The organism is Actinomadura sp. K4S16 (assembly GCF_008327685.1).
Lineage (GTDB): Bacteria > Actinomycetota > Actinomycetes > Streptosporangiales > Streptosporangiaceae > Spirillospora.
The window spans coordinates 111508-167963 of sequence record NZ_BDDE01000018.1 but is presented as its reverse complement, the minus strand read 5'-3'; the positions used below and the strand labels follow the sequence as shown (position 1 = coordinate 167963).

General features: G+C 72.9%; 54 protein-coding genes and 1 pseudogene (2 of these 55 only partly in view). 23 read left to right on the top strand and 32 right to left on the bottom strand.

The annotated features are described in order from the left end of the window. The 5 genes from K4S16_RS28900 to K4S16_RS28880 all read right to left on the bottom strand — a co-directional run. Positions 1 to 594, bottom strand: the 5' portion of a protein-coding gene (locus K4S16_RS28900) for a branched-chain amino acid ABC transporter permease (protein WP_149262201.1). 396 nt of this gene lie to the left of the window's left edge; only the first 594 of its 990 coding nucleotides appear in the window; its start codon is at positions 592 to 594; its stop codon lies off the left edge, out of view. Positions 595 to 664: 70 nt separating this feature from the next. After that, positions 665 to 1525, bottom strand: a complete 861-nt coding sequence (locus K4S16_RS28895) for a branched-chain amino acid ABC transporter permease (protein WP_149262200.1) — start codon at positions 1523 to 1525, stop codon at positions 665 to 667. Positions 1526 to 1537: 12 nt separating this feature from the next. Then, on the bottom strand, positions 1538 to 2776 hold the full coding sequence (locus K4S16_RS28890; RefSeq protein ID WP_149262199.1) for an ABC transporter substrate-binding protein: 1239 nt from the start codon (positions 2774 to 2776) through the stop codon (positions 1538 to 1540). Between the two features lie 10 nt (positions 2777 to 2786). Then, positions 2787 to 3479, bottom strand: coding sequence for an ABC transporter ATP-binding protein (locus tag K4S16_RS28885; protein ID WP_149262198.1), 693 nt, complete (start codon positions 3477 to 3479; stop codon positions 2787 to 2789). Beyond that, on the bottom strand, positions 3466 to 4239 hold the full coding sequence (locus tag K4S16_RS28880; protein ID WP_149262197.1) for an ABC transporter ATP-binding protein: 774 nt from the start codon (positions 4237 to 4239) through the stop codon (positions 3466 to 3468). Before K4S16_RS28880 ends, K4S16_RS28885 begins: the two co-directional genes overlap by 14 nt. Before the next feature lie 261 nt (positions 4240 to 4500). On the opposite strand from K4S16_RS28880, the gene K4S16_RS28875 reads away from it, so the two are divergent. Beyond that, on the top strand, positions 4501 to 5862 hold the full coding sequence (locus K4S16_RS28875) for a tannase/feruloyl esterase family alpha/beta hydrolase (RefSeq protein ID WP_149262196.1): 1362 nt from the start codon (positions 4501 to 4503) through the stop codon (positions 5860 to 5862). Positions 5863 to 6125: 263 nt separating this feature from the next. Continuing rightward, a pseudogene (locus K4S16_RS45945) lies at positions 6126 to 6368 on the top strand (PHB depolymerase family esterase); the annotation flags it as partial. Positions 6369 to 6386: 18 nt separating this feature from the next. On the opposite strand, the gene K4S16_RS28865 reads toward K4S16_RS45945, so the two are convergent. Then, entirely contained in the window at positions 6387 to 6611 is a 225-nt protein-coding gene (locus tag K4S16_RS28865; protein ID WP_149262418.1) for a DUF397 domain-containing protein, read from the bottom strand. A gap of 21 nt (positions 6612 to 6632) precedes the next feature. Continuing rightward, positions 6633 to 7484, bottom strand: coding sequence for a helix-turn-helix transcriptional regulator (locus K4S16_RS28860; protein WP_149262195.1), 852 nt, complete (start codon positions 7482 to 7484; stop codon positions 6633 to 6635). Positions 7485 to 7679: 195 nt separating this feature from the next. Between K4S16_RS28860 and K4S16_RS28855 the strand changes: the two genes are divergently transcribed. Further along, a complete protein-coding gene (locus K4S16_RS28855) occupies positions 7680 to 8324 on the top strand; it encodes a hypothetical protein (protein WP_235037131.1) in 645 nt (214 codons plus the stop codon). A 3-nt stretch (positions 8325 to 8327) separates the two neighbouring features. Here the strand turns inward: K4S16_RS28855 and K4S16_RS28850 are convergent, their stop codons facing one another. Further along, positions 8328 to 9356: a PHP domain-containing protein gene (locus K4S16_RS28850; protein WP_200842180.1), complete on the bottom strand. Its 1029-nt coding sequence runs from the start codon at positions 9354 to 9356 to the stop codon at positions 8328 to 8330. Positions 9357 to 9440: 84 nt separating this feature from the next. Here K4S16_RS28850 and K4S16_RS28845 point away from each other — a divergent pair, with 84 nt between their 5' ends. The 10 genes from K4S16_RS28845 to K4S16_RS28800 all read left to right on the top strand — a co-directional run bounded on the left by K4S16_RS28845 (position 9441) and on the right by K4S16_RS28800 (position 19786). Continuing rightward, positions 9441 to 10754, top strand: a complete 1314-nt coding sequence (locus K4S16_RS28845; RefSeq protein ID WP_149262193.1) for a sensor histidine kinase — start codon at positions 9441 to 9443, stop codon at positions 10752 to 10754. Then, positions 10751 to 11416 carry a response regulator transcription factor gene (locus K4S16_RS28840; RefSeq protein ID WP_149262192.1) on the top strand — a complete coding sequence of 222 codons (666 nt, stop codon included), beginning with the start codon at positions 10751 to 10753 and terminating at the stop codon, positions 11414 to 11416. The genes K4S16_RS28845 and K4S16_RS28840 overlap by 4 nt, the downstream gene beginning before the upstream one ends. A gap of 150 nt (positions 11417 to 11566) precedes the next feature. Further along, positions 11567 to 12550 (top strand): alpha/beta hydrolase, encoded by a 984-nt coding sequence (locus K4S16_RS28835; RefSeq protein ID WP_149262191.1) that lies wholly within the window; start codon positions 11567 to 11569, stop codon positions 12548 to 12550. Next, entirely contained in the window at positions 12543 to 13733 is a 1191-nt protein-coding gene (locus tag K4S16_RS28830; RefSeq protein WP_149262190.1) for an acyltransferase, read from the top strand. The genes K4S16_RS28835 and K4S16_RS28830 overlap by 8 nt, the downstream gene beginning before the upstream one ends. Positions 13734 to 13787: 54 nt before the next feature. Then, a complete protein-coding gene (locus tag K4S16_RS28825) occupies positions 13788 to 14816 on the top strand; it encodes an alpha/beta hydrolase (protein ID WP_149262189.1) in 1029 nt (342 codons plus the stop codon). 114 nt (positions 14817 to 14930) lie between these two features. Beyond that, positions 14931 to 16061, top strand: a complete 1131-nt coding sequence (locus tag K4S16_RS28820; protein ID WP_149262416.1) for a helix-turn-helix domain-containing protein — start codon at positions 14931 to 14933, stop codon at positions 16059 to 16061. Positions 16062 to 16199: 138 nt separating this feature from the next. Beyond that, positions 16200 to 17129 carry an ACP S-malonyltransferase gene (locus tag K4S16_RS28815; protein ID WP_149262188.1) on the top strand — a complete coding sequence of 310 codons (930 nt, stop codon included), beginning with the start codon at positions 16200 to 16202 and terminating at the stop codon, positions 17127 to 17129. Further along, positions 17126 to 18091 carry a beta-ketoacyl-ACP synthase III gene (locus K4S16_RS28810; protein WP_149262187.1) on the top strand — a complete coding sequence of 322 codons (966 nt, stop codon included), beginning with the start codon at positions 17126 to 17128 and terminating at the stop codon, positions 18089 to 18091. The genes K4S16_RS28815 and K4S16_RS28810 overlap by 4 nt, the downstream gene beginning before the upstream one ends. A gap of 56 nt (positions 18092 to 18147) precedes the next feature. Continuing rightward, a complete protein-coding gene (locus K4S16_RS28805) occupies positions 18148 to 18399 on the top strand; it encodes an acyl carrier protein (RefSeq protein ID WP_141583250.1) in 252 nt (83 codons plus the stop codon). A gap of 79 nt (positions 18400 to 18478) precedes the next feature. Continuing rightward, positions 18479 to 19786 (top strand): beta-ketoacyl synthase, encoded by a 1308-nt coding sequence (locus tag K4S16_RS28800; protein ID WP_149262186.1) that lies wholly within the window; start codon positions 18479 to 18481, stop codon positions 19784 to 19786. 76 nt (positions 19787 to 19862) lie between these two features. Here K4S16_RS28800 and K4S16_RS28795 read toward each other — a convergent pair whose 3' ends face one another. The 4 genes from K4S16_RS28795 to K4S16_RS28780 all read right to left on the bottom strand — a co-directional run bounded on the left by K4S16_RS28795 (position 19863) and on the right by K4S16_RS28780 (position 23214). Next, positions 19863 to 21020, bottom strand: coding sequence for a SpoIIE family protein phosphatase (locus tag K4S16_RS28795; protein WP_149262185.1), 1158 nt, complete (start codon positions 21018 to 21020; stop codon positions 19863 to 19865). Beyond that, positions 21004 to 21831, bottom strand: a complete 828-nt coding sequence (locus K4S16_RS28790; RefSeq protein WP_149262184.1) for an alpha/beta fold hydrolase — start codon at positions 21829 to 21831, stop codon at positions 21004 to 21006. The genes K4S16_RS28795 and K4S16_RS28790 overlap by 17 nt, the downstream gene beginning before the upstream one ends. Before the next feature lie 157 nt (positions 21832 to 21988). Further along, a complete protein-coding gene (locus K4S16_RS28785; RefSeq protein ID WP_149262183.1) occupies positions 21989 to 22483 on the bottom strand; it encodes a DUF3145 domain-containing protein in 495 nt (164 codons plus the stop codon). A gap of 368 nt (positions 22484 to 22851) precedes the next feature. Beyond that, positions 22852 to 23214 (bottom strand): hypothetical protein, encoded by a 363-nt coding sequence (locus tag K4S16_RS28780; protein ID WP_149262182.1) that lies wholly within the window; start codon positions 23212 to 23214, stop codon positions 22852 to 22854. 566 nt (positions 23215 to 23780) lie between these two features. On the opposite strand from K4S16_RS28780, the gene K4S16_RS28775 reads away from it, so the two are divergent. Genes K4S16_RS28775 through K4S16_RS28760 form a run of 4 tightly spaced genes read left to right on the top strand, consistent with a single transcriptional unit; the run spans position 23781 to position 28500 of the window. Then, positions 23781 to 24971 (top strand): S8/S53 family peptidase, encoded by a 1191-nt coding sequence (locus K4S16_RS28775; RefSeq protein WP_149262181.1) that lies wholly within the window; start codon positions 23781 to 23783, stop codon positions 24969 to 24971. A 33-nt stretch (positions 24972 to 25004) separates the two neighbouring features. Beyond that, positions 25005 to 25544, top strand: a complete 540-nt coding sequence (locus tag K4S16_RS28770) for an RNA polymerase sigma factor (RefSeq protein WP_149262180.1) — start codon at positions 25005 to 25007, stop codon at positions 25542 to 25544. Next, positions 25541 to 25987 carry a hypothetical protein gene (locus tag K4S16_RS44530; RefSeq protein WP_160161065.1) on the top strand — a complete coding sequence of 149 codons (447 nt, stop codon included), beginning with the start codon at positions 25541 to 25543 and terminating at the stop codon, positions 25985 to 25987. The genes K4S16_RS28770 and K4S16_RS44530 overlap by 4 nt, the downstream gene beginning before the upstream one ends. Further along, positions 25984 to 28500, top strand: coding sequence for a CHAT domain-containing protein (locus tag K4S16_RS28760; RefSeq protein ID WP_235037130.1), 2517 nt, complete (start codon positions 25984 to 25986; stop codon positions 28498 to 28500). Before K4S16_RS44530 ends, K4S16_RS28760 begins: the two co-directional genes overlap by 4 nt. 19 nt (positions 28501 to 28519) lie before the next feature. Here the strand turns inward: K4S16_RS28760 and K4S16_RS28755 are convergent, their stop codons facing one another. The 4 genes from K4S16_RS28755 to K4S16_RS28735 all read right to left on the bottom strand — a co-directional run bounded on the left by K4S16_RS28755 (position 28520) and on the right by K4S16_RS28735 (position 34032). Next, positions 28520 to 29350, bottom strand: coding sequence for a sulfurtransferase (locus K4S16_RS28755; RefSeq protein WP_235037129.1), 831 nt, complete (start codon positions 29348 to 29350; stop codon positions 28520 to 28522). A gap of 73 nt (positions 29351 to 29423) precedes the next feature. Next, the gene (locus tag K4S16_RS28750; RefSeq protein ID WP_235037128.1) at positions 29424 to 30581 is read right to left on the bottom strand and encodes an alkaline phosphatase family protein; all 1158 of its coding nucleotides are present in this window, start codon (positions 30579 to 30581) and stop codon (positions 29424 to 29426) included. A gap of 5 nt (positions 30582 to 30586) precedes the next feature. Further along, complete coding sequence (locus K4S16_RS28745) at positions 30587 to 31168, bottom strand: DUF5998 family protein (protein WP_149262178.1); 582 nt, start codon at positions 31166 to 31168, stop codon at positions 30587 to 30589. 425 nt (positions 31169 to 31593) lie between these two features. Then, the gene (locus tag K4S16_RS28735; RefSeq protein ID WP_149262177.1) at positions 31594 to 34032 is read right to left on the bottom strand and encodes a GNAT family N-acetyltransferase; all 2439 of its coding nucleotides are present in this window, start codon (positions 34030 to 34032) and stop codon (positions 31594 to 31596) included. Positions 34033 to 34198: 166 nt separating this feature from the next. Between K4S16_RS28735 and K4S16_RS28730 the strand changes: the two genes are divergently transcribed. After that, a complete protein-coding gene (locus K4S16_RS28730; RefSeq protein WP_149262176.1) occupies positions 34199 to 35122 on the top strand; it encodes a carbohydrate kinase family protein in 924 nt (307 codons plus the stop codon). Between the two features lie 33 nt (positions 35123 to 35155). On the opposite strand, the gene K4S16_RS28725 is transcribed toward K4S16_RS28730, so the two are convergent. The 4 genes from K4S16_RS28725 to K4S16_RS28710 all read right to left on the bottom strand — a co-directional run bounded on the left by K4S16_RS28725 (position 35156) and on the right by K4S16_RS28710 (position 40603). Then, on the bottom strand, positions 35156 to 36181 hold the full coding sequence (locus K4S16_RS28725) for a LysR family transcriptional regulator (RefSeq protein WP_200842178.1): 1026 nt from the start codon (positions 36179 to 36181) through the stop codon (positions 35156 to 35158). Between the two features lie 696 nt (positions 36182 to 36877). Further along, on the bottom strand, positions 36878 to 37534 hold the full coding sequence (locus tag K4S16_RS28720) for a hypothetical protein (RefSeq protein ID WP_149262175.1): 657 nt from the start codon (positions 37532 to 37534) through the stop codon (positions 36878 to 36880). Next, a complete protein-coding gene (locus tag K4S16_RS28715; protein ID WP_149262174.1) occupies positions 37534 to 38118 on the bottom strand; it encodes an RNA polymerase sigma factor in 585 nt (194 codons plus the stop codon). Before K4S16_RS28715 ends, K4S16_RS28720 begins: the two co-directional genes overlap by 1 nt. Before the next feature lie 394 nt (positions 38119 to 38512). Next, a complete protein-coding gene (locus tag K4S16_RS28710; protein ID WP_149262173.1) occupies positions 38513 to 40603 on the bottom strand; it encodes a RecQ family ATP-dependent DNA helicase in 2091 nt (696 codons plus the stop codon). A 110-nt stretch (positions 40604 to 40713) separates the two neighbouring features. Here K4S16_RS28710 and K4S16_RS28705 point away from each other — a divergent pair, with 110 nt between their 5' ends. From K4S16_RS28705 to K4S16_RS28690, 4 genes are all read left to right on the top strand, one after another. Next, complete coding sequence (locus tag K4S16_RS28705; RefSeq protein WP_149262172.1) at positions 40714 to 41133, top strand: DUF3592 domain-containing protein; 420 nt, start codon at positions 40714 to 40716, stop codon at positions 41131 to 41133. 228 nt (positions 41134 to 41361) lie between these two features. Further along, the gene (locus K4S16_RS28700; RefSeq protein WP_149262171.1) at positions 41362 to 42690 is read left to right on the top strand and encodes a threonine/serine exporter ThrE family protein; all 1329 of its coding nucleotides are present in this window, start codon (positions 41362 to 41364) and stop codon (positions 42688 to 42690) included. 50 nt (positions 42691 to 42740) lie between these two features. After that, positions 42741 to 43067, top strand: coding sequence for a hypothetical protein (locus K4S16_RS28695; protein ID WP_149262170.1), 327 nt, complete (start codon positions 42741 to 42743; stop codon positions 43065 to 43067). 11 nt (positions 43068 to 43078) lie between these two features. Continuing rightward, a complete protein-coding gene (locus tag K4S16_RS28690; RefSeq protein WP_235037127.1) occupies positions 43079 to 44245 on the top strand; it encodes a DUF6745 domain-containing protein in 1167 nt (388 codons plus the stop codon). Positions 44246 to 44324: 79 nt separating this feature from the next. Here K4S16_RS28690 and K4S16_RS28685 read toward each other — a convergent pair whose 3' ends face one another. The 12 genes from K4S16_RS28685 to K4S16_RS28630 all read right to left on the bottom strand — a co-directional run bounded on the left by K4S16_RS28685 (position 44325) and on the right by K4S16_RS28630 (position 56055). Further along, positions 44325 to 45182, bottom strand: a complete 858-nt coding sequence (locus K4S16_RS28685) for an STM4011 family radical SAM protein (protein WP_149262169.1) — start codon at positions 45180 to 45182, stop codon at positions 44325 to 44327. Beyond that, positions 45182 to 46471: an STM4012 family radical SAM protein gene (locus K4S16_RS28680; protein WP_235037164.1), complete on the bottom strand. Its 1290-nt coding sequence runs from the start codon at positions 46469 to 46471 to the stop codon at positions 45182 to 45184. The genes K4S16_RS28685 and K4S16_RS28680 overlap by 1 nt, the downstream gene beginning before the upstream one ends. 2 nt (positions 46472 to 46473) lie before the next feature. Then, positions 46474 to 47265 carry an STM4013/SEN3800 family hydrolase gene (locus tag K4S16_RS28675; RefSeq protein WP_149262411.1) on the bottom strand — a complete coding sequence of 264 codons (792 nt, stop codon included), beginning with the start codon at positions 47263 to 47265 and terminating at the stop codon, positions 46474 to 46476. Continuing rightward, positions 47262 to 48332, bottom strand: a complete 1071-nt coding sequence (locus K4S16_RS28670; protein WP_149262167.1) for an STM4014 family protein — start codon at positions 48330 to 48332, stop codon at positions 47262 to 47264. The genes K4S16_RS28675 and K4S16_RS28670 overlap by 4 nt, the downstream gene beginning before the upstream one ends. After that, complete coding sequence (locus K4S16_RS28665) at positions 48329 to 49282, bottom strand: STM4015 family protein (RefSeq protein WP_200842177.1); 954 nt, start codon at positions 49280 to 49282, stop codon at positions 48329 to 48331. The genes K4S16_RS28670 and K4S16_RS28665 overlap by 4 nt, the downstream gene beginning before the upstream one ends. Then, complete coding sequence (locus K4S16_RS28660; RefSeq protein WP_149262166.1) at positions 49279 to 50259, bottom strand: STM4015 family protein; 981 nt, start codon at positions 50257 to 50259, stop codon at positions 49279 to 49281. The genes K4S16_RS28665 and K4S16_RS28660 overlap by 4 nt, the downstream gene beginning before the upstream one ends. Positions 50260 to 50349: 90 nt before the next feature. Next, positions 50350 to 51165 (bottom strand): MetQ/NlpA family ABC transporter substrate-binding protein, encoded by an 816-nt coding sequence (locus tag K4S16_RS28655; RefSeq protein WP_235037126.1) that lies wholly within the window; start codon positions 51163 to 51165, stop codon positions 50350 to 50352. A 56-nt stretch (positions 51166 to 51221) separates the two neighbouring features. After that, positions 51222 to 51878 (bottom strand): methionine ABC transporter permease, encoded by a 657-nt coding sequence (locus tag K4S16_RS28650; protein WP_149262164.1) that lies wholly within the window; start codon positions 51876 to 51878, stop codon positions 51222 to 51224. Next, positions 51875 to 52912, bottom strand: coding sequence for a methionine ABC transporter ATP-binding protein (locus tag K4S16_RS28645; protein WP_149262163.1), 1038 nt, complete (start codon positions 52910 to 52912; stop codon positions 51875 to 51877). The genes K4S16_RS28650 and K4S16_RS28645 overlap by 4 nt, the downstream gene beginning before the upstream one ends. 421 nt (positions 52913 to 53333) lie before the next feature. Continuing rightward, the gene (locus K4S16_RS28640; protein ID WP_149262162.1) at positions 53334 to 54164 is read right to left on the bottom strand and encodes a DUF4097 family beta strand repeat-containing protein; all 831 of its coding nucleotides are present in this window, start codon (positions 54162 to 54164) and stop codon (positions 53334 to 53336) included. Beyond that, the gene (locus K4S16_RS28635; protein WP_149262161.1) at positions 54161 to 54808 is read right to left on the bottom strand and encodes a response regulator transcription factor; all 648 of its coding nucleotides are present in this window, start codon (positions 54806 to 54808) and stop codon (positions 54161 to 54163) included. Before K4S16_RS28635 ends, K4S16_RS28640 begins: the two co-directional genes overlap by 4 nt. Beyond that, on the bottom strand, positions 54796 to 56055 hold the full coding sequence (locus tag K4S16_RS28630) for a sensor histidine kinase (protein ID WP_149262160.1): 1260 nt from the start codon (positions 56053 to 56055) through the stop codon (positions 54796 to 54798). Before K4S16_RS28630 ends, K4S16_RS28635 begins: the two co-directional genes overlap by 13 nt. A gap of 178 nt (positions 56056 to 56233) precedes the next feature. Between K4S16_RS28630 and K4S16_RS28625 the strand changes: the two genes are divergently transcribed. Further along, positions 56234 to 56456: the start of a hypothetical protein gene (locus K4S16_RS28625; RefSeq protein WP_149262159.1), read on the top strand. Its footprint extends 329 nt past the window's final position; only the first 223 of its 552 coding nucleotides appear in the window; the start codon lies at positions 56234 to 56236; the stop codon falls past the right edge of the window.

Genomic DNA, 56456 nt, shown 5'->3' with positions numbered 1-56456 from the left:
GCCGAGCGCCCGCGCCCTGTTCGGGTTGTCGCGGATGGACATCAGGACCCGGCCGAAGGGCGACCGGACGATGCGCCAGGCGGCGAACAGCCCGGCCAGGACGAACGGCAGCGCCGCGTAGTAGAAGAAGAACGGGTCGGACAGGTCCAGCCCGAACAGCTCCCTGGGGATGCCCTGGAGGCCGTTCTCGCCGCCGGTCGCCTCCCTCCACTGGTTGGCGATGAAGTACACCATCTGCGCGAAGGCCAGCGTGACCATCGCGAAGTAGATGCCGCGCAGCCGCACCGACAGGAAGCCGATCGGGACCGCGAGCGCCGCCGCGAAGGCGGCGCCGCCCAGCACGGCCACGGGGAACGGCAGCCCGGAGTGCAGCGCGATCAGGCCGGTGGCGTACGCCGAGCCGCCCCAGAACGCCGCGTGCCCGAACGACAGGAGCCCGGTGAAGCCGAGCAGCAGGTCGACGGCGGCCGCGAACAGCGCCCAGCAGACGATGTCGAGGGCGACCGGCGGATAGATGAACCAGGGCAGGACGAGCGCCGCGACCAGACCCGCGGCCAGCAGGACCGGCCGTCCGGCCAGTTTGGAGAGGATCACAGGATCTCCTCTGAAATCACGGGATCTCGGGCGGTCACAGGGCCTCGGGCGGTCACAGGGTCCCGGGCGGTCACAGGGCCTCCTCGCGTCCGAACAGGCCGGCGGGGCGCCACAGCAGCACGGCGGCCATCAGGATGAACACCAGCGTCTGCGACAGCGACGGGACGTAGTAGTTGCCGAGGGCCGAGACGAGCCCGACCGCGAACCCGGCGGCGACCGAGCCGAACACCGAGCCGAGGCCGCCGATCACGACCACCGCGAACACCGTGATGATCAGGTCGGAGCCCATCAGCGGGTTGACCGCCCGCATCGGCGCGGCGAGCACGCCGGCGAACGCGGCGAGCGCGATGCCGAACCCGAACACCGGCGTCACCCAGCGGGCGACGTCGATGCCGAGGGCCCGCGACAGCTCGGGCCGCTCGGTCGCCGCCCGGACGATCATGCCGACGCGGGTGCGGGTCAGCACCACCCACACGACCCCGCACACCAGCACCGACACCGCCAGCACGAACACCTGGTACTTCGGGTAGGTGAACAGGCCGAGGTCGATCGACCCGTCCAGCAGGGACGGGCGCCGATAGGGCTGCGACTGCACCCCGTACTTGCGCTTCACCAGGTCCTGGAGGATCAGCGCGAGCCCGAAGGTGAACAGGAAGTTGTAGAGCGGGTCCAGCGGCGCGAGCCGGTGGATGAACAGCCGCTCCAGCAGCACGCCCGCGATCCCGAGGACGACGGGCACGATCAGCAGCGCGAACCAGAAGTCCACGCCGAACGAGTCGAGCAGCACGAAGGAGCCGAACGCGCCGAGCATGTAGAACGCGCCGTGCGCGAAGTTGACCACGCCCAGCATCCCGAAGATGACGGCCAGGCCGAGGGCGAGCAGGGCGTAGAACGCCCCGCCCACCAGCCCGTTGAACGCCTGTTGCAGCACGTCGCGGCCCGCCTAGAGGGAGCAGGACGGGTCGGGCTGCTGGAACGCCTCCGCCGCCGGGATCGTGCTGAGGATCTTCTCGTAGTCCCAGGGCTCCTTGACCTCGCTCTTGGGCTTGACCTGGGCGACGTAGGCGTCGTGGGTGAGCAGGTGGTCCTCGGCGCGGATCGTACCGGTGGAGGTGAACATGTCGTTGACCTTGGCGCCTTCGAGCTGCTTCACCACGTCGTCGGACTTGTCGGTGCCGCCGCGCTGCACGCCCTCCAGGTACTGGAGCGCCGCCGAATAGTCGGCCGCCTGCACGGCCGTCGGCCGGGTGCCGGTCTTGGCCTTGAACTTGTCGGCCCAGGCGCGGTTGCCCTCGTTGGCGTTCCAGTACCAGAAGTCGGTGAAGCGCGTCCCGGCGAGGGCGTCGGAGCCGAGCGAGTGGATGTCGGTGAGGAACATCAGTCCCACGGCGAGGTCCACGCCCTTGTCGTGCAGCTTGTACTCGTTGTACTGCTTGACCAGGTTGACGAGGTCACCGCCGGCCTGCATGGCGCCGAGCACCTGCGGCTTGGGCTTCAGGCCCGGCGCCTTCAGCAGGAACGTGGAGAAGTTGTCGTTGGGGAACGGCGTCGGGTCGCTCTTCACGACGCTGCCGCCGGCGCCCTTGATGGCCGTCGTGAACGTCTTCTGCATGTCCTGCCCGAACGCGTAGTCCGGGTAGACGATGTACCAGTTCTTACCGCCGTCCTTGGTGACGCCGGTGCCCGTGCCGTGGGCCAGCATGTAGCTGTTGTAGCCGTAGTGGAAGGTGTACTTGTTGCACTGCTTGCCTTCCAGCTCGGTCGTCGCGCCTCCGACGTCGATGAACACCTTCTTCTTGTTCTTGGCGACGGTGGCGACGGCGAGCGCGGCGGACGAGGTGGGCACGTCCAGGATCAGGTCGGCCTGCTTGCGGTCGTAGAGCTCCTGGGCCTTGGAGTTGGCGACCTCGGGCTTGTTCTGGTGGTCGGCGGAGATGACCTCGATCTTGTCGGTGACGGCCTTGTCGCCGTACTTGGCCTTGAAATCGGCGACGGCCATCTTCACCGCCTCGACGGCGTTCTTGCCCGACAGGTCGGCGTACACGCCGGACTGGTCGGTCAGCACCGCCAGCACGATCTTGTCGTCGCTGATCTTGCCCCCGCCCCCGCCGGGTCCGCCCGCGCAGCCGGCCAGCAGCGCTCCGGCGGTCGCGAGCGCGGCCGAGCGTCCGAGAACTCTCATCGGGGTCTCCCTATATTCCGAGGTACTGGAGGAGTTCGCTCTCGCGGGCGCGGACCTCGTCGTTGTCCATGGACTCGACGATCCGGCCCTCGGCGAGCAGGTGGTGGCGGTCGGCGACGGTCGCGGCGAAGTGCACGTTCTGCTCGATGAGCAGGACGGTCACCCCGGCCGCCTTGACCTCGCGGAGGATGTCGCCGATCTGCTGGACGATCAGCGGCGACAGGCCCTCGGTGGGCTCGTCGCAAAGGAGCAGGCGGGCGCCGGTCCGCAGCACGCGGGCGAGCGCGAGCATCTGCTGCTCGCCGCCCGACAGCTTCGTCCCGGGGAAGCGGCGGCGCTCCCGCAGGCGCGGGAAGGTCTCGTACACCCGGTCCAGCGACCACGGGTCGGGACCCATCGCGGGCGGCAGGGTGAGGTTCTCCTCCACCGAGAGCGTCGCGAAGATCCCGCGGTCGTCGGGGACGTACCCGAGGCCGCGGCGGGCGCGCTTGTGCGGGCTCATCGAGGAGATGTCCTCGTCCAGGAAGCGGACCGTTCCGGACGCGCCCTTGTGCAGCCCCATCAGGGAGCGCAGGAGCGTGGTCTTGCCGGCGCCGTTGCGTCCGACGAGGGTGACGATCTCCCCCTCGTCGACGTGCAGCGACACCTCGCGCAGGGCCTGGGCCTCGCCGTACCAGGCGGACAGTCCGTCAATGCGCAGCATTGGAGTCTCCGAGGTAGGCGGTGACGACGCGGGGGTCGTGGCGGATCTCGGCGTAGGGGCCCTCCACGAGGACCTGGCCGTGCTGGAGGACGGTGACCCGGTCGGCGAGGCTGGAGACGACGCTCATGTTGTGCTCGACCATGACCACGGTCCGCCCGTCCCGCACCTTCTTGATGAGGTCGACGGTGCGGCCGACGTCCTCGACGCCCATGCCGGCGGTCGGCTCGTCCAGCAGCAGCACCTTCGGGTCCAGCGCGAGGGCCAGCGCCAGTTCGAGGGCGCGCTTGCGGCCGTACGCCAGGGATCCGGCCGGCACGTCCGCGTGCCCGTCCAGCCCGACCTGCCCGAGCAGCTCGGCGGCGCGGTCGGAGTGGCGGTCGAGGGCCTTGTCCGACCGCCAGAACCGCCAGCCGAGGCCCGTCCGCCCGGCGAGCGCGAGCTCGACGTGCTGGCGCGGGGTCAGCTCCGCGAACAGGCTCGTGATCTGGAAGGACCTGGCGAGGCCGAGCTTCGCGATCAGCTCCGGGCGCCGCCCGGCCAGCTCGTGCGCGCCGAGCCGCACGCTGCCCGCGGTCGGCTTCAGGAATCCGGTCAGCAGGTTGAACAGCGTGGTCTTGCCGGCGCCGTTCGGCCCCACCAGCGCGTGGACGGACCCTTCGGCGATGTCGAGGTCCACCCCGTCCACGGCCCTGAAGCCGCGGAACTCCCTGACCAGGCCGCGCGCCGCCAGCACCGGGGCCTTTCGGTCCGGGTCGCCCATGCGCCCTCCTCGCGCTCGTCGTGGACGGCCCGAACCACACTCGGGCCGCCGTGACCGGGAACGCTAGGTGGGACCCGCGGACCGGACCATGTGACCGGGGCCCACATTCGGACGGCCTGATACGGGTGTGAGCCACATCACGCGCAGGTCACGACCACGGGCACATGGCGGCTTCGCCGGATATGTGGGCGGTCCACGTGGCAGCGGTCACAAGCGGCGCCCACCATGGCTGGCACCTGACATCCGTCCCGAGGAGCCGGAATGCCGATCGTCCGCCCCGCCCTTACCGCTGGCACCGCCCTTACCGCCGGCACCGTGGCCGGCGCCCTCACCGCGGCCCTGGCCTTTCCCCTGGCCGCGCACGCGCAGGCCCCGCAGGCCGGCGCGCGGCAGAGCCCAGGCTGCGCGTCCGGGCTCGCGGTGCCGGGAGCGGAGAAGCAGGCGGCCGCCTGCCTCGACGACCTCACGACCGCCGGGACGGTCGGCTCCGGCCACACCGTCCCCGCCGACTGGGCCGGGCTGCACGCCGCGGGCACGCGCAACCCGTCGGGCGTCCCGGGCATCCAGCTGGACGGCTACTTCCCGGACACCTCGACGTTCAACACCAACAACGGCTGGAACCACGACGCCCAGTTCGTCATCCGCCTGCCCGAGCGCTGGAACGGCGGGCTCGTCGTCGCCGGCTCGCCCGGCAACCGGCGCCAGTACGCCAACGACTTCACCATCTCCGACTGGGCGCTCGCCAAGGGCTACGCCTACGCCGCGACGGACAAGGGCAACAGCGGCATCGAGTTCTACAAGGACGGCCGCCGCCCAGGCGACGCCGTCGTGGAGTGGAACGACCGGGTGACGCAGCTGACGCGGGCCGCCAAGAAGGTCGTGGCGCAGCGCTACGGCCGGACTCCTCGCCGCACCTACGCGGCGGGCATCTCCAACGGCGGCTACCTCGTCCGGTGGCAGCTGGAGAACCGCCCGGAGCTGTACGACGGCGGGATCGACGCGGAAGGCACGCTCTGGCGCGCCGACGGCCCCAACCTGTTCACCTACCTGCCGAAGATCCTGCGCGCCTACCCGTCCTACGCGGCCACCGGCGACCCGTCCGCGCACGAGGCGCTCCTGAACGCCGGTCTCGCCCCGGGCTCGGAGTTCCTCTGGCCGTTCCACAACCAGGTCTATTGGGAGCTCACCCAGCGCATCTACCGCCAAGAGTTCGACCCGGCCTACACCGGAGAGGAGGCCGACTACAACTACGCCGCACGTCCGAAGGAGGTCCGCCGTGCCGTCGCCCGCGTGGCGCTCACGGGCAGGATCCGCAAGCCCCTGATCACCCTGCACGGCACCTACGACTCGCTCCTGCCCATCACCACCGACTCCGACGTCTACGCGAAACTCGTCCGCGCCAAGGGGAAGGCGCCCTACCGCTACTACCGCCTGGAGGCCGCCAACCACGTCGACGGCCTCTACGACTCCTTCCCCGACCGCCTGCGCCCGCTCCTGCCCTGCATGCGCACGGCCTTCACGGCCATGGAGTCCCGGACGCAGAACGGCACCACCCCACCGAAGAGCGCCACGCTCCCCCGCCCCACGTCGGGCGACCCCGTGAACACCTGCTCCCTCAGCTAGGGGAACACCCCTATTTATTGCGTTTTCTCCTCCTTCGGGCCTTGGCGGCCCTCCACCGTCGATAAACGCGGGCGATCGCTGGCATCGCTCCGACTCGCCTTGCGGCTCGCTGCGCGATCAGGGTCTCGCTTCGCTCGCCCCTGCCCTCGGACGCGATCGCAACCTTGAGGTCGTCGCGTGGTTGCGGCGAGGGCTGGGCTCCGGTGCTTCGGGCCGCGTTTCGTCCCGTCTCCACTTCGGGATGGCCTCCGCCGTGCAGGCTGATGGTGGCGCTGCACGGATGCCAGCAGGGGCGCGGCGTCGTCGCGAACACGTTCGCGACGAAGACCTACCTCAACGAGTACGCCGACACCAACGGCATGATCGTCCTGTATCCGCAGGCCACCGCGTCCAGCTGGCTGGGCGGCAACCCCCAGGGCTGCTGGAACTGGTGGGGCTACGGCGGCGACACCGCCTACGACATGAAGGGCGGCAAGCAGATCGAGACCATCATGCGCATGGTCCACGCCTCGGCGGCTGACGTCTCACAGGTCGAGTTCGCCGCGTTTCACCCGGGCCAGAAAAGCGGCGAACTCGGCCCCTCCGAAACAGAAAACCGCTCCGCCCGGCGCCTTGGAATCACGGACGAACACGACCGGATCCGGGCTGCCGACCGCGGCGCGCGCCGCCAGTTCGACGCATTCGTCAGCGGAGGCACTGCGGGTGCTCTTTCGCCATGCGAGGGCGGCACCATGAGACGTCGTCGTCATTAACGGAGATTCACTGTTCTTCTAGTATTCCCTGGCGATGCGGTCGATGAGGTCACGCGAGGCGGTCTCGTCGAGCGCATTGCCGCAGATTTTCTCGAACGCATTCGTATAACGAAAGACCTGACGTTCGTCCTCGATGATGAGACTACCGCCCATCTGCTCGATGTAAACGATATCCGGGTACTCGGGCTCCTGGAATCTCAGAATGCTGAAGTCCGTGAGACCGCCAGGGTAGCCGTTGTCGAAAGGAATGACCAGAATTCTCACATTCGACAGCTTCCCGACCTCCAGCAGGTACTCCAACTGGCCCCGCATCACCTCATCGCCGGCGATCCGGCGGCGCAGCGCGCCCTCGTCCAGGACGGCGAAGAGCTCCATCGCCTCCAGGGACCGCAGCCGGGCCTGCCGCTTCAACCGGATCTCCACCTGCCGGTCGACCTCGCCGGGAGACAGCGCGGGGACGTTGGCCATCATGCAGGCCCGGGTGTAGTCGGCCGTCTGCAGCAGCCCGTGGATGATCGCCACCCGGTAGGACTGCATCGCCTGCGCGTCGGCCTCCAGGCCGATGAAGGCGGCGTAGCGCTCCCCGAGCGTGTCGCCGTAGGTCTCCCACCAGCCGCGTTCGCGCGCCGCCCTGGCCAGCTTGATGTAGCGCTCCACCGCGGGTTCGTCCACCCCGTAGAAGGCGAGCAGGCGCTGCAGGTCCGCGACGGTGATCAGCGTGTAGGCGGTCTCGATCCGGGAGACCTTGGCCGTCGACCAGTTCATCTCCGCGGCGACCTGGTCGATCGTCACTCCGGCGCGGGTGCGCAGGCCGCGCAGCTCGCGGGCGAGCTGCCGGGCTCGCACGGACGGCGACTGGCGCACCGCCATGTCCTCCTCCTGAGAACTCTCGGCCTGAAAACACTCGTGCACGGATTCAAGAAACCCTACATGCAACCTTGCATGAATGCTTGCGGGCGCGCAACATGTGAAGCGGGGGCAGTGGGCGCGTCGGCCATGACCGAAGGCAGGGGTGTGATGAGAACCGGGGTACCACGATCGCCAGGCCGCACACCGGAGTAGCGGATGAGCGGTGCAGCGACGAACACGGCGGCGACGAGCACGGCGCCGGACCCGGCGGACACGCCGTTCACCGTGCCGGTGACCGACCGACTGACATACCACTTCCTCATCGCGGTCGACGTCGAGGGTTTCAGCAGGCTGAGCACGGCGCAGCAGAAGCAGGTCCAGCTGGATCTGCACGAGGTGCTGGAGACCGCGGCGGCCGCGGCCGGTCTCGACCGGCGCACCTGGTTACGGCAGGTCGGCGGGGACGGCGAGATGGCGATCCTTCCCCCCGACACCGACGGGCTGCTGGTGCTCGTGTCCTATCCGCGCGCCCTGGCCGCCGCGCTCGCCGGGCTCAACCGGGAGCGCACGCCGCCGATCAGGCTGCGGGTGGCGATGCACCACGGCCCCCTGTCGGGCGGGCTGTTCGGGGCGGTGGGCCGCGCGCCGATCGTCGTCGCCCGGCTCCTCGACTCCCAGGAGCTCCGGGACGAGCTGCGGGCCGATCCCGTCCGCGAGATGGCCCTGATCGTCTCCTCCTCCCTCTACAGCGACATCGTCGAGACCGGTTTCGAGGGCCTGGCCCCCGAGGAGTTCCATCCCGTGGAGATCACCGCCAAGGGCGCCTCCTTCCCCGGGCACATCCACCGGGGACCTCGCTGATCGTCAGAGTTTCGAGCGCGTCCAGGTGAGGAGGTCGTCGACGGCAAGCGTGTTGACGATCCGGGACGCGGGGACGCCGCACCGGGCGGCTCGCTCGCAGCCGAACGGCTGCCAGTCGAGCTGCCCGGGCGCGTGGGCGTCGGAGTCGACGGAGAACCGGCAGCCCGCCTCGACCGCCAGGCGCAGCAGGCGCTTCGGCGGGTCGAGGCGCTCCGGGCGCGAGTTGATCTCGACGGCGACGTCGTAGGCGGCGCAGGCGTCGAAGACGAGGGCGGCGTCGAACTCCGACTCCGGGCGCAGGCCGCCGCGCTTGCCGCCGGCCTTCACGATGCGCCCCGTACAGTGGCCGAGGACGTTCACGCGCGGGTTCGCGATCGCGGCGACCATCCGCTTGGTCATGGCGACGCGGTCCATGCGGAGCTTGGAGTGGACGCTGGCGACGACGACGTCCAGGCGGTCGAGCAGGTCGGGCTCCTGGTCGAGGGCGCCGTCCTCCAGGATGTCGACCTCGATGCCCGTCAGGATGCGGAAGGGCGCCAGGGACTCGTTGAGCTCGGCCACGACGTCGAGCTGGCGGCGCAGGCGGTCGGCGGACAAGCCGTTGGCGACCTTCAGGCGCGGCGAGTGGTCGGTGAGCGCGAGGTACTCGTGGCCCAAAAAGCGGGCGGTCTCGGCCATCTCCAGGATCGGGGACCCGCCGTCCGACCAGTCGCTGTGGGTGTGCAGGTCGCCCTTCAGCGCGGAGCGGAGCGCGGCCGTGGCCTCGTCCAGCGGCTCGCCCTCGGTGGCCTCCAGTCGCCGCAGGTAGACAGGGGTCTCGCCGCGCAGCGCCTCTTCGACCACCAGGGCGGTGACCTTGCCGATGCCGGGCAGCGCGGTGAGCGTCCCGTCGCGGGCGCGGTCGGCCAGCTCGTCCGGGGCCGTCTCCTCCACGCGGTCGGCGGCGGTGCGGAAGGCCCGCACGCGGTAGGTCGGCTCGTGGGCGCGCTCCAGAAGGAACGCGATGCGGCGCAGCGCTTCGACGGGCTCCACCCCTCGCACCGTACCCAGGTATGACCCGGCACGTCCCACCCCGGTGTCATCCGAGTGAGACCGGGGCTCCCTAGCCTGGTCCCCATGGCGGGCGAGAACCTCACACTGCGCGGCGTCCTGCGGGACGTGCTGCTCGCCGCCGCCGTGACCGGCAGGGCGGACCCGGCCCCGCTGAACCGGCCGTGGCCGCTGCTGCTGCGCTGGACGCGGTACATCGGCGTCGGGCGGCTGCCGTACGGGCTGGTGACGAACCTGTTCGGACTGGCCCTCACCGTCGGGCTCGTCGCCGGGACGGTGTCGCTGCTGTCCACCGAGACGCTGCGGCGCGGCATCTACGTGTCCGACGGGACGAAGCTGTTCATCGCCGTGGCGGTGACGGCGCCGCTGGCGCTGCGCGACCGGCATCCGCTCGGCGCGTGGCGGCTGAGCTTCCTGGCGATGGCGCTGATCGACGTCGACGGCTGGCTGACCGTCCCCTTCGTCCCGGCGGGCTCGGTCGCGGCGCTCGTGGCCGTGTACACGGTCGCGGTGCGCTGCTCGCGCGACATCACGCTGGGCGTCGGGCTCATCTCGTTCGCCGGGCTGTGGATCAAGGCCCCGGAGACCGGGCCCGGGGCGTCGGTGCTGCTCCTGCTGGCGCTCACGGTGGGCTATGCCGTCCGGGTCCGGCAGACGTCCCGGCGCGAGCTGGCCGAGCAGGAGAAGCGGCACCAGGACGCCGAGGCTGTGCTGACCGAGCGGCAGCGGATCGCTCGGGAGCTGCACGACGTCGTCGCCCACCACATGTCGATGATCGCGATCCAGGCGGAGGCGGCGCCGTACAAGGTGGAGTCCGTCCCGGACGAGACGCGCCGCGACCTCGCCGAGATCCGCGCGACCGCGCTGGACGCGCTGACGGAGCTGCGCCGCGTCCTCGGCGTCCTGCGCGCGGAGGACGGCGCAGAGACCGCACCGCAGCCCAGCCTGGCGCGCCTGGACGAGCTGGTCGGCAACGCGCGCGGCGCCGGCCTGCGCGTCGAGACGCGACTGAGCGGCGACCTCGCCGGGCTTCCCCCCGGCGTCGGGCTCACCGCCTACCGGATCCTCCAGGAGGCGCTGAGCAACGCCATGCGGCACGCGCCCGGTTCCCGGGTCGAGGTCGAAGTGTCCTGTGATGACGGCGCTTCCGGTGATGGCGGCGCTTCCGGTGATGGCGGCGTAGTGTTGCTCGGCGTCGTCAACGGCCCGCCCGCCGGGGGCCGAGGCTCCGTGCCGCCCCTTCCGGGCGGCGGCCACGGGCTGGTCGGGATGCGGGAGCGGGCCGCCGCGCTGGGCGGCGAGCTCACCGCCCGCCCCACCCCCGAGGGAGGATTCGCCGTGACCGCATCGCTGCCGGTGAAGGCGCGGGAAGCGACGTGACGATCCGGGTCGTGATCGTCGACGACCAGGGCATGGTGCGCACCGGCTTCGGCGTGCTGCTGAACGCCCAGCCCGACATCGAGGTCGCGGGCGAGGCCGCCGACGGCGCCGAGGGCCTGCGCCGCATCGCGGAGCTGCGTCCCGACGTGGTGCTGATGGACGTCCGGATGCCGGTGATGGACGGCCTGGAGGCGACCCGCCGGCTCCTCGCGGACGCCGGGGAGGACGCCCCGAAGGTCCTCATGCTGACGACGTTCGACCTCGACGACTACGTCTACGAGGCGCTGCGGGCGGGAGCCAGCGGGTTCCTGCTCAAGGACGCGTCCGCGACCGAGCTGTCCGACGCGGTGCGGGTGGTGGCGGCGGGCGACGCGCTGCTGTCCCCGTCGGTCACGCGGCGGCTCATCGCGGAGTTCTCCCGGCTCGGCGGCCCCCGCGCGCCGTCCCGCAAGCGGCTGGAGCAGCTGACCCAGCGGGAGACCGAGGTGCTCGCGCTGGTGGCGCGCGGGCTGTCCAACGGCGAGATCGCGGGGCGGCTCGTCGTCGCCGAGCAGACCGTCAAGACCCACTTCGGGCGGATCCTGATGAAGCTCGGGCTGCGGGACCGCCCGCAGGCGATCGTCTACGCCTACGAGGTGGGGCTGGTGCGGCCCGGCGACTGACGCCCGGCCGCCGTCGTCATACCTGGGGCGCAGTCGTCATACCGGGGGCGCACGGCGCGGGACGGCACCGCGGGCCGATGTGCTCTTGTACGTCCGATTTCTACCTTCCTGATCAGTGCTCCACTCCACTGACCAGGAAGGACGCGCGGGATGCCCAGCGTTCGCAGGACCCTCGCCGTTCGCAGGCCCCTCCCCGTCCGGCGAAGCCTCGCCGCCGTGTCGGTGCTGGCCGCCACCGGCTCGGCGACCGCCGCCGGGCACGCCGAGGTGTACGCGCCGCCGGCCGCGGCGCCCGCCCTGGCGCCGTCCGCCCTCGGCGCCCGCTACGAGACGACCGGCCGGGACATCACCCGCGCGCTGGCCACCGCCAGGCGCGTCCACGACGAGGGGCGGGCGCGGGTCCTGGCCGCCTTCCTGGCGCCTGACCGGCGGTTCCTGTCGTTCGACCCGCGCGGCGACGGGCGCGCTGTGGAGGTCCTGGGCGATCTGGAGCACGCCGACCGGATCGCGGTGGTCGTGCCGGGCGCGGACAACTCGCTGGCCAACTACGACTCGCCCAAGTTCGTCGGCGGCGGCAGCCGGGCGCTCTACCGGCAGGCCCGCGACGCCGCGCCCGGCGCGCGGATCGCCGTCATCGCCTGGCTCGGCTACGACTCGCCCTCGACGCTGAGCACGGGCGCCCTGACGAGCGGAAGCGCCGAGAAGGGCGCGCGCGGTCTCGAACGTCTCCTCACCGGCGTGCACCGCCTGAACGGGAGGGCCCGCTTCGCCCTGCTCTGCCACAGCTACGGCTCGGTGGTCTGCGGCAAGGCCGCGCGGCGGCTCGCGCCCCTGCCGGTGGACGAGATCGCGCTGTTCGGCAGTCCCGGCACCACCGTGCGCCACGTGTCCGGCCTGGGGACGTCCGCCCGCGTGTGGGCGGGCCGGTCCAAGGGCGACTGGGTGCGGTACGTGCCCCACGTCCGCTTCGCCGGGCTCGGCTTCGGGGCCGATCCCGTCACTCCCGGCTTCGGCGCATTGCGCTTCGACGCCGGGACGGGCCCGCACAGCGGCTACCTGAAGCCCGGGTCCCTCGCGCTGCGCAACCTCGCCCTGATCGCCCTCGGCCGCGACGCGGAGGTCACCCATGCCTGAAGCCCAGGCCTACGACCAAGCCCAGGACCGCGAAGAGGCCAAGAACCGCGACGGGGCCGTGGACGCCATGCGTGCCTTCGCGATCCTCGGCGTCGTGCTCGGCCACTGGCTCGTCACCGCGCTCGTCGTGGACGGCACAGGCCACCGGCTGCACGTCACCAGCCCCCTCAAGACGATGCCCGAACTGACTCCCATCTCCTGGGTCCTGCAAACGCTCGCCGTCTTCTTCTTCGTCGGCGGCTACTCGGCGGCCAAGAGCCTGCGTCCCGGCGAGCCCTGGGGCCGCCGCCTGCGGCGGCGCCTGGCGCGCTTCGCGCGGCCCCTGCCGGCTCTGATGATCGTCTGGCTCCCCGTCGCCGCGGTCCTGTCATGGGCCGGGTTCTCGGGGAGCAGCATCCGCGTCCTCGTCGAGCTGGTGCTGAGCCCGCTGTGGTTCCTCTGCGTCTACGTGGTGCTGACGGCGCTCACCCCGCTCATCGCCGCCTCGTGGAACCGGTTCGGGATCGCGGGCGCGGCGGTCCTCGCCGCCGCGACCGCCGGGATCGACCTCGGCCGGTTCGCCCTCGGCGCGCCCGGCTGGACGGGCTGGGCCGCCGTCCTCACCGCCTGGCTCCTGCCGTTCTATCTCGGCATCGGCTGGGCGGACGGAGCGCTGCGGTCCCGCAGGGCCGGGCTCGCCCTGCTGGGCGGGGGCGCCGCGTCGGCCGCGCTCCTCGTCCTGTTCGCCGGATACCCGGCGAGCATGGTCGGCGTCCCCGGCGCCGCCGTCTCCAACCTCAGCCCGCCGACCCTCGCCGCGGTCGCGTTCGGCCTCGCCCAGACGGGCCTGGCCGTCCTGCTGCACGGGCCCCTGACCCGCTGGACGCGGCGCGCAGGGCCCCGGTCGGTGATCGCCGCGGCCAACCGCTCCGCGATGGCGATCTACCTCTGGCACCAGACCGCGATGATCTCCGTGACCGTGGGGGCGCTGCTCGCGTTCGGTAGGCTGAACGGGTTGCACACCGTGCCCGACCAGCCGGAATGGGTCGCCGAGCGGCTCGCCTGGCTGGTCGCCTTCGGTGGCGCGCTCGCCGCCGGCAGAGCGGTGGCCGCCGCCGCCCGGAGGCCGCGGCCGCTCGTGCGCGGCACCGCCCCGGGAACCAACCCGGCCCCCGGCCCGTACATCTCCAGAGGCGTCTCCTGACCCGCCAGGGGGTGAGCCGAACCCGCACCGATCTTCGATGGTAGAAAGGCGACGATGCCGCCGCACCTCACGACGACGACCTCGCCGCGCCCCGGGCGACGGCACGCCCGCCGGCTCCGGCGGGCCACGGCCGCCGCCGCCTCCATCGGAGTGGTGATGCTGACCACCGCGGGGACGGGCCACGCCGACCCCTACGCGGCCCCCGTCGCGGTCCCCAAGATGGCCCCCTCGACGCTGGACGTCCGGTACGCGGCCGAGCGCGGCTCCATCGAGAAGGCCCTCAAGACGGCGGAGAAGGTCGGCGACGCCCCGCGGCAGAAGGCGCTCGGAGGGTTCCTCCAGCCCGGACGCCACTTCCTGTACTTCGACCCGCGCGGCCGGGGCCGGGCCATCGAGGTGATCGGCGACCTCACCCGGGCGCAGCGCGTCGCGGTGCTCGTCCCGGGCGCCGACACCACGCTGTCCTCGTTCGACAAGCGGGGCGGCAAGCCGTGGTCGACGCCGGGCGGGGGCGCCCGCGCCGTCTACGTGCAGGCCCGCGCCGCATCGCCGGAACCCGGGCTGGCGGTCGTCGCCTGGCTCGGCTACGCGGCCCCCAAGACGTTCAGCGGCGACGTCCTCACCAGCGACCGGGCCACCGAAGGCGCCGTCCAGCTCCGCAAGTTCATGAAGGGCGTCCACCAGGTCAACCCCCGCGCGAGCGTGGGCCTCCTCTGCCACAGCTACGGATCCGTGGTCTGCGGACGGGCCGCGTTGGACGGCTCCAACAGCGCCGCCTGGAAGCAGGTCACCGACATCGCCCTCTACGGCAGCCCGGGAACGACCGCCTGGTCGGCGTCCAGGTTCGGCGGGACGGCCCGCGTCTGGGCCGGGCGGGGCGCGACCGACTGGATGGAGGACGTCCCGCACGTGCGGATCTTCGGGCTGGGGCTCGGCCCCGACCCGGTCTCCCGCGGCTTCGGCGCGCGGGTCTTCGACGCCGGGGGCGGCGGCCACAGCGACTACCTCGCACCCGGCTCCGCGTCCCTGCGCAACCTCACCGGCATCGCGCTCGGGCACGCCTCCGAGGTGACCCGCGGCTGACCCGTTTGCTCACTTCCGGCCAGGACACCGCGGGTGTGGTGGCACCCTGGGGTGGTGAACACCGCGAACGACGCCGAGATCCGCGAGCAGACCACCCAGCGCCTGGAGAAGGCGATGGGGACCTTCGGCACCGCGGCGCTGAGCAGCATGGAGGAGCAGCTCCCCTGGTTCCGCCGCATGCCCGCCGACCAGCGCTCCTGGATCGGGCTCGTCGCGCAGGCCGGCATCGCCGCGTTCGTGGAGTGGTTCAAGAGCAACGAGCGGAGCCGCCCGGCCATCGCCGGTGAGGTGTTCGGCACCGCGCCGCGCGAGCTGCTGCGCTCCATCAAGCTCCAGCACACCATCGACATGATCCGCGTCATCATCGACGTGGTGGAGACCCGGCTCGCCGAGCTGGCCGCGCCCGGTGGCGAGGCCCAGCTGCGCGAGGCCATCCTGCGCTACACCCGCGACGTGGCGTTCGGCGCCGCCCAGGTCTACGCCCGCGCCGCCGAGACGCGCGCCGCCTGGGACGCCCGCCTGGAGGCCCTCGTCGTCAACGCGGTGCTGCGCGACGAGGTCGACGACGGCATGCACTCCTGGGCCGCCGCGCTCGGCTGGACCTCCAAGCCCGTCACCGTCATCGCGGGCTTCACCCCGGAGGACGAGGAGCCCGAGGTCACCATCGACCAGATGCAGCTCGCCGCGCGCCGCGCCCGCGCCGACGTGCTCGCCGGCGTCCAGGGGCACCGGGTCGTCGTGATCGTCGGCGGCGACACCGACCCCATGGAGGCCGCCCGCCCGATCGCCGCCAAGTGCGGGCCGGGCCCGGTCGTCGTCGGCCCGCAGGTCGCCGACCTCTACGAGTCCACGAGCTCCGCCCGGGCCGCCGTCGCGGGCCTGCGCGCCGCCGCCGGATGGCCGGACGCGCCCCGTCCCGTCCTCGCCTCGGAGCTCCTGCCCGAGCGCGCCCTCGACGGCGACGACGAGGCGCGCCGCTACCTGGTGGAGAGCGTCTACAACCCGATGCTCGCCGCCGGCGCCCCGCTCCTCGACACGCTCACCACCTACCTCGAGCAGGGCTCCTCCCTGGAGGCCACCGCCCGGCTCCTGTTCGTCCACCCCAACACCGTCCGCTACCGGCTGCGGCGGGTCAGCGAGCTGACCGGCCTCGCCCCCACCGACGGCCGCAACGCCTTCACGCTCCGCATCGCCCTCGTCCTCGGCCGCTTCCACTCCCGCGCCTCCAGGGGCCAGGGGCAGTGACCGGCGTCGCACCGGCGCGTTGGCCGGTGCTTACAGGCGCTCACCAGGGTTCCTTGTAGGGGTCGTACAAAGCGCCAAGACCAAAGTTCGTCGTGATCGGCATCGTGGGCGCGACCACATGACGGCAGGCTGGACGCTGTGATACTCCTCGCATCGCCCGGCCAGGGCGCCCAGACCCCCGGCTTCCTGCAGCCATGGCTAGAGATACCCGGAGTCGCCGACCGGCTCGCGTGGTGGTCGGCGGTCACGGGTCTCGACCTGGTCCGCTACGGGACGGTCGCGGACGCCGAGGAGATCCGTGACACCGCGGTCGCACAGCCGCTGCTCGTCGCCGCCGCGATCGCCGCCTGCGAGGTGCTCTACGAGGACGCCCCGGCCGGCAAGCCGGGGCCGGACGCCGTCGCCGGGCACAGCGTCGGCGAGCTGGCCGCCGCCGCGATCGCCGGGGTGCTGACCCCCGAGGCCGCGCTGGTCCTGGTCCGGGAGCGGGGCCGGGCGATGGCCGAGGCCGCCGCGGTCACCGAGACCGGCATGACGGCCGTGCTCGGCGGCGATGCCGACGAGGTCCTCGCCGCGATCGACAAGCACGGGCTCACCCCCGCCAACGTCAACGGCGCCGGCCAGGTCGTCGCCGCCGGGACCACCGAGCGGCTCGCGCGGTTCGCCGAGGAGCCGCCCGCCAAGGCGCGGCTGCGGTCGCTGTCGGTCGCGGGCGCGTTCCACACCGAGCACATGGAGCCCGCCGTCGGCGTCCTGCGCCGGCTGGCGCCCGGCGTCCCCGTCGAGGACCCGCGGGCGAAGCTGCTCCAGAACCGCGACGGCGCCGTGGTCGACGACGGCCGCGAGTTCGTCGCCCGGCTCGTCGAGCAGGTCAGCGCCCCCGTCCGCTGGGACTCGTGCATGGCGACCATGCGCGAGCTCGGCGTCACCGGGATCATCGAGCTGCCGCCCGCCGGGACGCTCACCGGGCTCGCCCGGCGCGAGCTGAAGGGCGTCGAGCTGGTCGCCCTCAAGACCCCCGCCGACCTGGACAAGGCCCGCGAGCTGATCAAGGCGGACGCGTCATGACCGCCCTCACCATCCCCGAGGCGGCGCCCGGCGCCCGCGTCCTGGCGTTCGGCGACTACCGCCCCGCCCGCATCGTCACCAACGACGAGCTCGCCGAGACCGTCGACACCAACGACGAGTGGATCCGCAGCCGCGTCGGCATCTCCGAGCGGCGCATCGCCGGAGACGACGAGGGCATCGTCGAACTCGGCGTGCACGCCGCGGGCAAGGCGCTCGCGGGCAGCGGCCTCGCCCCCTCCGACATCGACCTCGTGATCCTCGCGACCTGCTCGGCGGAGACGCCGATGCCGGGCCACGCCGCGCAGGTCGCGCACCGCCTCGGCATCGAGGCGCCCGGCGCCTTCGACCTCAACGCCGCGTGCGCCGGCTTCTGCTACGCGCTCGGCACCGCCAGCGCCGCCGTCCGGGCCGGCAGCGCCCGCAACGTGCTGGTGATCGGCGCGGAGAAGATGTCCCAGTGGGTGGACTGGACCGACCGCTCCACCTGCATCATCTTCGCCGACGGGGCGGGCGCGGCGGTCGTCGCGCCGAGCGAGACCCCCGGCATCGGCCCGGTCGTGTGGGGCAGCGCCGGCGACAAGTACGACAAGATCATCATTGACGACCGCAACTCGTTCATCCGGCAGGAGGGGCAGGCGGTGTTCCGCTGGGCCACCAGCGCCATCGCGCCCATCGCCCTCCAGGCGTGCGAGCGGGCCGGGGTGAAGCCCGAGGAGCTCGCGGCGGTCGTCCCGCACCAGGCCAACCTGCGGATCATCGAGGCGATCGCCCGCAAGGTGAAGGCCTCCAACGCCGTCGTGGCCGACGACATCGTGCAGTCCGGCAACACCTCGGGCGCCTCGATCCCGCTGGCCCTGTCCCGAATGATCGAACGCGGCGACGTGCCGTCCGGCGCCCCGGCCCTGCTGGTCGGGTTCGGCGCCGGACTGTCCTACGCTGCCCAAGTCATCCAGATCCCGTAGGCCGTCACGCCTGAACGCAGGCTCTGGACCAACCCACCGAAGGAGAACGCAGAACCATGGCAGTCGCCACCGAACAGCAGATCCTGGACGGCCTCGCCGAGATCATCGACGAGATCGTCGGCATCGACAAGTCCGAGGTCACCCCGGAGAAGAACTTCATCGACGACCTCGACATCGACTCGCTGTCGATGGTCGAGATCGCGGTGGCCGCCCAGGACAAGTTCGGCGTCGAGATCCCCGACGACGAACTGCGCAACCTGAAGACGGTCAAGGACGTCATCAACTTCGTCCAGAACCTGCAGAGCTGAGCCGCGGGAGGGCGCGCCGCCACCCGGGAGGCGGCGCGCCCTGCCCTCCTCCCCTCACAGTCCGCAAGGAGCACCCAATATGAGCAAGAGCCAGACCAGGGTCGTCGTGACCGGTCTCGGTGCAACGACCCCACTCGGCGGCGACCTGCCGTCGACCTGGTCCGCCCTGCTCGCCGGCGAGTCCGGTATCCGCAAGCTGGACTGGGAGGGCGTCGAGGACCTGCCGGTCCGGTTCGCCGCGACGCTGAAGGTCGACCCGTCCGAGGTGATGCCGAAGCAGAACCTGCGCCGGCTCGACCGCAACCAGGCGATCGCGCTGATCGCCGCGCGCGAGGCCTGGACGAGCGCCGGGTTCGCCGCGCCGACGGGCGGCAAGCCGCAGAAGGGCATGGAGCGCCCCGGCGTCGAGGGCGGCTTCACCGTGGACGGCGAGCGCCTCGGCGTGGTGCTGTCCAGCGGCATCGGCGGCCTGCACACCGCCCTGAACAGCTATGACGTCTTCCGGGAGAAGGGCTGGTCGCGGGTCTCGCCCTTCACCGTCCCGATGCTGATGCCGAACGGCGCCTCCGGGCACGTCGGCATCGAGTTCGGCGCGATGGCCGGCTCGCACGCCCTGGTCAGCGCCTGCGCGTCCAGCGGCGAGGCCGTCGGGTACGCCATCGACATGATCCGCGCGGGCCGCGCCGACGTGGTGATCTGCGGCGGGACCGAGTCGTGCATACACCCCCTGCAGATGGCCTCGTTCGGGGCGATGCGCGCGATGTCGACCCGCAACGAGGAGCCGGAGCGCGCGTCCCGGCCCTACGACAAGAACCGCGACGGGTTCGTGCTCGGCGAGGGCGCCGCCGTGATGATCCTGGAGTCGGAGGAGCACGCCCGCGCCCGCGGCGCGACCGTCCACGGCTTCGCGGCCGGCTGCGGCTACTCCGGCGACGCCTACGACATCGTGCTGCCCGACCCGTCCGGCTCGGGGCAGGCGAAGGCGATGCAGCGGGCCCTCAAGGACGCGGGCCTGGAGCCGACCGACCTCGTCCACATCAACGCGCACGCCACCTCCACCCCCGCGGGCGACGTCGCGGAGCTCGCCTCCATCAAGGCGGGGCTCGGCGAGGAGGCCGCCCGCCAGGTGGTCATCACCGCGACCAAGTCGATGACCGGGCACCTGCTCGGCGGCGCCGGCGCGCTCGAGTCGATCTTCACCGTGCTCGCGCTCAAGGAGGGGCTCGTCCCCTTCGTGGCGAACCTGGAGGACATCGACGACGAGGTCGACCTCGACATCGCCCGCGACGAGCCCCGCAAGCTCCCGGACGGACCGGCCGCGGCGCTCAACAACTCGTTCGGATTCGGCGGCCACAACGTGTCGGTCGCCTTCCAGCGCGCTCTCTGATCCGTCTCGTCGAGCGGCCCGGCCGGGGGTTCCCGCCGGGTCGTTCGCGTGCGCTCGTCCGGCCGCGCTCGTTCGTTCAGGGGACCTTGAGGGTGACGAGCGCGATGTCGTCGCGCGGCACGCCGTCCTGGAAGTCCAGGACGCGGTCGGCGATGCGGGCGGTGATGCCGTCGGCATCGAGGGCCCGCACCTCGGACAGCAGGTCGGCGAGCCGTTCCTCGCCGAACAGCTCCCGGCCCCGGCGGGCCTCGCTGACGCCGTCGGTGAAGAAGAGGACGACGTCGCCGGACCGCAGCTCCACGGCCTCGTCGGCGAGCGCCACGTCCTCGAACACGCCGAGCAGGTCGCCGGTCCGGCCGATGGACCGCACCTCGCCCGCGGCGGTGCCGAGAAGCGGCGCCGGATGCCCGCCGAGCGAGACGGTCAGGAGCGGCCCGCCGCCCGGACCGCGCTCGATGCCGGCGTAGACGGCGGTGCAGAACCGCTCCGCGCCGGGGCGCAGCAGGGACGAGTTCAGCCTGCGGAGGACGCCGGCGGGCGAGTCGGCCTCCGCGGCGACCGCCCGCACCGTGTGCCGCGCCAGGCTCGTCACCACCGCGGCCTCGACCCCCTTGCCGCACACGTCCCCCAGCACCAGCCCCCACCGGCCGGGAGAGACCTCGAACACGTCGTAGAAGTCTCCTCCCACCTCGTCGCCGGCCCCCGCCGGGCGGTAGGCGTCGCCCACCTCCAGGCAGGGCACGGGCGGCAGCGCGGGTGGGATGAAGCTGCGCTGCAGGGTCTCAGCGAGCTGCCGGACGCGCGCCTCCGACTCCCGCGCACGGCCGCGGGCGTGAAGCAGCTCCCGCTCGTACTCCCGGCGGTCGGTGGCCTGGAAGACGCTCACCAGGACGGCGGCGGGCCCGCCCGGCTCCTCCGGGTGCAGCGTCGAGTTGACCAGGACGGGCAGCCGCTCGCCGTCCGCGCACCTCAGGTCGACGGCGATCTCGCGGACCTCGCCCTGCATGGTCAGCAGCGGCGTGAAGTGCGTCTCGTAGTAGATGCGGTCGCCGATGGGGAGCAGCTCCTGGAAGCGCGTGCCGCCGAGCAGGTCTTCGGCGCGGTGGCCCGTCCAGTCGAGGAACGTCCGGTTGACCCTGGTGATCGTGCCGTCCGGGCGCAGCGACAGGTAGCCGCAGGGCGCGTGCTCGTAGAGGGTGCGCAGGCGGGCGAGTTCGTCATCCGTGCCGGCCATCGCGGCCACCCGGAACCTTCGCCAGGAAATCCCTGATCGCCTCGATCGTCTCCTCGGGCGCGCTCAGGTTGGGGCAGTGCCCGGTCGCCTTCATCCTCACCAGCTCGCTCCCGGGGATGGCGCGGTGCACGTACTCCCCCACCGCCTCCGGGGCGATGATGTCGTCCGAGCATTGCAGCAGCAGTGCCGGGACGCTCAGTTCGGCCAGGTCGGCCCGGTTGTCGGACAGGAAGGTCACCCGCGCGAACTGCCGCATGATCTCGGGGTCGGTGCGGCAGAAGGAGTTGGTCAGCTCCCGGCCCAGCTCGGGCCGTTCCGGATTCCCCATGATCAGCGGCGCCATCCGGCTGGACCAGCCGAGATAGTTGCTCTCCAGCGACTCGAGGAGCTCGGTGATGTCGGCGCCGGTGAACCCGCCGACGTAGTCCCCCTCGTCGACGTAGCGGGGCGAGGGGCCGACCAGCACGAGGCCGGCGAAGCGGTCCGGCTCCCGGTTGGCCGCCAGCACCCCGATCATCGCGCTGACGGAGTGCCCGACGAAGACCACGTCGCGGAGGTCCAGTTCGTGGACGATGTCCAGGACGTCCTCGGCGTAGGCGTCCAGGGTGTCGTACCGGTCCGGCGAGTAGGCCGCCAGATCCGAGTCCCCCATCCCGACGTGGTCGAAGAGGACGACCCGATGGTCGGCCTCGAAGGCGGGCGCGGTGAGCCGCCACATCGTCTGGTCGCAGCCGAACCCGTGCGCGAAGAGGAGGGGCTGCTCTGACCGTCGGCCCAGGTCGTGGACGTTGTTGCGGGTCAATGCGGTCATTGCCCCAGCCTGCCCCGGACCTCCCGTCTCCACACCTCCCGGGCCGCCCGGTCGCGGGCGTGGGCGCCTCCCGATCGGGCGGAGCGTACGAGTTGCGGGACGGGTACGCTTCGCGCGGACGGCGCCCGGCCGGCCGTTCGGACGGCGGCCGGGCGGCTCAGACGGCGGCGTGCAGCCAGCGGACGGGGGCGCCGTCGCCGGCCCTGCGGAAGGGCTCCAGCTCGTTGTCCCACGGCGTGCCGAGCAGCCGGTCGAGCTCCTGCTCCAGGGCGGTCTTGCCGACGGCGGCGTTCGCCATCACCGCGCGGAGCCGGTCCTCGGGGATCATGATGTCGCCGTTGGCGCCGATGACCCCCGTGAACACCCCGAGGGACGGGGTGAAGCTGAAGCGGACGCCGTCGGTGCCGGGCGTCGGATCCTCGGTGGCCTCGAACCGCACCAGTTTCCAGTTGCGCAGCGCGGAGGTGATGCCCGCGGCGGTGCCGGGCCTGCCCTCCCAATGAAGCTCGGCGCGCAGGGTTCCGGGCGCGGCCGGCTGATCTGCCCACTCAAGGGAAACGGGCACCCCAAGAACACCTGCGGCGGCCCACTCGATGTGCGGGCTCAGCGCAGGTGGCGCGGAGTGGACGTAAAAAACGCCACGTGCGGTCACCGGACCTCCTGGATCTGTACCGAGGCTCGTCTTCCCCTACGGCCTCGTACGTCCCAAGTCGGCGTCCGCGTCCCTCATTGTGCATCATCGGCCCGAGTCGCACCACCGGGAGTTCGCAGTTTGTTGAACGCTTGAACACACGATGCACATCGTTCACCCGGCACTTCCGGCAAGATCCACTATTGCGGACGGGCCGGCGGCGTGCCCGCGCCCGGAGGTGACTCCCGTCACGGAGCCGCCGTCGGCCACGTTCCGGTTGCGCTTCCGCACGGAGGGGCATCATTCCGGCGGCCCTGACCACCGCTGGTCGCCAGGGCCGCCTTCGGGTCAGCCTGCGCGCGAGGAGGGCCCTCGGCGCCCCGCGACTCTCAGCGAGGCGGCGCGGGGTCGGCGTTCCGCTGCTTCAGGTAGCGGACGACGAGGAACGCCAGGCCCACCGCCGCGGCGACGACGCCGACGCCCACCAGCGTCCCGACCAAGCCGCCCCAGGCCTTCACCGCGCCGTAGAACGTCATGAAAGCGGCACCGAGCACCAGCGTGATCCCGATGGCGAGACCGGCACGCGCCAACTGCTCGTCGAACGGCATCACCGCCAGACCGACGAGCAGCAGCGCGATCGGGATGGCGACCGGTTTGGGCACACCGACGGCCATCTGCAGCAGGGCGACCAACCCGACCGCGGAAAGGAGTACGAGTATGACGATTTTACGGAGCGACGGGGGGATGCGCACCTCGGTGACCTTTCTTTGGCGTTCATAGAGAGCGCTTTCAAGTGAAGACCATGATCGAAGAAATATCAACAGCGACCGGAGCGCGGGCGGATGGCGGCATGGACAATTCGCCAGGCAACCTGGCGTTTCTTACCGCGATGGCAACAATCGGACAGCCCATCGACCACTTCCCGGCCGAGCGGCTCCTCCGTCCCCGGAGGTGGTCGCAGCCCCGCCTTGGCGGGACGATCAGGCAGGTCAGGCGAATGGGGACCGCAGGCTGCCGCCGGCCGGATGGCGAATTCGCCAACGGCGGCATTGGTTGGACGCGAGAGAACTCCCGCCGGTTTACCGGACTCCTGAATTTTCACCGGGAATCGTCTTCCCTGCGGCCTCATACGCCCCAAGTCGGCATCCACGTCCCGCTTTGCGTGTCATCGACCTGAATCGCGCGACCGAGTTCCCAATCCACTGAAGGCTCAGCCCCATGTCGCCACATTCGGCCACCTTCGGCCCTTTACTGGACACGAGGAGTCACCAGGCGGGCACGATGGGCAAGAGGGACCGGTTCGGGGAAGCGAGGGGCGATGTTCGATCAGCAGGCGCGGCTGGACCGGGTGCTGGCGCGGCATCCGGACGCGGTCGTGGTGGAGCCGATGCCGGGGCGGCCGGCGCTGGTCCGCCGGGACGAGATCCTGGTCGCCGGGCGGGACGCCGGCGCGGCCGAGGCGCTGGTGCGGCGCTGGTTCGACTCGCGCCACGACGAGGGCGGCGTCGCGCGGCTGCGGCTGCGCGCCCCCGCGAAGGTGGACGTGTGCGAGCTGGCGTCCGTGCTCGGCGGCGCCGACCGGCGGCACCGCAGGCTGAGCGTGTCGCCGAACCACCTCGTCCTCGGCCAGCCGATGTGGTGGAGCGGCCCCGCGGACCTGCCCCGGCCCGCCGCTCCCCTGCCCGCGCCGAGGCGCGTCCCCGTCCGGCGGGACGTGACGGTCGCGATCCTGGACACCGGCCTGGCGCCGCACCCCTGGTACGAGGACGAGGAGTGGTTCCGCGAGCAGCGGGACGAGGTGGCGGAGGTCCTGGACGCCGATCTCGACTTCAGGCTGGACGCGCAGGCCGGGCACGGGACGTTCATCGCGGGCGTCGTCCTGTCGCAGGCGCCGTCCGCCGTGCTGCGGGCCCGCCGCGTCATCGGCGGCGACGGGGTCGGCGACGAACTGGAAGTGATCCGGGCGCTGGAGTGGCTCGCCGCCCGGGGCCGCGCCGACGTCGTCAACATCTCGCTCGGCTGCCACACCTACGACGACCGGCCCTCACCTGTGCTGTCCCAGGCGATCGCCGCGCTCGGCCGCCGCACGGTCGTCGCGGCGTGCGCGGGGAACGCGGCGACGGACCGCCCGTTCTGGCCCGCCGCGATGAAGCCGGTCATCGGGGTCGGCGCCCTGGACGGCGACGACCGGGCCTGGTTCTCCAACCACGGCTGGTGGGTGGACGCGTGCGCGCAGGGCGTCGGCCTGGCCAGCGCCTTCGTCCGGTTCGACGGCCCCCGCGCCGCGGTGAACGGGTCCGATCCCGACCGGTTCGAGGGCTTCGCGACATGGAGCGGGACGTCCTTCGCGACGCCGGTCGTGGCGGGCCGGATCGCCGCCGTCGCGGCGGAGGAGGGCATCGGCGCGCCCGAGGCGGCCGACCACGTCCTGGATCCCGCGCGGCACCCGGTTCTTCCGGGTCTCGGCACCGAAGTCCACACTGCGTCATCGGTCGATGCCTTAGGGTGAAAGTGGAGCAGGGGGCCTCGGTAGGAGACTTCGGTGGCCCATAGGGACGATGCCCATAGGGACGACACGGACGAGCTGGTGGTCCGGGCACGCGACGGCGACGGGGACGCGTGGGCCCGGCTGGTCGAGCGGCACAGCGGGCTGCTGTGGTCGATCGCCCGCTCGTACGGCTTGAACGACGCGGACGCGGGCGACGCCGTGCAGACGACATGGCTGCGGCTGGTTGAGCGCATCGGGGAGCTGCGCGAGCCGGCCGCCGCGGCGTGCTGGCTGGCCACGACCGCGCGGAACGAGAGCCTGCGGCTGGCGCGCCGGCGCGGCCGCCCGCTTCCGCCGGTGCCCGCGCCGCGCGCGGCGGAACCCGAGCCCGACCGGGTGGTCGCGGCGCGCGAGCGGCTCGGCCTGGTCGGCGCGGCGCTGGAGCGGCTGCCGCTGCGCTGCCGGACGCTGCTGCGGCTGTTCGCGCTCGCGCCGAGCCACGCCGAGCTGGCCGCCGCCCTCGGCATCCCCGTCGGCAGCGTCGGCCCCACGCGGGCGCGCTGCCTGGAGTCGCTGCGGAGGCTCGTCCCGTGAACGACGAAGAGCTGATGGCGGGGATCCGCGAGACGTTCGAGGTCCTCGACCCCGTGCCGCCGGCCGTCCTCGCCGCGGCCCGCGCGTCGATCGCGTGGCGGGCGCCGTCCGCGCGGCTGGCGGAGCTGGCGCAGGACCAGGACGGGCAGCCGGCCGGGGTGCGCGGCGGCCGGACCCGGACCCTGACGTTCACCTGCCCCGCCGCGACGGTCGAGATCGAGGTGTCCCCGGACGGCCGGTACCGGGAGGTCCACGGGCGGCTGGACCCGGCCGCCCCGGCGCTCGTCGAGGTCCGCCACCGCGACCTGCCGCCGGGCGGGGCCACGGCGCGCACGGACCCGGCCGGCATGTTCTGGCTGCCGCGCGTCCCGTCCGGGCTGGTGAGCCTGATCCTGCGGCTGGACGACGGGACGTCGATCGTCACGAGCTGGATCCGGCTGTGACCGGGCGCGACGAGCGCGCCCTGCTGCGGATGGCGGCCGAGGCCCCCGCGACCGCCTTCACCCGCGCGCTCGCGCTGCTGGAGGACGGCGGCGGGATCCTGCCGCTGCGCGTGGCCGGCCTGGCCGCCAAGGAACTGGGGCGGCTGGACGAGGGGGTCGCGTTCCTCCAACGCGCCCTGGAACTGGCGTCCGGGTCTGATCCGTATGCGGCGGCGCAGGTGCGGATGAACCTCGTCGGGCTGCTCACGGCGCGCGGTGAGGTCACCGAGGCGCTCGCCCACGCTCGCCGGGCGGCGTCCGTCCTGCACGGTCCCGACGCCGACCGCCTGGCCGCGAACACGGCGGGCGCTCTCGCGCGGGCCGGACGTCTGGAGGAGGCACACGAGGTCGCCGTGCAGGCCCTGCCCCGGTTGCGTGAAGGGCACGACCCCGCCGCGCTCAACGGCCTGCTCACCAACCTCGGCCTGGCACGGGCGTTCCGCGGCGACTACGACGGCGCGGAGGAGGCTCTGGCCGAAGCCGTGGCCGTAGGGGAAGCCGCCGGGTTACGCCATCAGACGGCCATGGCGAAGGGGAACCTGGCGTTCACGGTGTCGCGGCGTGGGGACGTCCCGCGCGCGCTTCGCCTCTTCGCAGAGGCCGAACCGGGCCTGACCGGTGAGCGCCTCGCGCAATGCCGGTTCGACCAGGCGGAGACCCTCATCATGGCCGGTCTGCCAGGGGAGGCGCGTCCCGTCCTCACCGCCGCCTTGGAGGCCGCCACAACGAACGGCTACGGATGTGACATCGCGGACGGCTACCTGCTCCTCGCCCACGCCGAACTGGCCGACGGGAACCCCGAACAGGCCACCGTGGCGGCCGAGCGGGCCCGCACGACGTTCGCCCAGCAGAACCGCACCGGGTGGGCGCTCCTGGCCGAGCACGTACTGCTCAAGGTCCGGTGGGCGTCCGGGGAACGCTCGCCCGTCCTGCTCCGCTCCGCCACGGCGGCGGCAGAACGGCTGGAGGGCGCCGGCTGGGCGGACGCCGCCGACGAGGCCCGCATCATCGCCGCGCGCGTGGCGCTGTCCCTGGGCCGCCCGGCAGGCCATCTCCTGGCCTCCGTCCGGCGGACGTGCGGCCCGGCCTCGGCCCGGATCGCCGCCTGGCACGCGATAGCCCTCGAACGCTCCTCCCGGGACGCCCGCAGGGGCGCGCTCGCGGCGGTGCGCGCCGGGCTGGAGGTCACCGAGGAGCACGCGGAGGTCCTGGACGCGCTCGACCTGCGCGCCCGTGCGGCGGGCCTGGCCGCGGAGCTGGCGGAGCTCGGCCTCCGCCTGTCCGGGTCGGCTCGGGAGCTGCTCGCCGTGGAGGAGCGGCGGCGGGCCATCGCGCGGCCCGTCCGCGTCCGCCCGCCCAAGGACCCCGAGCGCGCCGCGGCGCTGACGGCGCTGCGCGCCCTCAGCGTCGACCGCACCGCCGACACGGCCCGCGGCGGAGCCCCGTCCGCCCCGCCTGCGGACCTGGCCGAGCTGGAGGACAGGATCCGCGAACGGACGCGCCGCCGCCCGTCCGGCGCGTCCCCGGGGCGCCCGGCCACGGCAGGCGCGGTGGCGGCCGCGCTCGGCGACCGCGCCCTTGTCGAGCTGATCGCGATCGGCGGCGAGCTGCACGCCGTCACCGTCGCGGGCGGCCGCCTCCGCCGGCACCGCCTCGGCGCGCAGGAGGAGGCGCTGCGCGAGACCGTCCTGCTCCGCTTCGCCGCCCGCCGCCTCGCCGAGGACGGCCGCCGGCCGGAGCCGTCCGCCCTCACGGGTGCGGCGGAACGCCTCGACCGTCTCCTGCTCGATCCGCTTCACGCCGTCCTGGGCGACCGCGAACTGGTGATCGCTCCGACGGGCGCGCTGCACGGGCTGCCCTGGGCGGCCCTCCCGTCCCTGGCCGGACGCCCGGTCACGATCGTGCCGTCCGCACGTGCCTGGCTCCATGCCTGCACGCGCGCTCCCTCCGACGGGCATGCCGTCCTCGTGGCGGGCCCCGACCTCCTGCACGCCGACCGTGAGATCGCGGCCCTCCGTCGCCTCCACCCCGACGCCGTGGTGCTGGACGGCCCCGACGCCCGCGCCGAACCCGTCCGCGACGCCCTGGAAGGGGCCGCCCTCGCCCACATCGCCGCCCACGGCGAGTTCCACCAGGGCAACGCCCTGTTCTCGCGCCTGCGCCTGGCCGACGGCCCGCTCATGGTCCACGACCTGGACGAGCTGACCGATCCGCCGCACCTGATCGTCCTGTCCGCGTGCGACATCGGCCGCGCCGACGAGGGCGACGCCGTCCTCGGCATGGCCGGCGCCCTCCTCGCACTCGGCACCGCCACCGTCATCGCCAGCGTCCTGCCCGTCCGCGACGATGCGACCCCCGCCTTCATGACCGCCTTCCACTCGGCCCTGGCTGACGGCCTGGCCCCCTCCCGGGCGCTGGCCGCCATCCCGCGGACCCCGGCCACCGCCGGTTTCCTGGCCATGGGCGCCGGCTGAGACGGGCCCGGAGCGCGGGTCAGCCGTCGCCGGTGGCGACCGGGTTGCCGGGGTCTGTCACCCAGTTCGACCAGGACCCCACGTAGAGGGCGGCCGGGATGCCGGCGAGGTGGAGGGCGAGGATCTCGTGCGCGGCGGTGACGCCCGAGCCGCAGTAGGCGCCGACGTCGAGGGCGTCGGTGGCGCCGAGCTGGGCGAACCGCTCGCGCAGCAGTTCGGGCGGCAGGAACCGGCCGTCGACGCCGACGTTGCTGGACGTGGGGGCGTTCCGGGCGCCCGGGATGTGCCCGGCGACGGGGTCGACCGGCTCCTGCTCGCCGCGGTAGCGCTCGGCGGCGCGGGCGTCCAGCAGCACCCCGGCCCGGGCCAGTTCCGCGGCCCCCTCGGCGTCCAGCACGGGCAGGCGGCCGGGGTCGGCGGTGAAGTCGCCCGGCTTGACCTCGGGCTCGGCGGTGCTCACCGCGTGGCCGGCCTCCGCCCAGGCGCGGTACCCGCCGTCCAGGACGCGGACCCGCTCGTGCCCGAAGTAGCGCAGCGACCACCAGACCCGGGCGGCCGCCGTGGAGTCGGCGTCGTCGTAGACCACGACCAGGCTGTCGGCCGAGACGCCGGCGCGGCGCATCGCGGCCTCGAAGGCGGCGGGGTCCGGCAGGGGGTGGCGCCCGCCGGGGCCGGGCGGCCCGGCCACGTCGCGGTCGAGGTCGACGAACACGGCGCCCGGCAGGTGCCCCTTGCGGTAGGACTCGATCCCCGGCGGTCCGGCCAGATGCCATCGGACGTCCAGCAGGACCACGTTCGCCTGTCCTCGGAGCAGCCGGTCCAGCGCGGGCACTTCGATGAGAGGGTGCACATCGCCAGTTTGGCCGTCGTTGCCCCGATTAGGGAGGGGCGAATCCGGGTTCATCTCAACTCCGCACGGGATCTCAGGGCCGGGACGCGGTGAGCAGCGGCACCAGTTGCTCGGCCGGGACGAGGGAGCCGTGCATGCCGACCATCCGGTCCAGCCAGGGCTCCCGCTCGGACGCGGTGATCGCGAGGTCGGCGTGCGGGACGGCGATCACGTCGCCGACGCGTTCCAGCATCCCGGGGCCGATCCGGCCGAACCATCCGTTCTCCGCCGCCTGCTCGCTGCTGACGACCCATGCCCGGTCGCCCAGCACGGCCGTCCAGGCTGCGAGCACGTCGTCGTGGGCGCCCGGCTCGCTGTAGACGTAGCGGGCGCGGGCGTCCCCGCCGAGCAGGGCGACGCCCTCACCCAGCTCAGGGACGGTGTCGGCGTCGATCCGCTCGCCCGGGTCGACCATGCCGTGGTCGGCGGTCACGTGCAGGGACGACCCCGGCGGCAGCACGGACGCGATCTCCTGCGCGAGGAGGTCGACGAACCGCAGCTGGTGCCGCCAGTCGGCCGATCCGACGCCGAACCGGTGGCCGGTCGCGTCGAGGTCGGCGTGGTAGACGGTGACGTAGGAGCGGTCGCCGCGGCGCAGGGCCAGCTCGGCGCGTCCGACGAGCTGGCCGAGGCCGGCGGCCCCCACGTAGTCGGCGCCGCGCGCGGTGGCGCGGCTGAGGCTCGACTTCCGGTACAGGGGGTTCGACACGTACGCCACCTCGACGCCGTCCGCCGCCGCCCGGTCGTAGACGGTCGGGACCGGCTGGAACGTCTCAGGGTCGACGGTGTCGTCCCCCCAGCGCAGGAGGTTCAGCAGCCGGCCGGTGCCGGGGACCGCGACCTGCACGCCGAGCAGGCCGTGCTCACCGGGCGGCGCGCCGGTCGCCAGCGAGCCGAGGCTGCTGACGGTCGTCGCCGGGAACCCGGCGGTGATCGGGCCGCCTTCCAGCGCGTTCAGGAAGGGCGCCTCGGCGGGGTGGGCCTTCAGCTGCTCCCAGCCGAGGCCGTCGACCAGCAGCACGCAGACGCGCGGCACGGCGGGCAGCCCGAGGGCGTTGGGCGCGTCCGGGACGCCCAGCGCGGCCAGCGCGGAAATCGGCAGGTCGGCCAGTGCGCCCTCTCCATAACGCGGGACGGGCGGTGCGGCGATGTGCGCGCCTTGGCGGGGCTCGCCGCCCCCTCCGGCGGGCACCCCGCTCACTTGGCGGTCGCGGCGGACAGTTCCTCGGCGAACGCCAGCACCTGGCTCACGGCGTCCGCGCCGTCGGCGGCCTCGCTGACCCGCAGCGACAGGTCGTCGGCGGTGACGCTGCCGGTGTAGCCGTGGTCGGCCTCGCAGTTCTCGTCGCCGCACGTCGCGGGTTCGAGGTCGATGTGGGCGATGGCGCCCCAGCCGATGGTCAGCACCACCTCGGTGGGCGGCACCCCGGGCACGTAGGAGGCCGGGTCGGGGACCACCCGCGTCACCGCCACCGACTGGACGCGCTCCAGCTTGACGGCCTCGGTCGTGGTGGACGCGTGCGGCCGGGTCATGCCCTCGCCGGGCGGGTGCTCGTCGGTGTGGCACACCAGCAGCCGGCTCGCCGACAGCACGAGCACGGTCACGTGCCGCCGCACCTCCATCGCCGGGTCGAAGGTCGCCTCGTGGTGGACGACGTAGGCGACGACGCGCTCGTCCCCCACGGCCGACTCGACCGCGTCCGCGACCAGGGCGGGGTAATATCCGCTGCGCTCGATCGCCGTGCGCAGACCACTGACGGTCGCTCGGGTTTCCCTCATGGCCCCATCCTGCCCTGTCCGGGGCCGGACGCGCACATGACCGGCACGGCACACGGTCATATGTCCCCGCGCGGGGTAGGGGGTGGGCATGGACGAGCATCCACTGCCGACCCCGCCGCCGGTGCCCCCGCCCACGCCGGACCCGGCTCCGCCCCCGCAGCCCCCCGTGCCGCCCGAGCCTCCGCCCGGCCCCACGCCGGGGCCCGCGCCGCAGCCCCCCGGCCCCGTCCCGCCAGGCCCTTCGCCCGAGCCCGTGCCGCCCGGACCGCCGCCGGAGCCCACCCCGCCCGGCCCGGCACCGGAGCCGGTGCCGCCCGCGCCGCCTCCCGAGCCGATCCCGCCGGGGCCCGAGCCGGATCCCGTCCCGCCGACGCCGCAGCCCAGCCCTCCCCCGCCCCCGGGGTGAGACGGCGGCCCGACCCGGGTCAGAGGTGGCGCGGCTCCAGTTCGGGACGCGGCCCGAGGGGGCGTCCCAGCGTCAGCCTGACCGCGCGCACCGCGACGCCGGACGCGCCGACCATGACGGGGTTCAGCTCCAGCCGCGCCACCTCGGGAAGGTCGTAGCCGAGGCGGGACGCGCGCAGCAGCAGCTCCTCCAGGGCCCCGAGGTTCACCGGATCGGCGCCGCGGTGCCCGAGCAGCAGCGGCGCGGTGCGGATCGCGCGGATCATCTCGGCCGCCTCCGCGTCCGCGAGCGGCGACAGGCGGTAGGCGCGGTCCTCCAGCAGCTCGGCGGTCTCGTCGGCGATCCCGAACGAGACCAGCGCGCCGAACGAGGGGTCCTCCCGGACCACGATGCGGGTCGCGACCCCGTCCGTGCCGCCGGCGAGCCCGATGCCGTAGCAGGCCAGCAGCTCCACCGCCTGCTCCGGGTCGACCTCGACGGGGCCTCCGTCGCCCAGCCACCCCGCGACCAGCTCCCGCGCCCTGGCGCGGTCCACGTCCTCGAACACCGGCATGCGGCCGTGTGGACGCTGCCGCCACTGCGCGTACCGGATCACGTACGCGAGCGCCCTGACGGCGTCTTCGGGCGAGGCGTAGGACGGCACGGAGCCTTCCGCGGCCATCCCGTCCGGGCCGATGACGCGCAGTTCGGCCGGCATGCCCTCGGTGCCGAGGTAGGTCGCCACGATCGGCTTCCTGCCCTCGGCGGCCAGCCGGAGGATCTTCTCGGGGACGCGGACGTCGAAGCCGCCGATCGTCGGGGGCGTGAACAGCGCCACGACCGCGTCGACCGAGTCGTCGTCCAGCGCCCCGGCGAGGGCGGCCTCGTAGTCGTCGGCGTCGGCGCTCGGGCCGAGGTCGATGCGGGGCCGGACCTCCAGGCCGAGCGCGACGGCCTCGTCCTGCGCCAGCAGGCCCAGCGAGTTGGAGTTGTCGATGATCGCGATGCGGTCGCCGGCCGGGAGCGGCTGGTAGGCCAGCACCTGCGCCACGTCGAACAGCTCCGCGAGGTCCTCCACCCGGATCACGCCGGCCTGCTCGAACAGCGCGCTGACCGCGTGGTCGGGCAGGGTGAGCGCCCGCGCCGCGTGCCCGATCGGGACGCCCTGCGTGCTGCGGCCGCTCTTCACCGCCACGATCGGCTTGCGGCGGCCGAGCCTGCGCGCCAGCCGCGCGAACTTGCGGGGGTTGCCCAGCGACTCCAGGTAGAGCAGGACGGCCCTGGTCGCCGGGTCCTCCTCCCAGTACTGCATGAGGTCGTTGCCGGAGACGTCCGCCCGGTTCCCCGCCGAGACGAACGTGGACAGCCCGAGACCGCGTTCGGCCGTCCGCTGCAAGATGGCGATGCCCAGCGCGCCGGACTGGGAGAAGAACCCCACCGGGCCGCGTCCCGGCATGGTCGGCGCCAGGGTCGCGTTCAGCCGCACGTCGGTGTCGGTGTTGGCGATGCCCAGGCAGTTGGGGCCGACGACCCGCATCCCGTAGGCGCGCGCAAGCCGCACCAGTTGCTCCTGGGCGGCGCGTCCCTCTTCCCCTACCTCGCCGAAGCCGGACGACACGACGACCAGCCCGCGCACACCCTTGCCTGCGCACTCCTCCACGACCTCGTGGACGGCGTCGGCGCGCACGGCCACGACGGCGAGGTCCACATCGTCCGGGATCTCCAGGACCGACGCGTACGCGCGGACCCCGGCCACCGCGACCGCCGACGGATGCACCGGGTACACCGGTCCGCTGAAGTCGCCGGCGAGCAGGTTCCGCAGGACGGTCTGCCCCACGCTGTGCTCGGCCCGGCTCGCCCCGATCACCGCCACCGACCGCGGGAACAGCAGCCGCTGGATCGACCGCGACTCGGCCCGGTGCTCGCGCGCCGTCATGACCTCCAGCGAGGTGTCGGTCGGCTCCAGGTCGAGCACGAGCTCGATCACGCCCTCCTCGAAGCGCTGCTCCGCCTGGTACCCCGCCTCCCGGAACACCCCGGTCATCCGGCGGTTGTCGGGCAGGACGCTCGCCACGAACCGGCGCACGCCCCGCTCCCGCGCCGCCGCGGCGATGTGCTCCAGCAGCACGGCACCGAGCCCGCGGCCCTGGTGCGCGTCCTCCACGAGGAACGCCACCTCCGCCGTCTCGGGCCGGTCGGCCAGGCTGTCGTAGCGGACGACCGCCACCATCTCCTCGGCGATCGTGGCGATCAGCGCGACGCGCCGGTCGTAGTCGACGGTCGTGAAGTGCTCGACATCGCGGTCCGACAGGTGGGGGCGCGGGGAGAAGAACCGGTAATAGATCGACTCCGGGGACAGCCGCGCGTGGAACGTGCGCAGGAGCTCGGCGTCCTCGGGCCGGATGGGACGCAGATGGGCCGTCCCGCCGTCGCTGAGGACGACGTCGGCCTCCCACTGGTCCGGGTAACGCTCGGTCACGTACCCGAGGGTAAGGCACGGATGCGTCACGGCCCTCGCGAAGAAAAACGGGCTTCCTCGGTTTCGCTGCGCGTTCGAGACCTAATCGGGGCTCGAGAGCTGTTACGGTCGAGCACACGCCCTGAATGCCGCTCGCGCGGGCCGTGTTGATCGAGGTGATGACTCCATGACGCGCGTGGTCGTGGTCGGCGATCTTATGACAGACACCGTGGCTCGTGCCGCGTATCCCCTTGCGAAGGGGAGCGACACGCCCGCCGCCGTGACGACCCACGGTGGCGGCTCCGGCGCCAACGTGGCCGCATGGCTTGCCGTGGAGGGGACCGACGCCGCCTTCGTCGGCCGCCGCGGCTCCGACATCGCGGGCCGTAACCGGGACATGGAGTTGATGGGCTACGGCGTCGACGCCCGCCTCGTCATGGACCAGGAGCGTCCCACCGGCACCTGCGTGGTCATGGTCACCCACAAGGGCGACCGGACGATGCTGTCGGACCCCGGCGCCAACGCCGCCCTCCTCCCGGAGGACATCGAGCGCTGCAAGGACCTGTTCTCCCAGGGCACCCACCTGCACCTGTCGGGGTACTCCCTGATCAACGAGGGCTCCCGCAAGGCGGCCATCCACACCCTCGACATCGCCCGCAAGGCGCAGATGTCGGTCTCCGTGGACGGCGGCTCGTCCTCCCCGCTCAAGCGGATGGGCGCCGAGCCCTTCCTGGAGTGGACGCAGGGCGCCCGCCTCCTGGTCGTCAACGCCAAGGAGGCCGAGATCCTCACCGGCCGCGACACCCCGGAGCAGGCCGCCAAGGTGCTGACCGCCTGGTACCCCCAGGTCGTCATCAAGAGCGGCGCCGACGGCGCCCTCTGGTACACCAACGGCCGCCCCGAGCCGGTCACCGTCGCGGCGGAGCCCGTCGAGAAGATCGTCGACGGCACCGGCGCCGGTGACGCGTTCGTCGCCGGGTTCCTCCCGCCCTGGCTGGACGGCAAGCAGCCGGCCGACGCGCTCACCGCGGGCTGCCGCCTGGCCGCCCGCGCCATGCAGCACCTGGGCGCCCGCCCCACCCTCGACGTGGTCGACAACCAGATCAAGTAGCGGCGGCCCGGTCGCTCGGGTGAGCAGCGCCCGTCAGGCGAGCGGGGTGTAGGTGCGGACGTCCTCCTTGACCGCGTCCCAGAGGCGGTTGAGGGGGTGCCCCGCGTCATAGCGTTCGAGATCGGCGCGGCGGACGAAGGCGCCCGTCATGAGCTCGGCCTTGGGCTCCAGGTCGTCGTGCAGCTTGATCGCGCGGAGCGGGACGGCGTCGGGGTCCTCCTGCGCCGCCATGCCCCGCCCGATCGAACCCGTGACGATCATGCAGCCGCGCACGAACCCGGAGCGCAGCAGCGACAGCCCGTAGTGCAGGTCGTCGATGTCGGCGACGACGCTCAGGCGCTCGCGGAAGTTCGTCCCGTACCAGGTGGCGAGCAGGTCGGCGACGAGCCCTGCGGGCGGCACCACCAGCGGGATCCGGCCGAGGCGGCTGGTCTCCACGGGGGTGTCGGGCAGTTCGCCCTCCGGCAGGTTGGTGAGCAGCAGCGCCTGGCCCCGGGCGTACTCGATGACCTCGTACTCCTTCAGGCGCAGGTCGCCCTCCGGGGTGCTGACGATGCTGCCGCAGATGAGGTCGACCTGGCGGGTCTCCAGCCGGGACCACAGGTCCTTGGTGCGGACGTGGGCGACCTTGAACTCGACCTCCCGCTGCCGGAACTCCTCGGAGACCCGGTCCCAGGCCCGGGAGACGATCGGCAGGGTGAACTCGGTCGTCCCGACCGTCAGCATCCGGCCGAGGCGGCGCCGGCTCCAGTGAATGGACTCCAGCCATTTCTCGAAGGTCGTGCGCGCCAGTTCGACCGTGGTCTCCCCGGTCGGGGTGAACAGGTAGTCCTTCCCGCGCCCCTGCCGGACGGTCAGGACCTCGCCGCACAGGACCTGGCTGTTGCGGTTCAGCGTGTCGAGCTGCTTCTGGACGCTCGACTGCTCGCGGCCCAGCACCCGGGCCGCCCGTAGCGCCGACCCCGTCTCGTGCACCACCAGCAGCGTCCGGAGCTGGTCGAACGTCATGTCCAGCAGGCCGGGCGGACACTCCAGGAGCGAGTCGAGGGTCGGGGACATGGGGTGGGACATTACTACCTCATCCGGCGGGTCGCGGAAATGGCCGCGCGGTCAACTAAGCGGGAAATGATGACATTTCCGCCTGAACTTATCTCAAGATGTTCTGCCAAACAACTGGACAGAGTTTTCTAACCTCTAGAACACTTTCCTTCGAGCCGCTCCACCGCCGCCGTCACCCGTCCCACTCCCAGGACGGCGGCGCTCCCGGGCGCGCCCCGGTGGTGCCGGCCGCCGGGGCCGCCGCCCGGCGCCCCGACTCCCGTTCGCCGCGGCTCTTCTCCGCCGCGGCGCCGGGACCGGACGCCGGCCCGTGCGCGGGGCCGCGCGCACGGGCCGGCCCGAAAACGTCCCGCCCGCGCCCACGGGGGCGCGCGGGCGGCACACTCTTCCCCTGCCGCGAACCCGGCCCGCGGCGGGGCACGGCGTCCACCCGCCAGCGGCGCGGCCGCCGCCGCACGCCGAGGACGAGACGGCCCGGCCCAGCGCGGTCACCGCCAGAGCCGCCTCGTGCCGCAACCGGCGGCAGCGGTCACACGCGGCATCCGCCCTCCGCGAAGGCCGGGCAGAGATCGTCCCTCCGCGCTCCCGGGTCCGCTGTAGGCGAGGGCGGACCAGGATCCGCCACCTCCGCCGGGCAAGAGGTCGGTCGGTCCCTCCGTCTTCCCGGTCCGACGTGGGCGAGGGGGCGGACCAGGATCAACCGCCTCCGCCCAACCGGGGGCGTATCTCGCCGAGCGGCACTGGATTGCAGGGCTTCGCCGGACCGCGCACCTGGTACAAGCTGAGCTGCACCGCCGTCATGCCTCCGGCGCGGGTCACGGCGAGCGTCCAGACCAGGGTGTTTCCGGGCTTGATGCGTTCAGGATGCACGTAGAAGATCGCGCGCTTGTCCCGGTGGGGCAGGAGCCATCCGTCATCGACCGGGCTCGCACGCCTGTTGGCCTCCACGTCGAGATCACCACGCGGGACGCTCGAACACTCCGTCTGGGAGGGGATCAGTTCGATGTCCGCCTTGACGCCCAGCGCGGCGAGCTCGCGTTCCACCCTGTCCAGCCGCCGCTGGATGATCGCCGGTGGGCCTGCGAGGTCGTCCATCGTCACCTTGATCCGGCCGTCCGGCAGGCGCTCGGCCGCGTACGCCTGGTCACCGCCCGACCCTCCGCCGAGCGGCACCGTCGCGACCGCCGCGGCGCCGATGGCCGCGACGCCCAGCACGTAGGGCCGCCGCACCCGGAACCTGCGCTCCCGTGTCCGCGCCCTCTCCTCCAGCCGGGCTCGCGCCTGGGCGGTCACCTCGGACGACGGACCGGGACGGGCGTCGTGGTACTCCCGCAGCATGCGCATCTCGTCCATCACTCCGCGTCTCCTTCAAGGGCTTTGCGCAGCTTGCGCCGCGCCCGGTTGAGCCGGGAGCCGACCGTCCCGACGCGGATGCCGAGTGCCTGCGCGACCTCCTCGTAGGCCAGGTCGCCATACACGACCAGCAGCAGGACGTCGCGGTCTCCCGCGCCCAAGCCCGCCAGCGCCGCCGCCAGCCGGGGCCGCATCCCCTGCGCGCTGACCATCTCGGCGACCCGGTCGGCGTGGTCGGTCTCGTCGGCCGCGCGTCCGACCGCCCGGTAGGCCCGCGTCTCGGAACGGCGATGCCGCCGGAGGAGGTTGGTGGCGATGCCGTACAACCACGCGCGGGCCTGGGGGCGTCCGGTGTCGTACTTGTGCCGCAGCGTGAAGGCCGTCAGGAACGTCTCGGCGGCCACGTCGTCGGCCGCGGCGTCCCCGAGACGGGACGCGACGTAGCGGTGGATCTCCGCGAAGTACCGGTCGAAGATCTCCGAGAACCGCTCAGGATCACCACGGGACGCCGCCATCACCACGGCGTCGCTGGGCTCCACGGGCATCCCGGCCGGCGCCGCGGACGAGGGAACAGTGGCGGCCATGCGTCGGCACCTTCCGAGTGGCTCCCCTGACACCCGTTATTGCCCGCCCACGCCGCCAGCCTTCACGCCAACCCCCAAAATGGCCAATAGGGGCCGCGCCACCATGGCCACCGCAGCCTGCGCACGCCCGACACCCGACACATCGCACGCCCGGCCGCCTGGCGGGTCGAACACGCCGGTACCCGGGCCTCGGCCGTCCGCGTGCGGCGGTAGGAGCGCCCGGCAGCCTGCGCACGCCCGGCACCCGACACGCCCCCGGCACGTCGCGCGTGTGGTTGCAGGCCGCGTGCCCGGTGGGTTGAGCGCGCTCGGCGTCCTGCGCGTTCGGGTGTTGCGTGTGGTGGCAGGGCGGGGATTGGGAAGGGTGCCGGGTGGGGAGTGCGGGGCTTCGGGGTTAGGTGGGCGTAGCTAGTGCCAAGGGGAGGGTTGATTGAGCGCCGGACTCTTTTAGGAGGCGGGTGGCTACGGTCATTGTCCAGCCGGTTTCTATGCGGTCGTCCACCAGGAGGATGTGGCCGGGGTTGTCGACTAGGGCCTCGGCCAGGTCTTGGGGGACGGCCAGGGCGTTCCAGACGGAGCGGAGGCGTTGGGCGCTGTTGTGGCGGCGGGGGGCGGGGTCGCCGATGGGGGTCACGCCCAGGTAGGGCAGGCGGCCTATCTGGGCGATGCGCCGGCCGAACGTCGTGACCAGGCGGGGGCGGGAGCGGGAGCCGATCGTGACGACGCCGGTGGGGCGGGCCGTCCAGTCCCAGGCGGCGAGGACCTTCACGACGGCGTCCACCAGGTCGGCCGGGACGTCGGTGTCGTCGGCGGCGAACAGGCCGCGCAGGCGGTTGCCCCAGCCGATGTCGGTGAGGCGGCCGAGGGCGCGGCCCGTCTCGGCCTGGAGCTCGGGCTTGATGCGGCCGGAGACGCCCAGGTCGTCCTTCACGCCCGTCGGCCACATGCGGCGGGGGGCGATGTCGACGCCGGGGCGGTGCAGGCGGTCGCGGGCCTGGGTCGTGCTCTCCTGGGTGACCTCGGTGGGCCAGTGGCGGCCCGTGCAGTTGTCGCAGCGGCCGCAGGGCGCGGCGGCGGGGTCGTCCAGCTGGCGGCGCAGGAACTCCTCGCGGCAGCCGGTGGTGGCGATGTAGTCGAGCATCGCCTGCTGCTCGCGGCGGCGCTCGGCGGTGACGCGCTCGTAGCGCTCGCGGTCGTAGGACCAGGGTTCGCCCGTGGACGTCCAGCCGCCCTTGACGCGGCGGGCGGCGCCGTCCACGTCGAGGACCTTGAGCATCATCTCCAGGCGGGCCCGGTTGAGGTCGACCATCGGCTCCAGGGCCGTGGTGGAGAGCGGGCGGTCGGCCATGTCAAGGACGTCCAGCGTGCTGCGGACGATGTGCTCCGGAGGGAATGCCAGGCTTGCGAAGTAGGCCCAGATGTCGCGGTCTTCGCGGCCGGGGAGCAGGATCACCTCGGCGCGGTCGACGCCGCGACCGGCCCGGCCGATCTGCTGGTAGTAGGCCACCGGGGACTGCGGGGCACCGACGTGGACGATGAAGCCGAGGTCGGGCTTGTCGAAGCCCATGCCGAGGGCGCTGGTGGCGACGAGGGCCTTGAGCTTGTTGTCGTGGAGGTCCCGCTCGGCCTGGAGGCGCTCGGCCTGCTCGGTCTGGCCGGAGTAGGCGGCCACCTCGTATCCGCGGTCGCGGAGCCAGCCGGTGATCTCGTGGGCCGCGGCGACGGTGAGGGTGTAGATGATGCCGGAGCCCGGGAGGTCGCCGAGGTGCTCGCCCAGCCAGGCGACGCGCTGCTCGGCGGAGGGGAGGTTCACCACGGCGAGGTGCAGCGAGTCGCGTTCGAGGGGGCCCCGCAGGACCAGGGCGTCGTCGCCGGCGAGCTGCTCGGCGACGTCCTTGGTGACGCGGGCGTTGGCCGTCGCGGTGGTGGCGAGCACCGGGATGCCGGGCGGCAGGTCGGCCAGCAGGGTGCGCAGCCGCCGGTAGTCGGGGCGGAAGTCGTGGCCCCAGTCGGAGATGCAGTGCGCCTCGTCGACCACGACCAGCCCGGCCCCCGCGGCGAGCTTCGGCAGGACGAGATCGCGGAAGTCGGGGTTGTTGAGCCGCTCGGGGCTCACCAGCAGGACGTCGACCGCGCCCTCCTCGACCTCGGCGAAGACCTGGTCCCAGTCGCCGGTGTTGGACGAGTTGATCGTGCGGGCGCGGATGCCCGCCCGGTCGGCGGCCTCGATCTGGTTGCGCATCAGCGCCAGCAGCGGCGAGACGATCACGGTCGGGCCGGCGCCGCGCTCGCGCAGCAGCCGGGTCGCCACGAAGTAGACGGCGGACTTGCCCCAGCCGGTCCGCTGGACGACGAGGGCGCGCCGCCGCTCGACGACGAGCGCGCTGATCGCCGTCCACTGGTCGTCGCGCAGCCGCGCGTGGTCACCGGCGAGGGCGCGCAGGCACCGCTCGGCCTCGTCCCGCAGACCGTCCGAAGAGCTCATGCGTCCTTGGTACCAGTGCCGCGGAGCACCCGCACCAGAACGACGTTCTGTGGAAAACGGCCGGTTTCGGCTGATCACGGCTTGCACCGCGCGACCGATACTCTTCGCGAGTGGACTGGGAACAGACGATCGACACGGCCATCAAGGCGGCTATGATCCCGCTCTGCACAGGGCTTTCCTGCTGGGCCTTCGTAGAAGCGTGGGCCAACTTCCGACTCCTGGTCCGCGGGCAGTGGATCGAGGCGGAGATCGTCGGAGTCCGTGAGGACTCCGACGGCGAGGGCGATCCCCGCTTCTATCCCGAGGTCGCCTTCAGCCCGCCGGACAGCGACGAGGTCAGAGTGGAGTCCAAGGTCGGTCGGCTCTATCCGATCGACCGCTCGACGCGGCTGCGCGTCCGGTACGACCCGGCCAAGCCTCAGCGCGTTCGCTTGGAGGGCTACGACAGGCCCGGCCTGTTCTCCTGCTTGGCGGCCGGAGTCGCAGGGGCATCTCTTGCCGTGGGTTTGGTCGTGAACTTCGTCACCTGATGTCCTGAGCCGCGGCCACAGGTCGGCGGCCCCAGTGCGCTGCGTCGGCCACTGCCGCCCGGCATTCGCATGGCGACGCCGGTGAGTGAGAAGGGTGGGACGCAGGCCACGGATTGGGGACGCCGGGCAGGTGGGTAGCCTGCCAGTCAAGATCGGTTCATGGGCGGGAAGGGACACCTGGGGGGAATGGGCGCGGCTGATCGCTTGCGGCGGACATGGCAGGTCCTGATGGACACCACGCCCCCCGAGGCGCCGGAAGACGAGCCGAGCGAGATCGTCGACGCGCGCGTCGTCGATCTGGTGCTGCGCGTGGGCGAGCTCCTTCTGGCCAGTGGCGAGACCACCGAGCGCGTCAACGAGGCGATGCTCGGTCTGGCCGTGGCCTACGAACTCCCCCGCTGCGAGGTGCAGGTCACGCTGACCAGCATCCTGGTCTCGGCGCACCCGGGAGGGGGCGCGGCGCCGATGACGGGCGCGCGCGCCATCCGGCGGCGGACTCCGGCCTACTGGCGGCTCACCGCGCTGCACCAGCTCGTCCAGGACGCGTCCATCGGCATGCTCGAACTGGAGGAGGCCCACAAGCGGCTCGCGGAGATCAAGAGGGGCCGCCCTCCGTACCCGACCTGGCTGCTGGTCGTGTCGCTCGGGCTCATCGCCGCGTCGGGCAGCGTGCTGTCCGGCGGCGGGCCGCTGGTGGCGACCACGGCGTTCGTCGCCACGATGCTGGGCGACCGCACGGCCGCCGCGCTGGCGCGCCGGGGCATCGCGGAGTTCTTCCAGCTGTCGGTGGCCGCCGCGATAGGAGCGGCGGCGGCCGCGGGGGTGGTGGCCCTCGGCAACCCGGGCCAGGCCGCGACGATCGTCACCGGCTCGATCCTGGCGCTGCTCCCGGGACGCCCGCTGGTGGCGAGCATCCAGGACGGCATCACCGGAGACCTGGTCAGCGCCGGGGCGCGGGTCCTGGAGGTCTTCTTCATGATCGCGGCGATCGTGGCCGGGCTGGGCGCCGTGGTCTACCTCGCGGTGAACATGGGCGTGCCGATCGACGTGGTGCACCTGCCCACCCCCTCGGCGAGCCTGAAGCCCATCGCCGTCCTGGCCGCCGCCGCCATCTCGCTGACGTTCGCGGTGTCCCTCGCCGCCCCGCGCGACGTGCTGACCACGGTCGCCCTGGGCGGCGCGATGATCTGGGTGCTGTACGTCCTGGGCCGCGGATGGCACGTTCCACCCGTCCTGGCCGCCGCCGTGGCGGCGACCCTCGTCGGTGTCATGGCGAGCTGGCTCGCCCGCAGGCACGGGGCGCCCGTCATGCCCTTCGTGGTCCCCGCCATCGGCCCGCTGCTGCCGGGGACGGCGCTCTACCGCGGCATGGTCGAGCTCAACACCGGTTCGCCGCAGGCGGGCGTGCTGAGCCTCATCGGAGCGATCTCCGTGGCGCTCGCGCTCGGCGCCGGCGTGAACCTCGGCGGCGAACTCGTCCGCGCGTTCCAGCACGTCGGCCTCAGCGCGTCGGGCCGCTGGGCCCGCCCGGCGGCCCGCCGGACCCGCGGCTTCTGACCGGGAGCGGCCAGGGCGGTTTTGTCGGTGGGGGACGTTACGTTCGCGGCATGTACCGACAGGGAGACGTCCTGATCCTGCCCGTGCCCGAGGAATCGGTTCCGCAGGCCGTCCGCGAGCTGCCGCCGTCCCCGCGCGACGGCCGGGGCCGCATGGTGCTGGCCCGTGGTGAGGCCACCGGGCACGCCCACGCCCTCGCCGCGCCCGGCACGCTGCTGCGCACCCCCGACCCGCTCGTCCCGGACCACCTGCACCTGCCGTCCGGCGGGCGGCTGGTGCATGAGGAGCACGCGGCGATCACCCTGCCCAAGGGCTGGTACAGGGTCATCCGCCAGCGCGAGTACGTGCCCGGCGCGGTCCGCGTCGTGGCCGACTGAGGGGCGGGACGATGCTCACCGGAACGATGCTCACCGGAACGGTACGCGAGACCCATTACGTGGTCGGAGACTGGCAGGCGGCGGCGTTCGCCACCGGTCCCGCCGACCGTGCACGCGCCGAGGCGGGCGTGGCCGCCGCCTACGCGGCCGCAGGGTTGGAGCCCCCCGAGCGGTACCTGTGGGTGCCCTCCCCCATGCGGGGCGCCGTCGCGGCGGCCGTCCTCGCCGGGCATGGCGAGGCGTTGGAGAAGGCCGGGCTTGACGACCTGCTCCAGCAGGCCCGCGCCGACCTGGGCGCCGACGCGGCGGGGCGGAGCGTCCTGACGGACGTGCGCACCCGGCCTTGGGAAGCCGAACGCGCGGCGGCCTGCTCCGAACAGGGGCCGGAGCAGTGGCCGCGCACCTGGGCCGAGACGGGCGGGCTGCTGTGGGACCAGGTGCAGGCGCTGGTGACGCGCGTGCGCGGGGCTGTCGGCGACCGGGCGCACGGCCGGTCGATGGCGGCGGGGAACGAGCGGTCCACCCCGGAGGAGGACGCGGCCGAGTCGCTGCTGCGCGCGGCCACGCTCGACGCCGTCCTGGGCCAGCACGACGCGCCGTGGCTGGCGTTGTTCGAGTCGCTCGGACGGCTCGACGGCCCGCTGACCGGGCTGGCGGAAGTCGCCCGGTCGGCCGGCTGGTGGTGGCCCTACGAGCGGCTGGTGATCCTCTCCGAGCGGCCCAGTGAGCTGTACCGCGACGAGCCCGGCCGGCTGCACCGCGGCGACGGCCCCGCCCTCGCCTACCCGGACGGATTCGCCCTGCACGCCTGGCGCGGCATGCCGATCCCGCCCGATTTCGTCGAGTCGCTCACCGACCTGACGCCCGACCGCATCTCCGCCGAGCAGAACGCCGAGCTGCGCCGCGTGATGCTGGAGATCTTCGGTTACGACCGGTACCTGGCCGAGACCGGCGCGCGTCCGCGGCACCGCGACGAGACGGGCGTCCTGTGGTCGATCGACCTGCCGGGCGACGAACCGGTGGTCATGGTGGAGGTGGTCAACTCCACGCCCGAGCCGGACGGCACGCACCGCACCTACTACCTGCGCGTCCCGCCCGACACTCGCACGGCGCGTGCGGGCGTCGCGTGGACGTTCGGCGTGGACGAGGCCGACTACCACCCCGAGAAGCAGACCTGAGCCTGTAGGCGACCGGAGTATCCGGTCTGGCCGGCGTCCCCTGGTCTCACTTCCCCAGTCACCAGGGGGCGCCGCCCGTTCAGGGAGCCTGGCCGAGCAGGGCGGGGATCCGTTCGAGGACGCCGCCGGCGAAGGTGTCGTAGAGGCCGAGCGGTTCGAGGTGGACGTAGCCGATGTGGCAGTCGCACGTGTCGAGCGGGCAAGGGCGCGGTGCCAGGGCGTCCTGGAACGATCCGTCGTAGAGGTTGCCCAGCACGGACGGGACGAAGTGGCAGCGCCGGACCGTTCCGTCGCCGTCCACCGACACGACCGTGTCCCCCGTCCGGCAGGGGAGGCCGCGGCTCGCGTGCGGATGGCGGCTCACGGGGAACAGCGGATCGATGTCGGTCCAGGAGGCGGCCTCGGCGTCGTCGTAGACGCGACCTTCGGCGGCGTTGACCCAGAGATAGGTGGTGTCGGGAAGGTCCGCGCGGAGGCGGCGAGCGGCGTCGAGATGCTCCGGCTGGCCGACGATCCCGACGCTGAAGCGGACACCGCGCGACGCCAGGTCCAGGCATTTGCCGAGGAACCGCTCGTAGGGCACCTGGCCGGGGTGGTAGGTCGCCCACAGCGCCAGTCGCGTGAGGTCGGCGTCGGCCGTCCACGACACGCGGTGGCTGAGGTTCGTCTGGATCGCGACCCGCTCCACGTGCGGGAGGTGGCTCAGGTCGGTCAGGGCGCGCCGGTACCAGGAGCGGACGAGCCCCTCGCCCCACGGCGTGAAGAGGACCGAGACGCGGTGGTCGCGGTGCGCCACCCACTCCGTGAAGCGTTCGAGCGCGGCGCGGTCGGCGCGGAGCTGCTCGGGCGTGTCGCGGCGCTTGGCGAACGGGCAGTACGGGCAGTCGTAGTCGCAGCTGGCGAGCGGCCCCCGGTACAGGATCGTCAGATGGTCCATCACCGCGCCTCGTAGGAGGCCATCAGGTCCCGGACAGGGGACGAGAACAGGGCCGGGCCTATGGCGTCGGAGTAGGCGAGCCCCTCAGGGGTGAGTCGAACGGCGTCCTCGGTGGTCTCCAGCCATCCGCGATCGGCGAAGGACTTCAGATCGGCGGGGAAGTCGTCCATCGGGTCGCTCCCGAAGCGCGCGCGGTAGGCGCCCAGATCGACGCCGCTCGCTTGCAGAAGGGACTGGACGAGATGCCGCCGGCGGCGTTCGTCGTCGCCCAGCGCGAAGCCGACGCGGGCGGTGGTGAAATCGGACTCGCGCACGTAGTCGTCGATGATGGAGCGCACCTGCCCGGCTCCGACGGCGTACTCGAACGAGTAGTGGAGGCGGGAGGTGTAGGAGCGCGCCCCGCAGCCCAGACCGACCATGCCGTCCGTCTGGCAGCAGTACTCCGTGCCGCCCGCACCGGATGACGGCAGCCGGAACATCCGCATCGACACCTGCTCGTAGCCCTCGCCGAGCAGGTGGTCGCGGCCGAGCCGGTAGAGGGTGAGGCGCTGGTCGTCCCAGTCCTGGGCACGGCGGCCGAGGCCGGTCAGCGGGCGGACGTAGAGCGGGTACAGGTAGACCTCCTCAGGGCGCCACGCGAGAGCGGCGTCCAAGGAGTGCGTCCACGTCGCGGGCGTCTGGCCGTCGATGCCGTAGATCAGGTCGATGTTCAGGATCGGGAACCCCACGGCACGGATGCGGTCCAGCGCGGCCTCCACTTCGGCGCGCTTCTGCGGCCGGACGGCGGCGCGCGCCTCCTCGTCCAGGAAGCTCTGCACGCCGATGGATACGCGGGTGGTCCCGTGTTCGGCGAGGACGGTCAGCCGGTCGGTGGTGGCGGTCGCAGGGGACGTCTCCACGCCCAGCGGGATCGAGCCGAACCCGGGGAACCGTCCGGCGATGCCGCAGAGCCGTTCCAGCTCGGACGCGGTGAAGTAGGTCGGCGTCCCCCCGCCGAACGCCGCGGTGGCGAAGGCGGGCCCGTCCAGGGCGTCCAGGACGGCGGTGGCCTGCCGGTCGAGCGCGTCCAGGTAGGCGCCGGTCAGTTCCTCCGGCGCGCCGGTGCGGGTGAAGAGGTTGCAGAAGCCGCACCTCATCTCGCAGAACGGCACGTGCAAGTACAGGAAGAGCGCGTCGAGCGGCTCGTCCGCCCACACGTCCCGCAGCGCGGGCTCGGGGCGCAGCGGACGGTAGGCGGTCTTGTGCGGATAGGCGTACACGTACGCCTGATATGGGTTCACGGCGTTCAGGTTCACGGCAGAACGAACTCCCCGTACGGAACGGTCCAGACGACCTCGTGGCCGATGCGGTGGCCCGTGTGGCCGTCCTCGCCGTACGCCGTCCCGTGGTCGGAGCAGACGATGACGAAGCACGGCCGGCGCATCAAGCCGAACAGCCTGCCGATGTGGGCGTCCACATGCCGGAGCGCGGCGGCGTGGCTCGCACGCGTATCCCCGTCTGAACGTGTGGCGCCGTCCATGTAGAACCAGTTGGGCTGGTGCAAGGACGCGACGTTCAGCAGCAGGAACAGGCGCCGTCCGGCAGGCAGACGCGCCATGACCTCGGCGATCCGGTCGATCTGGTTGGGCAGCGACTCCGGGTCGGTCACGCCGAACTCGCGCTCCCAGTGGCTCTCGGCGAAGAGCGACGGCAGCGCCGACCCGAGCGGTGTCAGCTTGTTGAAGAACCCGACGCCGCCCACGCAGACCGTGTGGTAGCCCGCGGCGGCGAGGCCCGCCGGCAGGTCGGCGGCGTCGAACGTCCACGTGCCTGCGGCGGTGGTCTCGCTGCCCGGGAAGGCGCCGGCGAACAGGCGCGGATGCGGGCCGGGCGATGCGGGCGTCGGCAGGAAGCCGGCCAGCATCGCCGCGTGCGCGGCGTAGGTGAAACTGCCGGGCGTGTGGCGGCGCTCCCAGCGGCCTTCCGGGAGCAGCGCGGCCAGCGTGGGGGTGTCCCCCGCCGCGGCCAGTTCGGCGGCCACGTCGTACCGCAGCGTGTCGAGGGTCACCAGCAGCACGTCGTGGCTGCCGATGACCTCGTTCATGTCGTGCACGCGCTCAACACCGCCCGGACCTGGGCTCCGTAGGTGTCCAGGCCCTCGGCCGAGGTCCCGGGGAGCCCGGTCAGCCCTGGCAGCAGGTCGCCGAAGGCGTTCACCTCGCAGACCGCGAACCGCTTCAACCCGAATCCCGCGAGCAGGTCGACGCCGACCATGGGGCTGCCCGGGAAGCAGGCGGCGGCCCGCGCGCACACGCCGAGGGCCCGGTTCCAGCCGTCCTCTCCAAGCGCGCGCCGCACCGCCCCCAGGTCTCCCCTGGCACCGCCCAGGTGCAGGTTCGTCATCGGGGTCCGGCTGGTCCGGACGACGGCGTGCGTGGGTTCGCCGCCGATGACGACGACCCGCAGGTCGAACACGCGCCCGCCGATCGTCGCCTTCGGCAGCCAGCGCTCCACGTGCAGGCCGTCCGGGGCGAGCAGGTCGATCAGCGCCGCGACCTCGGCCTCGGTCTCGTACGAGCGGACGCGCAGCGAGTTGACCAGCCGGTCGCCCTCCAGGAGCGCCGACGTCACGGCACGCACGCGGCCCGGCGCCGTCTGGAGCGCGACCACCCCGGAGGCGGACGAGCCGTGCGCCGGCTTCACGAACACCCGCCGCTCGCCCGCCTCGGTCATCCGGGCGCGGAGCGAGGCGTATCCGTCGACCTCCGGCAGGGCGGGCGGGACGGGCACTCCCGCACAGAGCAGGCGGGCATGGGTGAGCCGCTTGTCGAACATGACCGCGATCTCCTCGACGTCGCCGAGGAGACGGGCACCGGAGGCCGAGGCCGCCGCCGACACCCGCCGCAGCGCCGCCGTGAACGTCCGGTGCCAGCGGGCCCCGCCGCCGACCCGCTCGGGCGCGCCGGGGCCGCGCAGCAGCGCGTCGGCCTCGGCGTCCTCTCCGGGCGAGTCGACGCGGACGGCCTCGCCCGCCGCGAAGGAGAGCGGGGCGCCGCGCAGCACGCCGGTCCAGGGGACGAGCCGGGGCTCGGGCAGCCCGGCGGACCGGCACGCCGCGGCGAGCAGCGCGGGACGCCGGTCGCCGGGCGAGCCGACCACGGCGAGCGTCATTCCGACACCGCGATGTAGGAGTCGCTGAAGAGCCATTCCTGGTCCCGCCACGACGGCTCGCCCAGCGCGTCGGTGAGATCGAGGTCGACGCCCGGCAGCGCCGCACGGAGCCGCTCGGCCATCGCCTCGCTCAGGAAGGCGTGGTGCAGGTCGAGGCTGCGCAGGTGGGTGAGGGGCTGCCCGGACAGGAGGGCCTCCGCTCCCCGGTCGGACAGCATCCCCATCGCCAGGCTGAGCGACTCCAGCCGGGCGACGACCGGCGCGCTCGCCAGGGCTCCCGCCAGCTCGTCCTGGAACGGGCCGTTCTCAAGGCCGAGGTGCTTCAGGGACGGGAACCGCTCGCCGGTGAGGATGGGCGCGAAGTCCTCGGCCGAGGACGACCCGCCGTACTGCTCCGAACCGATCCACAGGTCCAGGTGCTCCAGTAGGGGCAGGTCGCCGCCCGCGACCGCCCGCACGACCTCCGCCGGCAGCCCGCCGGACTCGATCCGCAGCGCCTTCAGCCGTTCGAGGCGCAGCGGCTCGAATCGCAGGTCGGACGCGCCCCGGATCTCGAAGTGCTCCAGCCCCGGGTAGGCGTCGAACACCGGCGAGATGTCGCCGTTCTGGACCCAGGAGATGTGGCACTCCCAGTCGAGGACGTCACCGAAGAACAGCGCGCGCAGGCGGGGGAAGCGCCCGGCGTTGTCCACCAGCCACCGCACCAGGTCGAACTCCTCGCGGGAGAACCCCCAAAAGCCGATGACGAGGTGAGTGACCTTGGAGGTGTCGACCGTCGTCAGGAGGAGGTCGAGGTTCTCGGGGACCTCCGCGCCCCACGCGCCGTTGTCGTGGACGTGGTGGTAGACGCCCCAGGCCACCTCGTCCGGCTCCGGCAGCGGGCCGTCCGGCTCGCCGTCGAAGGTGTGGACGGGCAGCCCCGCGAAGGTGGAGAGGCGTTGCTGGATCATTCGGACACCGCGATGTAGTGCCAGTCGCCGTCCGGCTTCTCCTGGTCGTCGAGGTCGACCTTGACGCCGGGCAGCGCCGCCCGCACCCGCTCGATCATCGCGTCGGACAGGAAGTGGTGGTGCAGGTCCAGCTTGCGCAGGTGGGTCAGCGGCTGGCCGGCCAGCAGCGCCTCGGCGCCCTGGTCGGTCAGGACGCCCATCGCGAGGCTCAGCGACTCCAGCCGCGCGACGATCGGCGCGCCGGCGACCGCCGCCGCGATCTCGTCCTGGATCTCGCTGTCCTCCAGGCCGAGGTGGCGCAGGTTCGGCAGCCGCTCGCCGGACAGGAACGGCGCGAGGTCGGCGACGGTGGCGTCGCCGCCGTAGTTCTCCTCGCCGAGCCACAGGTCGAGGTGCTCGAGGTTCGGCAGGTCGCTGGCCCCCACGGCGCGGACGATCCGGGCGGGCAGCCCGCCCGACTCGAAGCGCAGCACCTTCAGCTTCTCGCTCTTGACCGGGTCGAGGACGAGCCCCTGCGCGCCGCGCACCTCGAAGCGCTCCAGGTCGGGGAACGCGGCGAACAGGGGCGTGATGTCGGCGTGCTCGATCCAGGAGATCTCCGCTTCCTCGCCGGTGATGTCACCGAGGAACAGCGCCCGCAGCTTCGGGAACGACGCGGCGGCCCCGGTCAGCAGCGCCACCGGGTCGGGGAAGTCGTCGGACTCGTAGGACGCGCCCCAGTAGCCGATGATGAGCGCCGTCACCTCGGTGGTGTCGATCGTGTCGAGGAACCGCCGGAAGACCGCGTCGAACGGCTCCTCGTCGAAGGAGGTCCCGACGAACCAGGCGGCCTCGCCCGCGGGCGGGAAGTCCTGGCCGGTGAGGGGGTCGGCGCCGGCGCCGCGGCCGTCGTCCTCTTCCTCCTCGGTGCCGGTGTCCTCGTTGAACGTGGCCACCGGCAGGCCGACGTACTCCTCAATGTGCTCATATACGCCCATGGGTCCCCTTCGCCTGATCTTCGGCACATGTCCTATCAGGACCGGCGGACAAACCGCGCCGCTTTCCGCGGTTCGGGGACGGGCCCGGGGTCAGGAGGCGATCAGCACCGACCCCTTGTACTCGTCCTCGACGAACTTCTTCACCTCGGGGCCCTGCAGCAGCTGGACGAGCTTCTTCACGCGGGGGTCGTCCTTGTCCTCCGGCAGCGTGACGATGCCGTTGGCGTAGGGGTTGCCCTCGGCCTTCTCCGCGACGAGCGCGTCCTTGTTCGGGGCCAGGCCGGCCTCGATGGCGTAGTTGCCGTTGATCACCGAGAGGTCGACGTCCGCCAGCGAGCGGGGCAGCTGCGCGGCCTTGAGCGGCTTGAACTTCAGGCCCTTGGGGTTGGCCGCGACGTCCCGCTCGGTCGCGCTGGTCGGCGCGCCCTGCTTCAGCGTGATCAGGCCGTTGTCGGCGAGCAGCTTCAGCGCGCGCCCCTCGTTGGCCGGGTCGTTCGGCACGGCGACGGTCGCGCCCTGCGGAACCTCCTGCAGGCTCTTCACCTTCTCGGAGTACACGCCGAGGGGTTCGAGGTGCACCGGAGCGACGAACGCCAGCTTCGTCCCCGACTTCTTCTCGAACTCCTCCATGAACGGCACGTGCTGGAAGTAGTTCGCCGTGACCTGCTTCTCCTTCAGCGCGGTGTTCGGCTGCTGGTAGTCGCTGAAGGTGACGATCTCGAGCTTGAGGCCGGCCTTGCCCGCCAGGTCGTCCTTGACGTACTCGAGGATGTCGCCGTGCGGGACGGGGTTGACCGCGACCTTCAGCGGGGCGTCCGGGTCGTCGGACGCCGAGGACGAGCCGCAGGCGGTGAGGCCGGCGAGGAGGGCGACGGAGGCCAGCGCGGTGGTGAACTTGCGAAGCACGAGGAGTGCCTTTCTCTGCGGTACCGGAATCTCTGCGGTGGGAGGGGGTCGGTGCGTCATCTGCGGGTCAGGCGGCGGGCGGTGAGGTCCCCCGCGGCCTGGACGGCCAGGACCAGGACGATCAGCAGCGCCACGGTGGAGACCATGACCTTGGTCTCGAAGCGCTCGTAGCCGTAGACGACGGCGAGGTTGCCGAGCCCGCCGCCGCCGACCGTCCCGGCCATGGCCGTGTAGCCGATGAGCGCGATGACGGTGACGGTCAGCCCGGACACCAGGCCCGGCCGCGCCTCGCGCAGCAGGACCTTGCCGACGATCACGCGGCGGGTGGCGCCCATCGCCTGCGCCGCGGCGAGCACGCCCGGGTCGACCTCGCGGAGCGCGATCTCGACGAGCCGCGCGTAGAACGGGATGGCGCCGACGGTCAGCGGGACGATCGCGGCGGCGTTGCCGATGCTGGTGCCGACGACCACCCGGGTGAACGGGATGATCGCCACCATCAGGATCAGGAAGGGCAGCGACCGCCCGATGTTGACGATGACGCCGAGCACGGCGTTGACCGGCGGCGCGGACAGCAGCCCGTCCCGTTCGGTGATCACCAGCAGCACCCCGTGCAGCAGCCCGAGGACGGCGGTGAACAGCGTCGCGACGCCGGTCATGTAGAGGGTCTCGCGGGTGGCGGGCCACAGCAGCGGCATGACCTCGTCCCAGCTCATCGTGCGTCCTCCTGTACGGGGCCGGCCTGCGCCGGGTCGTCGACCCGCCCGGGGTTTCGGACCTCCACGGCCAGGCCGGACTCGCGGAGGAACGCCAGCTGCGCGGCGTTCTGCGCCGGGTCGCCGGGCAGTTCGAGCTGGAGCCGGCCGACCCGCTCGCCGCCGACGGTCTCCACGGCGCCGCCGAGGATGTTGACGTCGAGCGCGTACTTGCGGGCCAGCGCCGAGACGAACGGCTCGTCGGTGGCGCCGCCGGTGAACGTGACCTCCACCAGCGTCGTGCCGTCGCGGGGCTCGGCGGGCGGCAGCGGGAACAGGCCGCGCGCCAGCTCCGAGCCCGGCCGGGCGAGCAGCGCGGGCACCGGCCCCGATTCGGTGAACCGGCCCTCCCGCATGACGGCGGCCGAGTCGCAGATGCGCTTGACCACCTCCATCTCGTGGGTGATCAGCAGGATCGTGAGGCCGAGCCGGCGGTTGAGGTCGCGCAGCAGCTCCAGGATGGAGGCGGTCGTCTCCGGGTCGAGCGCGGAGGTCGCCTCGTCCGACAGCAGCACCTTCGGCCGTCCCGCGAGCGCGCGGGCGATGCCGACGCGCTGCTTCTGCCCGCCGGAGATCCGCGCCGGGTACGCCTTCGCGTGCTCGGTGAGCCCGACCAGGTCGAGCAGTTCGGCGACGCGCCCGGCCCGCTCGGCGCGCGGGACGCCCATGACCTCCAGCGGGAACGCGACGTTCCCGGCGACGGTCCTGCTGGCGAGCAGGCCGAAATGCTGGTGGATCATGCCGATGCCCTGGCGCGCCCGGCGCAGCTCCCCGCCGCGCAGCGCGAGCAGGTCACGGCCGCCGACAACGACGCGGCCCTCGTCCGGGCGCTCCAGCAGGTTGACGCAGCGCAGCAGGGTGCTCTTGCCCGCGCCGCTGCGGCCGAGGACGCCGAAGACCTCGCCCTCGGCGACGGTCAGGTCGACGCCGTCGACGGCGGTCACCTCGCGGCCGCGGCCGCGGTAGACCTTGCGAAGTTTTTCGATCTGAATCACAGGAAATCATCCATGCGGACAGGGGCCGCCACACGGGCGGCGGCGTTCAGGACGGGACGGCGATCACACGGCGCGGGTCGTCAGCGCGCGGCGATCAGCGATTGCCGGGACGGCGCGGCGCGGTCAGGAGAGACCGGGCGGGTACGGCGTGTGGCCCAGCAGGTGGCGTTCGAAACACATGCGCGACTCAGGGGGTCGGAGGTCGCTCGCTTCGGGGCGCGAGACTCAGGCGGGGGCCCTCAGCGGTCACACATTCGCCGGCAACACGTACGCCCAAGGGCCCGCCGCATCGGCGGGCGGTGCTCACGGCACGGGCGTACGGAAGGCATGTCAGCAGTTAACCGGCTCCACACCGATGACGCAACTCCGCCCGGTGTGACGCCCGTCGCTTCGGGACACGGCGTTCGCCCTAGTCAGCGCCCTAGTCGTCGCGGTAGTCGAGGTAGGTGCCGCCCGAGCCGCTGCGGACGGAGATCCGGCGGGGCGAGCGGTCGTCGTAGAGGGCCGGGTTGAGGTGGGCGTCGCCGGCGCCCGTCCATCCGGCGACCCGGTAGCGCGAGCCCGCCGGGACGATGATCTTCACGGTCCCGGAGTGGGCGGAGGCGTCGACCGAGTCCGGAGGCTCGGCGTAGCGGAGGTCGAGGGTGCCGGACGACACGTCGGCCTGCGTGTTCGGCGAGGCGAGCGCGCGGCCGGTGACCGTGCCGGACCTCGCCAGCAGCTGCAGCCGCCCGCGCGCGCCGACGACGTCGATCTCCCCGGACCCGGTGCGCAGGTCGAGATCGCCGGTGATCCCGCGCACGTCGATCCGCCCGGAGCCGGAGACCGCCGACACACGCGCCCCGGCGGGGACCTGGACCTCGATGTCCGCCCCGCACCCCGGGCCCAGCCGCTCGGGCCCCGGGCAGCGGAACGTGACGAACAGCACGTCATCCACCAGTGACTCGGTGAGCTCGGGCTTGCTCCGCACCCAGTGGAGGTCCTTGTAGACGCGCGCCCCGCCGTCCGAGCCCGGCCAGACCGAGACCTCGGCGTCGTCCACGTCCAGCCGCACCTCCCGGACCGGCTGCCGGTAGGACGTCGACGTCCGCTCGACGGCCCGGAAGGACCCGGTGAGGCCGGCCGCGGCCGGCGTGACCACGACCAGCGCCGTCGCGATCGCCATCGCGATCCAGACGCCGCGCCGCCTCGGCCGGTCCGGAGGGGCGGGCGGGGCCTCGGCGGGCGGGGCCTCGGCGGCCTGGGCCCTCACGCCTCGCCGTCCAGGAAGCGCAGCACGGCGAGGACGCGGCGATGGTCGCCCTCGGCGTGCGGGAGGTCAAGCTTGGCGAAGATGCTGTTGATGTGCTTGGCGACCGCGCTCTCGCTCACCACGAGCGCCGCGGCGATGCCCGCGTTGGAGCGGCCCTCGGCCATGACGGCGAGGACCTCCTTCTCGCGCGGGGTGAGCCGGTCCAACGGGTCGCGGTGCCGGCGCAGCAGCAACTGGGAGACGACCTCCGGGTCCAGGGCGGTGCCGCCGGACGCGACCCGGCGCAGCGCGTCCAGGAACACCGAGACGTCCGCGACGCGGTCCTTGAGCAGGTAGCCGATCCCGCTGGTGCTGGTCGACAGCAGGTCCGCCGCGTACCGCTCCTCGACGTACTGCGACAGCAGCAGCACGGCGGTCCCGGGCGTCTCCCGCCGCATCACCAGCGCCGCGCGCACGCCCTCGTCGGTGAAGCCGGGCGGCATGCGGACGTCCACGATCGCCGCGTCCGGCCGGTGCTCGCGCACGGCGGCGAGCAGCCCCTCGGCGTCGCCGACGGCCGCCGCGACCTCGAACCCGGAGGTCTCCAGGACCTTGATCAGCCCGGCCCGGAGCAGGACCGAGTCCTCGGCGATCACAATGCGCACGGCAGCTCCACGGTGACGGTCGTCGGGCCCCCCGCGGGGCTGGTGATCCGGAAGGTACCGTCCACGGACCGGACGCGGCGGGCGAGCCCGGTCAGCCCGGTCCCGGCGGACGGGTCGGCGCCGCCCTCGCCGTCGTCGCGGACGGTCACCCGCAGCACGTCGCCGCTGCGGGCCACGCGGACGTCCACCTCGCCGGCGCGCGCGTGCTTGACCACGTTGGTGAGCGCCTCGGAGACGACGAAGTAGGCGACGGCCTCGACGGTCGAGGAGGCGCGCGGATCGATGTCGACGCGGAGCCGGACCGGCAGCGGCACCCGCGCGGCGACGCCGGAGAGGGCGGCGTCCAGTCCGCGGTCCTCCAGCACGGCCGGATGCAGGCCGCGGATCAGGTCGCGCAGCTCGGTCAGCGCCGCCTTGGCCTCCTCGTGCGCCTCCACGATCACGCGCATGGCGTCGTCCGGGACGCCGGTGAGCGTCTCGCGCGCCAACCCGAGGTTGAGCGCGAGGGAGACGAGCCGCTGCTGGGCGCCGTCGTGCAGGTCGCGCTCGATGCGGCGGCGCTCGATGTCGGCGGCGTCCACCACGCTGGCGCGCTTTTCGGCCAGGTCCTCGACGCGCCGCTCCAGCTCCTTCGCGCGGTCGGGGCCGAGCAGCCGGGCGGCGGCGCGGGCGTCCAGGTACCGGACGCCCGCCGCCGCCCACGGCGCCGCCGCCACGAGGAGCACGCCGACCGCGGTGAGGACGGCGACGCGCTGGGGATGGCCGGCCAGCGGATCGCCGGGGTGCACCGCCCACGCGTAGGTCGCGGACGTGGTGAGGGCGAGGCCGGCCGCCCACGCCCCGATCACGACCACCCCGCCGGCGGCGAGGAACGGCCCGGCCAGCAGGTGGTACTGGAGGACCCGCCACAGCTCGGGCGAGCGGAGGTCGCGCAGCGCGTCCCAGGGGCGCCCGTCGTCGAAGTCGGGCATCCGCGGGATGTCGAGGCCGAGCATCGCCCAGCACCGCTCCCGCTGCCAGGAGGTCAGCCGGCGAAGCGCGAGCAGCAGGAGGAGGACCGACGCTCCGAGGAGCAGGAGGATCGGGGTCACGTTCACAGGCGTCCAGACCCCCCAGAGGCAGCACAGGATCAGCCAGCCGGTGAGGTGCAGCGGCACCCCGGAGGCGACGAACACCGTGTCGCGCCACGCCGCCGCCGACCACGGAGCGCGCACGCGGACGTGCCGGACCGCGGAGAGGGTTGCCATGGGGCAACCGTATTGCCCCAGTTCGGGCGCCGCCATGAACCAGGGTGCAGGGCCGGGGGTGAAGCCAGTGCCACCCCGGATCGGAAGGACGCGCTACTGATCTTGAGGCGGTTTCCGGTCAGGCTTTTGATCAGGCATCCGGGAAGCGGATGCGCACCCCTCCCCCCAGGAGTTCCCCATGGTCGCCGCCGTCCCCGGCCTCGCTCCCTCCTCGTCCCGCCTCGGGATCGCCCCCCGGCACCGTCCGCGCCGCGGACGCACTGGGCCGCCCGCCCCCGCCGCCCGGCGGACGGCGGGGAGCCGGCGGCTCGGCTGGGCGTTCGTGGGGGGCGCCGCCGCGCTGGTGCCCTGGATGTGGATGCTCGCCGCCACCATGCCGTCCACGGCCGTGGTGTCGAACT

Coding starts and splice junctions, on each gene's coding strand:
- K4S16_RS28890 (WP_149262199.1), bottom strand. CDS start 2,776: ATGAGAGTTCTCGGACGCTCGGCCGCGCTCGCGACCGCCGGAGCGCTG.
- K4S16_RS28885 (WP_149262198.1), bottom strand. CDS start 3,479: ATGCTGCGCATTGACGGACTGTCCGCCTGGTACGGCGAGGCCCAGGCC.
- K4S16_RS28880 (WP_149262197.1), bottom strand. CDS start 4,239: ATGGGCGACCCGGACCGAAAGGCCCCGGTGCTGGCGGCGCGCGGCCTG.
- K4S16_RS28875 (WP_149262196.1), top strand. CDS start 4,501: ATGCCGATCGTCCGCCCCGCCCTTACCGCTGGCACCGCCCTTACCGCC.
- K4S16_RS28865 (WP_149262418.1), bottom strand. CDS start 6,611: ATGACGACGACGTCTCATGGTGCCGCCCTCGCATGGCGAAAGAGCACC.
- K4S16_RS28860 (WP_149262195.1), bottom strand. CDS start 7,484: ATGGCGGTGCGCCAGTCGCCGTCCGTGCGAGCCCGGCAGCTCGCCCGC.
- K4S16_RS28855 (WP_235037131.1), top strand. CDS start 7,680: ATGAGCGGTGCAGCGACGAACACGGCGGCGACGAGCACGGCGCCGGAC.
- K4S16_RS28845 (WP_149262193.1), top strand. CDS start 9,441: ATGGCGGGCGAGAACCTCACACTGCGCGGCGTCCTGCGGGACGTGCTG.
- K4S16_RS28835 (WP_149262191.1), top strand. CDS start 11,567: ATGCCCAGCGTTCGCAGGACCCTCGCCGTTCGCAGGCCCCTCCCCGTC.
- K4S16_RS28830 (WP_149262190.1), top strand. CDS start 12,543: ATGCCTGAAGCCCAGGCCTACGACCAAGCCCAGGACCGCGAAGAGGCC.
- K4S16_RS28825 (WP_149262189.1), top strand. CDS start 13,788: ATGCCGCCGCACCTCACGACGACGACCTCGCCGCGCCCCGGGCGACGG.
- K4S16_RS28820 (WP_149262416.1), top strand. CDS start 14,931: ATGGGGACCTTCGGCACCGCGGCGCTGAGCAGCATGGAGGAGCAGCTC.
- K4S16_RS28810 (WP_149262187.1), top strand. CDS start 17,126: ATGACCGCCCTCACCATCCCCGAGGCGGCGCCCGGCGCCCGCGTCCTG.
- K4S16_RS28805 (WP_141583250.1), top strand. CDS start 18,148: ATGGCAGTCGCCACCGAACAGCAGATCCTGGACGGCCTCGCCGAGATC.
- K4S16_RS28800 (WP_149262186.1), top strand. CDS start 18,479: ATGAGCAAGAGCCAGACCAGGGTCGTCGTGACCGGTCTCGGTGCAACG.
- K4S16_RS28795 (WP_149262185.1), bottom strand. CDS start 21,020: ATGGCCGGCACGGATGACGAACTCGCCCGCCTGCGCACCCTCTACGAG.
- K4S16_RS28790 (WP_149262184.1), bottom strand. CDS start 21,831: ATGACCGCATTGACCCGCAACAACGTCCACGACCTGGGCCGACGGTCA.
- K4S16_RS28775 (WP_149262181.1), top strand. CDS start 23,781: ATGTTCGATCAGCAGGCGCGGCTGGACCGGGTGCTGGCGCGGCATCCG.
- K4S16_RS28745 (WP_149262178.1), bottom strand. CDS start 31,168: ATGAGGGAAACCCGAGCGACCGTCAGTGGTCTGCGCACGGCGATCGAG.
- K4S16_RS28730 (WP_149262176.1), top strand. CDS start 34,199: ATGACGCGCGTGGTCGTGGTCGGCGATCTTATGACAGACACCGTGGCT.
- K4S16_RS28725 (WP_200842178.1), bottom strand. CDS start 36,181: ATGTCCCCGACCCTCGACTCGCTCCTGGAGTGTCCGCCCGGCCTGCTG.
- K4S16_RS28720 (WP_149262175.1), bottom strand. CDS start 37,534: ATGGACGAGATGCGCATGCTGCGGGAGTACCACGACGCCCGTCCCGGT.
- K4S16_RS28715 (WP_149262174.1), bottom strand. CDS start 38,118: ATGGCCGCCACTGTTCCCTCGTCCGCGGCGCCGGCCGGGATGCCCGTG.
- K4S16_RS28710 (WP_149262173.1), bottom strand. CDS start 40,603: ATGAGCTCTTCGGACGGTCTGCGGGACGAGGCCGAGCGGTGCCTGCGC.
- K4S16_RS28700 (WP_149262171.1), top strand. CDS start 41,362: ATGGACACCACGCCCCCCGAGGCGCCGGAAGACGAGCCGAGCGAGATC.
- K4S16_RS28695 (WP_149262170.1), top strand. CDS start 42,741: ATGTACCGACAGGGAGACGTCCTGATCCTGCCCGTGCCCGAGGAATCG.
- K4S16_RS28690 (WP_235037127.1), top strand. CDS start 43,079: ATGCTCACCGGAACGATGCTCACCGGAACGGTACGCGAGACCCATTAC.
- K4S16_RS28685 (WP_149262169.1), bottom strand. CDS start 45,182: ATGGACCATCTGACGATCCTGTACCGGGGGCCGCTCGCCAGCTGCGAC.
- K4S16_RS28675 (WP_149262411.1), bottom strand. CDS start 47,265: ATGAACGAGGTCATCGGCAGCCACGACGTGCTGCTGGTGACCCTCGAC.
- K4S16_RS28670 (WP_149262167.1), bottom strand. CDS start 48,332: ATGACGCTCGCCGTGGTCGGCTCGCCCGGCGACCGGCGTCCCGCGCTG.
- K4S16_RS28665 (WP_200842177.1), bottom strand. CDS start 49,282: ATGATCCAGCAACGCCTCTCCACCTTCGCGGGGCTGCCCGTCCACACC.
- K4S16_RS28660 (WP_149262166.1), bottom strand. CDS start 50,259: ATGGGCGTATATGAGCACATTGAGGAGTACGTCGGCCTGCCGGTGGCC.
- K4S16_RS28650 (WP_149262164.1), bottom strand. CDS start 51,878: ATGAGCTGGGACGAGGTCATGCCGCTGCTGTGGCCCGCCACCCGCGAG.
- K4S16_RS28630 (WP_149262160.1), bottom strand. CDS start 56,055: ATGGCAACCCTCTCCGCGGTCCGGCACGTCCGCGTGCGCGCTCCGTGG.